Consider the following 57,671-nt stretch of genomic DNA (forward strand, 5'->3'; position numbering starts at 1 on the left):
CGGGAGCGCGACGCCCAAGCCGGAGTTTCCTGCTACCAGCGTTGCAGCGCGGTTGGAAGACCAGCCGTTTTCCTTCATCCACGGAATGGTTACCGAGCCGACCGTCGCCGTGTTGCCTGCGGTTGACCCCGCCACCAGTCCGATTGCGGCCGAGCCGAGGGTCGAGACGTAGGCCGATCCGCCACGAACGCGCCCGAACATCGAGTTCAGGATATGGATCAGGCGCTCGATCAGGCCTGTCGCCGAGACGATCACTCCCATGAACACAAAGGCCATGCCCGCGAAGGTCACGTCTGATTGGAAGCCGTCTATCACTGCTGCGCTCAACAAGTTCAGCGCATCCGCGCCGCCGACCAGTGAACAAGCTATCAGCGCCAGTACCAGCGCCTCTGAAATACGCCGTTTCAGTACGACGTTAACTATGACTGTCACGGCGATGAATACGCCAAGTGCCAGCACGCCCATGTGTGCACCTTTCACGTTATGACTTTGTGTGCCTACACACAGTAGCATGTTACAGGCCACACAATGTGACATGAGAGTCTTTTTGGGCTTTGGTTACACCGCACAGACGGCACAGCCAAGCCTGCTTTTCGCGGCCACCGGGGTTTCCAACGCACCCTGCATCTTCGCCACTCAGCGGCAATTTCTCCTGCCCGCTTCGATGGTCTTCAGCATCTGCAGCCCTTCCGCACCCTTGCGTGGAACACAGCACACTCGCTACCAATTCTGGGCGCGGAATGCAGCTTCTTGAGGCGTGAAGAAAGGCAACAGAAGCCAGCGCGATCGTCTGATTTCTGTTGCCTTCCCTATGTTCTGGTTGGGCTAGCCGACGGCAGGTTCCACGCTGAGCAGGATGTCGCGCACCAACGCGTATTGCTCGGTGCCCAGGAACTGCTGCGCTTGCTGCTTGGTCGGGTCGTCAGGAACACCATGGTCTTCCAGATAATCCTCTTCAACCCACATCATCGGCGACTGCTCGCCGATCCTGAAGAAGTTCAGGTCCGGGTTCTCATCGCGCTTGCCGAGCTCTTCGTCATCGATCAGGGCAATGTCGAATCCTGAATCCTTCTCCCCATCTTCCTGGTCCGTCGATTCCCAGAACTCGGCAATCAGGCTCGTCGGGCGGAATCCGGTATCCGCTCCGGGATTTTCAAGTTCCTTGCGATCCAGCAGCTCCCGTTCATACAGCGCCGTGTCTCCATCCGGAGAGGTTGCCGTGGTGGGGATCAGGGTCAGCACGTGCTTGCCTTGCGCGTCCTTGATCTCCCATTCATCCCATTCGGTGCACTCGCCGTCGCAGTCGTCCCCGGTGGCAGTCCACTGCTCAGGGGTAAAGACGCGGATGCCGTGCACTTCATGCACTTGGCTCAGCTCTGGCGCCGCCGAGCTTGGCGCATCCGCGCTTGCGGTACTTTGCGTTGGGCTGGATTCGGGGCTGGAAGCGGTCGGCGCGCTGGCGCTTGCCGATGGAGACGTTCCGCTGGGTGCTGCGCTCTGGCTTTCGGCCGGTTCCGGCTCGGCTCCCTGGCAGGCAGCCAGCATCAGCGCTGCCGCGCACATCATCGGGAGCGCGCCTAGACGGGTTCTGGCACGGTTCATCTTTTCCAACTCCTTGATCGATCATCCGGTCATGCAGCTGACATCGCGAGCTCCCCCATGGAACCCATCCTCCATGGCCTTGCAGGTTTTTCCAATAGCTGCAGCATCACGCCTTAGTTGCAAGTTGTCCCGGTCGTGCTCCCGATGCCAGGTAATTTTCGATTTCCGGTAGTGCCCAGCCGCGAACAGTGGCAAGATATGTGAAGTGGAACACTCTAAGCATTCATTTCATAATTTAGATTCATTTATCGGCCTGGGCCGCCTCGGCGGCCTGGCGCTCTCCCCCGACGGCACCAAGCTCGTCACCACCCTCAGCGAGCTTTCCGAGGACGGGACGAAATACGAAAGCGCCCTTTGGTCGCTGGATCCCAAAGGCGAAGAACCAGCACGCAGGCTGACGTTCGGCGAGCACGGCGAATCGCAACCGCAGTTCACCGCCAACGGCGACCTGCTCTTCGTGGCCAAGCGCTCGTCGAAGGAAGACGCCAAGGCCGAAGGCTGGATCCTTCCGGTAGCAGGAGGCGAAGCCCGCTCGGTGATTTCCCACCCTGCCGGGGTGCAGTCCTTGCGGATCTGCCAGCAGTCCCCGCAGACCGTCGTGCTGCGCACCTCGGCCTTCTCCCGTGCCAAGGATCTGGAGGCCGAAGCGGCACTGCGCACCGGCCGCAAGGACAAGAAGGTCTCGGCGATCCTGCACACCGGCTATCCGGTACGCTACTGGGACGAAGATCTGGGACCGGCCACCCCGCACTACTACACCGGGTCCCTGCCCGGCCTGCAGGACGCCACCAGTACCCAGCTCACCGACCTCACCCCGGGTGTCGGTGCGAATCTGGAGGATACGTCCTACGACGTTGCTTCCAATGGCAGTTTCCTGGTCACCGAATGGCAAGTTCCCGAAGGCCGGGCCTCCTCGGCCCCTGGATTGATGCGCATCGACCTGCACACCGGCGCCCACGAAATGCTGCTGGCCCCCGACGACACGTACGAATATACGCTGGGCAAGATCAGCCCGGATTCAACCCAGCTGGCCTACGCCCGCTGGGAGCGTTCCACCGCCGATACCGCCCCGGTCTTCGAGTTGTGGCTGATGGATCTGGCCGACGGCGCCACCCACCGGATCGCCGCCGGCTGGGACCGCTGGGTCAATGACCTGCAGTGGGTTCCCAACGGGCGCTCGCTGCTGCTGACCGCCGATGACAACGGCCACGCCCCGGTCTTCCATCTGAGCCTGTACAACGACAAGATCACCCGGCTCACCGATGACGGCGCGTTCACCGATCTGGCCATCCGCAGCGACTCGCGTACCGCCTACGCGCTGCGTTCCAGCTACCTGTACCCGGCCGAACCGGTAGCCATCGACCTGGCGCATACCGGCGATCTGGAGCCGGGCGAATTCGCGGCCTTGACCGAACTGCGCTCCCCGGTGTCCCGTCCGGCCCTGCCCGGAACGCTCACCGAGGTGACGACCACCGCCGAAGACGGGTCGAGCATCCGCGCCTGGCTGGCCCTGCCCGCCACCGCTTCTGCCGCCGACAAGGCGCCGCTGCTGCTGTGGATCCATGGCGGGCCGCTGGGCTCGTGGAATGCCTGGAGCTGGCGCTGGAGCCCATGGCTGCTGGTGGCCCAGGGCTATGCCGTGCTACTGCCGGATCCGGCCCTGTCCACCGGCTACGGCCAGGAGTTCATCCAGCGCGGCTGGGGCCGCTGGGGCCAAGAACCGTATACGGACCTGCTGGCCATCACCGATGCCGCCGAGGCGCGGCCGGACATCGATGAAACCCGCACCGCCGCCATGGGCGGCTCCTTCGGCGGCTACATGGCCAACTGGGTGGCTGGGCACACCGACCGCTTCAAGGCCATCGTCACCCATGCCAGCCTGTGGGCGCTGGAAGGCTTCGGCAAGACCACCGACGCCGCGTTCTACTGGACCCGCGAGATGAGCCCCGAAATGCGCGAGCAGAACTCGCCGCATCATTCGGTGGGCAGCATCGTCACCCCGATGCTGGTCATCCACGGCGACAAGGACTACCGGGTGCCCATCGGCGAGGGCCTGCGCCTGTGGTACGAGCTGCTGGCCGATTCGGGGCTGCCCCAGAAGGAAGACGGCAGCACCGAGCACCAGTTCCTGTACTTCCCGGATGAGAACCACTGGGTGCTGTCCCCGCAGCACGCCAAGATCTGGTACCAGGTTGTCACCGAGTTCCTCTCCCAGAAGGTGCTGGGCAACGCGCCGCAGGAACTGCCCGAGCTGCTGGGCTAGAACCGCGCAGTGCCGGACTGCCGGGGCGGAGTCATTTCTGTCCCGGCAGTTCCACTGGCGCTGGAGCATCTCCCCCGGCACCGCGGCTGGCCAGCACCAGCGCCTTGGCCCGCCGCGCCACGTCGGCATCGCGTTCGCCCAGCAGCGCTACCAGCCGGGCCAGATGCGCCGCGCGCTGGGCATAGCCGGCGGCAAGGCGCTGGCCCAGGGTCATCGAGGATAACTCCTGGGCTTCGCGCCAAGCCATCATCAAGGCCCGCTCGAACAATCGCTGCCCTGCCTCGTCCGCATTCCCGGCCGCGGTCGCGCCGAGCACGGCCACCGCATTGATCTGCGAATCCTCCAGGCCCATGGCCAGCTGATCCAGCTGCCGGCGTGATTGCTGCACCGACCGCGAACCGCGGGAGAACCGGGTCAGCTGCGTGCTGGCCCCGAGCAGGTACTGGATCACCTGGAGAACGTTGATTACCGTGAAGAACAGCATGAACACGAGCATCCAGTACAGCAAGGTGGTGTTGTAGTCCGGCTGCTCGTACCCGGCTTGCTTGAGCACCACGGCGAAGTCCTCGGCCGCGCTGGCCGCTTCCATCGCCGGATAGTTCGACTCGTAGATGCTTCCGTGCTCCCACCCGCCGGTCGTTCCCCACGAGGCGGTACCGCTGATGACCGCACCGGAAATCAGCCCTGGCATGATGCCCTTGCCCTCGTCCGTGATCAGCAGCGGAATGATCGTCAAGTCCTCGGGCAGCTCCCCGTTGGCAGGATCAGCGCGATCGGAGTATTCGTCCTTGATCCGCAAGATCGCCGCGCGCACGCTCTCGGGCGTCGAATCACGGTATTCCGAGCCGTCGAAGTGCTTGAGTTCCAGGTAGGCTTCGGCATCGCGCACCGCAACCAGGATCTGCTGCGGGGTGTCGAAGTCCTCTTCCATGTACCGGCGGATCTCGGCCTCGTCAACCAGCTGGCCCTGGTCATCGATTTCAAGTTCCATTCCCCGGCCGGACCCCTCATGGGTGCGTTCGGGTTCGTTGGCTATCGAGGAGACAATGAGCCCCGCGGCGATCAGGCTGCCCACCAGCAGGGCCGCAAGCAGTCCAGACTTCCACGCCCGGCGCAGCTTCGGCGGTTCATCGCCAGCTGCCTTGCGGGTGCTGGCGAGCCGGGCCAGCATGCGCTGCCAGCCAGCAGGTTCGCCCGATGTCCCTCCGGCAGCCTGGTCGGTCTGCAGCGTGTCGCCGAGAATCCCGCGGGCCAGCGAGTTCGCCGTGGCGATCTGCGCCAGCGCACCCTGCTTGGATACCGGCGGCAAGCCCAGGCTGGAGCGCAGCTCATTGTGCTGGGCGCCGATCTGGGGCACCGGCTGCTGCAGGCCCCGCGGATACCGGCGCAGCCGGGCAGCGATCTTCCCGGCGAGCTTCGCCAGCCGCCGTTCGGCCTCGGCCCAGCGCTCGATGGCGGTGCGCTGGCTGGTATCGCCATGGGCGGCATTGAGCAGTTCGCCGAGGGCACTGCGGAAATCCGCCAGGTCCTTGCCGGCCACCATGGTGCCCGGAGCGGTGTCCAGCCGGATCAGCAGCGCCGTGGCCGCATCGTTGATCGGGCTGCTGAGCTTGTCGAAGGTGGATCCGGTGCCAGCCAGGTGCGCATGCACCGAGCCGGCGCCCATCAGCGAGTCGGCCAGTTCCGTCAGCTTGCGCGTGTCGGCCTCGAAGGCCGCCAGCTGCTGCCCGGTGCTCTGTTCCAGGCATTCAGCCCGGGTGAACAGCGAGCGCACCAAGGGCGCTTCGCGGCGGGCGGCATCCAGGGACAGGGATTCGAGCTGCCGCCACGCCTTGGTGAAGCCGGCAGGACGGCGCGATTGGTCGGTGGCCTGGTAGGTGGCTTCCAGTGCTTCGAGGTCCAGGAGCACGCGGGCCAGCTTGCGCTGCGCCGCGGCCAGCCGCCTGTGGCGCGATGCCCACCTCGAGCGGAAGCGCAGGGCGCTGGCCAGGAATGCGGCGGTGAGCATGGCGCTCGCACCCACGGCCGCGAACCAGAAGATCGCCGAGCTGCTGGGCGAATCGTCCAGCAGCACGGCGGCAGTATGCGCGGCGGCCGCCGCCGCCTTGGGCCCATGGCCTACCGAAACGTTCTTGGTGAAGGCGTGCTCGATGTCGAAGCGCAGGTCGGTATGCGCGTCGTCGGATGCTGCAAGGCTGCGGTCCAGGCCCACCCCGGCGAAGCGCTGTTCGGCGTCGCTTAGCCCGGGATCCCTGTTCTCCATCCTGGTCGAGACGATGATCTGGTTTTCCGGCACCTGCCCGCGCAGCAGTTCATCACCCGTGAGCCAGCGGTCGGTGATGACCAGTTCCAGCGGGGCCGTGGCACGCACCGGGTGCCGGGCCATCTCGGCGTCCACCGTCTGCTGGGTGATGTTGAAGCCGTTATCGCCGCGGACCACCACCTGGACCTCGTAGGGGTCCGGGACGTTGGCTGCCTGCACGGCCAGCACCGCGCGCACGCCCAGCGCGGTGGTCACCAGCGCCATGATGATGGCGGCGATGGCAGTCCAATGGTACGGGCGGTGCAGGCGCCGCCCGGTGGAATCATGCATCAAGCGGGCCGGCATCAGCGGGTCCCGCTTCCTGGCGCGAAATTCCGGAGCACTGTGATGGGATCGTCCTCCAGCGGATCGGTTTTCCGCTGCGCGCCCTCCATTGATTCGCCCAGGCCGTGGGGAATCTTCAGCCTCGCCTGGCGGGCTTGGGCCAGTCCATCGTGCAACACGCCATCGAGTTCGTCGCGCAGTTCCCACAGCCTGTCCAGGATCCCCGGGGCCGTATCCGCGCCGGTACTCCTGCAGCTCAGGCGGGTGTGCAGCAGCTGCAGCTCATCGGTATGCGTGATGATCACGGTGCGCGCGGCCTGCGCGCAAGCCAGTTGCCCGGCACCGGGAAGATCGAGGAACAGCGCCAGGTCCTCCAGCCGTGCACGGTGGTATGCGAAAGTCCGGTTCCAGGATTCGCGAGAATCCCGTGGCCGTCCTGCGAAGTCGTGGGCCAGCTGGACCGCGCCGCGCAGCAGCGAGAGTTCGCGTTCGCGGCGGCGCAGATCTGCCAGCTGCTTTTCGGAGACCTGCTGCGACTGCAGGGAATCCGGGGCCGTGTCCAATGCGCGCAAGGCACCTTGCTGGGAGCCGGCCCGTTGCCTTTCAAGTTCTGCCATCACCTGCGCCAAGCGGCTCTCCCCCGCCAGGCCGGGATCGGGCACCGGATGGCGGTTCAGGTAAATGCTTGCCCGCTGGATCCGTGATTCGAGCAGCTCGGCCTGCTTGTTGCGATCGGCGGCGGCTGCCTGCCGGGCCTTGCGGCGCTTGGCACGCCAGGCCCATGCGAGCAGGAACGCAAGGGTCGCGGCCAGCGCGCCCACGGCGATCACCTTGGCCAGTGTCCGGTCCGGCGGTGCCTGCAGCTGCTGCGTGGTGGCCAGCGCGACGGCGGTGATCCCCGCGGTGTAATCCCCGGCGGCGAACTCTCCCTGACCTGCCTCCAGGATCCGCTGCTGGCTTCCCGGTGCGGTTTCGCGCACGTCGCGCCCGGGATCCACGGCGATTTCCACCGGATCCCCGGCTTCCTGGGGAAGCATCACGCCGATGGCGATCCAGCCTTCCCCGACATAGCCCAGGGTCTTTCCGTTCTCCAGCCAGTCATCGCTCAGCGCGTCGCTGTCGCCGAACATCAGCATCCCGCGCACCAGCTGCCCGGCTCCCTTGAGGTTGTTCGGTTCCTGGTCCACCCCGAGCAGGATCTTCGCATCCTGTTCGCCCACGGCCTGCCGGACCTGGTCCATGATCCGTTCCGAATCCACCTCATCGAGTGCCGCATCGGTGACTGCCAGGTAGAAGTTGCCTTCCTGCGAGGTCACCGACGGGATGAGGACGGTGCCTTCATCTGCGGAGTCATCGTCGGGCGTCGCCGAGGGGTAGACCGGAGCCGTGGCCTCTGGCTGAGTTGGATCCGCGGCTGCCTGCGCCGGCACAACGCCCAGTCCCAGGCCCAGGGCTGCGAACAGGCCCGCGAGCAGCAGCTTGCCGGGGTACTTCAGGTCGGTGCAACACGTGCGGTTCATGGGAACAACTGTATCAACAGGGGTTTGAATAACCCTGCTCAAGGAACATTTCGAACCGCAGGGACGACACCGCCCCGCGCAGATCCCCGAAAGGTTCTGCGCGGGGCGGTGGGCTGCCTCGCTGGCCCGGGAGCCCTTAGTCCAGCAGCATCGCCGGTTCCTGCAGGATCGACGCCACGTCGGCCATGAAGCGGGCCGAGAGGTCGCCATCAACCACGCGGTGGTCGAAGGAGCCGCCCAGGGTGGTGATCCAGCGCGGGACCACTTCGCCGTCGATGACCCATGGCTTGTGGCGGATCGTGCCGAAGGCAACGATGGCTACTTCGCCCGGGTTGATGATCGGGGTGCCGGTGTCGATGCCCAGCGCGCCGATGTTGGTGATGCTCAGCGAGCCATCGCGCATGTCCTCGGGACGGGTCTTGCCGGCACGCGCGGTGGTGGCCAGATCGTTCAGGGCGATGGCCAGTTCCTTCATGTTCAGGTTCTGGGCGTCCTTGATATTCGGCACCAGCAGGCCGCGCGGGGTGGCTGCGGCGATGCCCAGGTTCATGAAGCGCTTCTGGTGGATCTCGGCGCCGTTTGCGGTTTCCACCCAGCTGGCGTTCACCGAAGGGTTGCGGGCCGCCGCCCAGATCACGGCACGGGCCAGCACCAGCAGCGGCGAGACCTTGATGCCCTCGAAGTCGCGGGACTTCTTCAGGCGCTGCACGTATTCCATGGTTCGGCTGGCATCCACATCCACGAAGATCGAGACATGCGGTGCGGTGAAGGCCGAGTCGACCATGGCCTTGGCGGTGGCTTTGCGCACGCCGCGCACCGGGGTGCGTTCCACGCGGGCATCGGCCAGCTGGCCGTGGGCCCAATAGGTTGGCGCCGCTGCATGCTCGGCTTCGCGCTGGGCCTGGTAGCTATTGACGTCTTCGCGGGTGATCTCGCCCTGGTTGCCGGTGCCCACCACGTCGTTGATGTCGATGCCCAGCTCCTTGGCCAGCCGGCGTACCGGCGGCTTGGCCAGCACGCGGTCCACGAAGCTCGCCACCGCAGGCTTACGGCGGTCGACTTCGCGGGTCACCGCGGTACCCAGGGACTGCGCGCGGCGCGAGATGGTCTCGGCCAAGGCGGAGCCGGAGGCGCGCACCGCTGCGGTTCGCGCACCGGCCGTCGAAGGAGCGGGGCGGGTGGTGCGTGCCCGGCGCACCGAGGCATCAGCGGTGGGGCCCGATCCGACCAGCGGGCCGGGTTCCTCCGAGGCCTGCGGTGCGGCGGTGCTCAGGGCTTCGGCTGCTTCGGGCACGCCGGTTGGAGGTGCCGCGTTGCCTTCTTCATCGATGGTGATCAGCGGGTTGTCCACGAGTACGGTATCGCCCTCGGCCGCGTGCAATGCGGTGACCACCCCGGCGAAGGGGCAAGGCAGCTCGACCAGCGACTTCGCGGTTTCGATTTCCACGAAAATCTGGTTGACCTCAACGGTGTCGCCCACCTTGACCTTCCAGGAGGCGATATCCGCTTCGGTCAGGCCTTCGCCCACATCGGGGAGATTAAAGACTGTCATTACTACTCCTTGGATTCCGCTTAGTAAGCGAAAGACCGGTCGAGGGCTTCAAGCAACTTGTCGATGTCCGGCAGGTACTGGGACTCCACCTTGGAAATCGGGTAAGGCATGTGGAATCCGCCCACGCGCAGCACTGGGGCTTCCAGCGAGAGGAAGGCGCGCTCGGTGATGCGGGCCGCGATTTCGCCGCCCAGGCCGCCGAAGGTCGGCGCTTCGTGGGTGACAATCAGCCGGCCGGTCTTCTGCACCGATTCGGTAATGGTGTCGAAATCGATCGGCGACAGCGAGCGCAGGTCGATGACCTCGATGGACCGGCCATCTTCCAGCGCGGCATCAGCGGCAGCCAGGGCGATCGGCACCAGCGGGCCGTAGGCGACGATGGTCGCGTCAGTGCCCGGGCGGACCACCTGCGCCTTGAAGGCATCCAGCGCCGGGGTTTCGGTATCGACCTCGCCCTTGAGCCAGTAGCGGCGCTTGGGCTCGAAGAAGATCACCGGGTCCTGGCAGCTGGCTGCCTGCTGGATCATCCAGTAGGCGTCATGCGCGTTGGACGGGGTGATGATGCGCAGGCCCGCGGTGTGGGCGAACAGCGCCTCCGGGGATTCGGAGTGGTGCTCGATGGAGCCGATGCCGCCGCCGTAGGGAATGCGGATGACTACAGGTGTGGTCAGACGCCCCTCGGAGCGGGCGTGCATCTTGGCCAGCTGGGTGGTGATCTGGCTGAAAGCAGGGAAGACGAAGCCGTCGAACTGGATTTCCACCAGCGGGCTGAAACCGCGCAGGGCCATGCCCACGGCGGTGCCGACGATGCCGGCCTCGCCCAGCGGCGAGTCGATGACGCGGTGCTCGCCATACTTGTCGATCAGCCCGTCGGTGATGCGGTAGACGCCACCGAGGCGCCCGATGTCCTCGCCCATCAGCAGGGACTTGCCATCGGATTCCAGCACCTTGTCCAGGCCGCTGGTAATGGCCTTGGCCAGGGTCATTGTGGTGGTCATTTAGTGCTCTCCCTCAGCCGCATCGGCGAATCCTGCTTCGTATTCCAGATGCCAGGCCAGTTCTTCCTGGATCAGTGGATGCGCTTCGGCGTAGACCTGCTCGAAGGACTTGGCCAGCGGCGGGACAGGGAAGGCCATGGCGTCTTCGCGGACCTTGGCAGCCATCGCATCAGCGTCGGCGGCCAGCTGCTCGAAGTAGGCGTCGTCAACCAGGTTGTTCTCGCGCAGGTAGGTTTCCAGGCGGATCAGCGGGTCCTTCGGGGCCCACTGGGCCTCTTCTTCGCTCATGCGGTATTTGGTTGGATCATCGGCGGTGGTGTGCGCGCCGAGGCGGTAGGTGACGGCCTCAATGAGGACCGGGCCCTTGCCGCTGCGTGCGTGTTCCAGCGCCCAGCGGGTGACCGCCAGAACGGCCAGCACGTCGTTGCCATCCACGCGCACTCCCGGCATGCCGTAGCCTGCGGCGCGGTTGACCAGCGGCACCTTGGACTGGACCTCGAAAGGAACGGAAATCGCCCACTGGTTGTTCTGGCAGAAGTAGACCACCGGTGCGTTGAAGGAGCTGGCGAAGACCATGGACTCATGGGTTTCGCCCTCGGTGGAGGAGCCATCGCCGAAGTAGGCGACTACGGCGTTGCCCTCCTTGGCGCGACGGGCTTCATCCCAGCCGCGCTGTTCCATGTTCAAAGCCATTGCGTAGCCGGCGGCATGCGGCATCTGCGCGGCAAGCACCATGGTGTACATGTGGAAGTTGTTTTCCCGGGGATCCCAGCCGCCTCCGGAGATGCCGCGGAACAGGCGCAGCATTTCGGAGAAGGACACATCGCGGGTCAGTGCCACGCCGTGCTCGCGGTAGGTGGGGAAGATGTAGTCGCTTCGGCGGGTGGCACGGCCGGAACCGATCTGCGCCGCTTCCTGCCCGCGCAGCGGGACCCAGAGGCACAACTGGCCCTGGCGCTGCAATGCTGTGGCCTCTTGGTCGAATCGACGGGTCAATGCCATGTCGCGGTAGAAGCCGCGAAGCATGTCATCATCAACGTCACCCAGATACGCATCGTACGTTCCATGGGACTGACGCTGGCCGTCCGGAGTCAGGATCTGAATCAGATCCGGCTCCGTCGCCTCGGTCGCAGCACGCGTCATTTATCATCCTTCGGTCATAAATATGCCCCACACGGAATACATTCCGCATGGGACATATACGGCTTGTCTAATTTCTAAGCCTATAGGCACTGACCGCTAAAACGCGAGAAATCAGCACCAGTTGCCCCTATGCCAGGTCTAGTGATTCCTTGCACAGATCAATAAAACGATCGTTTGCTTCAACTTCGCCGATGGAGACGCGCACTCCTTCGTTCGAGAAGCCGCGCACCGACAGCGCCACGGCGTTTGCCCCCTCGACGAACTCATCGGTCTTTTCGCCCAGCGGAAGCCAGACGAAGTTCGCCTGGGTGGAAGGAATCTTCCAGCCCTGCCCGGCCAGGGCCGAGGCAACTCGTTCGCGTTCCATGACCAAGCCCTCAACGCGCTCAAGCACCTGGTCGATGTGGGCCAGCGAAGCGACCGCGGCATCCTCGGCCACGCTGGAGACGGCAAACGGGGTGGCCACTACGCGGATGTTATCGGTGATCTCCGGGTGGGCCACCGAGTAGCCCACCCTGAGATTCGCCAGGCCGTGAGCCTTCGAGAAAGTGCGCAGGAGAACCACATTTTCGTTCTCGTTGTAGGTATGGATGCCATCCACCGATTTCTCGTCGCGGACGAACTCGGTGTAGGCCTCATCCAGGACAACCAGCACGTTCTTCGGAACCCGTGCCAGGAAGTCATCGACTTCGGCCTGGCTGAGTACCGGACCGGTGGGGTTATTCGGTGTGCACAGCAAGATGACTGAAGTGTTCTCGTTCACCGCTGCGATCATGGATTCCAGATCGTGGCGCCCGTCTTCCAGCAACGGGATTTCAACGGGCAGCGCACCGGCAGTCTGTACGAGGATTGGGTAGGCCTCGAAGGAACGCCACGCATAGATGACTTCATCCTGGATGCCGTCTTCGTTCTGGCCCGCGAAGGCGTTCAGGATCTGCACCAACGCGCCAAGGGAACCGGCCCCGGTCACGATGTCTTCCGCAGGAACGTCCAAGTACTCGGAAAGTGCTTCGCGCAGCTTGGTCGATAGCGGATCAGGGTAGCGATTCAGGCTGGACTGCTCCACGACCGCCCGATGCACAGCGTCCAAGGGACCGAAGGGAATTTCATTCGATGACAGCTTGTAAGCTCTCGCACCTTCAATAGGGGCAGGCGGCTTGCCCGCAGAGTATTTGGGCAAACGTGCAACTACAGAGCGTGGCTGCACCTGATCTTGGGTCACCGGGTTCTCAGTCATACCTCAAAGCCTAGCCCTCACTAAGGGTTTAGCGATATCTGCGGTTCATCCTAATCCCAGATTTCTATGCCAAAGTTAAGGCATGAGCTTTCTGATTCGAGTCATCGTCAATGCGCTTGCCCTCGCCGCCGCCGTCTGGATTGTGCCCGGCCTCAAGATCGTCGCGGCCGGCGAAGGTGCAGTAAGCACGGTCATCGCCTATTTGGCGGTTGGCGCAATCTTCGGATTGGTCAACGCCTTGGTCCGTCCGATCGTCAAGCTGTTCTCCTTGCCAATCACCTGCCTCACCTTGGGCTTGTTCACCATCGTGATTAACGCCCTGATGCTCCTGCTGACTTCATGGCTGACGACCTTCACCCCGATTGAACTGGTCATCGAGCAGTTCTGGTGGGATGCCATCGCCGGCACGATTATCATCTCCATCGTCTCTGCGGTCCTCGGATTGTTCGTCAAGAGCGAGAACGAGTAAGCGGTATTCGACGCAGTACAAGAAGAGGACGGCATCCGACAGGTGCCGTCCTCTTTCGTTAATACCCTATTCGCCGGCCCCGATCAGCGTCCCATCTTCTGCCCTGATCCACAGCACCATTCATCAGCACGGTGATACCCGGTGATGCTGATCCGGCCGGCTGGTTGCAGTTCTTGAGCGCTTTAGTGGCGTGGTGCCATGTGCTTGAGCCGCTCCTTGTCTTCTTCCTTCAGGGGCGGACGTTCTTTTTGCTTGCGCTCCAGCTTGAACATGCGGATTTTCAGCGGGGATTCGGGAAGGTAGAACTGCTTCAGATGCTCTCTGATTTCCAGTTTCGGGTCCTCATCGAGTTCCAGGAGGTGGTCACCGTAATTCTTGAGGTGATGCGACGGGCCAAAGAGCCCGTCTTCGGGCAAGATGTCCTGCATGTGCTCGCGCGGACCTGGGAAAGTGGTGGTGTAGTGCTCGCCCTTGCGGGGATTGGGTCCGCCATCGGTGCCGGGCACCATATCTTTTCGGTCTTCTACGGATAGGCTGCGGACATCCTTTGGCAGATCAATAGTGCCGATGGGAGAACCAAGGGTCAGCACCTTGTTCAGCTTGTACTTGCGCTTCAAGAACTTGTTCTTCGTCAGCTGGGCTACGTGAATGCCTCCTTGCGAGTAGCCGGAAAGGATTACTTCATCGCCCTCTTTCGCTCCGCTGAGCCTTAATGCTTCATCGAGCGGTTCCACAAAATTCTCGGATTCCACCCCGAAGCCGTCAGCGATGCCTTCCGGGCCAAAAGGCGAAGGAACTTCGGCGTCATCCTGCGTCCCCGGAAAGAGCGCGATATAAGTATCATCGTCAGCTTCGACGATCATGATCTTTCCGTTGTTCTCCGTGCCTTCGCCCTCCAGCTTTTCGTGCAGCTGGAAATAGCTTCTCATCTTGCCATCCAGTTCAACCGTCTGAGCTGGATCTTGCCCTGCGAGCTCTATTTCGGTATTCCGGTTTGACCCCAGCAGCCGCATAATCCGCGACAGCGACTTGGCGGTACCTTCGATTTGCTCGGTCAAGGTCATATTCGGCGCCAAGGGCCAGTGCGGGATGTAGGACATCAGCAAGCGCAAAAAGGTCTCCATGCTTTCCCTCGGCGGACGCCAGCCGTTATCGCGGGACTTGGATATGAAGTCCCCGACCAGTACCGCGCTGGTGCTTACGAGCATCATCCGTTCAACTGCGGCTTCGGCAACCTCATAATTCCGCATGGCCGCAGAGACCTTTCCGGTAAGTTCGAACGCTGTGATTTCGCCTTCCCTGGCCTGCTGATAGCTGTCTCTGATCAAATCGCCTAGATGCCCGATGCCATAGCCCCTGGCTTCAATGCCTGCCGCCATGCACTGCAGATTCAGGTCCCCCTGGCAACTGTCCGCAGCCTGCGCGGCCCTGAGTAATGCGTCGGATATGCCATTGATGTCGCGAGCAACCCGCTGGCAGATTTCCCCTGCCTGGGCGTAATCCGGCTCGTTGTAATTGACTTCATATCCCATGGCTACGAGGCCATTCTCTGGTTCATGATTTGCGCTTCGAGGTTTTGGATCTCACGCATGGCAACCCCCAAGTACTCTTCAGCGTTGTTCAGCTCGCCATTGAGCATTTCCAGTCGCTGGCTCAGCTCCTCAACATTGTCTAGAAACGCCTTGCCAGCCTTTGAATTCCAAGTCAATGCCCGGATTGAACCCAACTGTGCGATGGCGAACTTAGTGGTTTTCTGGGCGTCATCGAGCTGACTTGCCACCGTCAGCAGCGTCGCTTGAAACATCATTTCCCTGCTCCGCATCCTTGAGAATTTGTCCACCATCATGGACAGCAACAATGGGGCACCAGCACGTTTGGCGACCGGTTGTGGAAACAGCGGTGAAGTAAAAGATGTGATGTAGCGCCGAGGATGGAAGAATATGAGTATGGCTGAGATTGCGCGCACTTCCCTTGCTAATGAACCACTGGCTTTGACTGCCCTCGACGGACGCTACCGCAGCGCCGTGGCACCGCTGGTCGACTACCTTTCCGAAGCGGCTTTGAACCGCGATCGCGTTCACGTTGAAGTTGAATGGCTGATCCACTTGACCGATAACTCCGTTCTTCCAGGCACCTCCCCGCTTTCTGCGGAACAGAAGGCAGCACTGCGCAAGATCGTCACCGATTTCAACGCTGATTCCGTGAAGGAACTGGCAGAGATCGAAGCTGTCACCGTTCACGATGTGAAAGCTGTCGAGTACTACATCGCCAACCGCCTGGAAGCGATCGGCATTGGCAACCTCAAGCCGCTGGTGCATTTCGGCTGCACCTCTGAAGACATCAACAACCTGTCCTACGCTCTGGGCGTCCAGGGCGGCGTGCAGCAGGTATGGCTGCCGGCAGCCCGCGACCTGGTGGCACAGCTGGCCAAGATGGCCGAGGACTCCCGCGACGTGCCGATGCTCTCGCGCACGCACGGCCAGCCAGCCACCCCAACCACCCTGGGCAAGGAACTGGCAGTTCTGGCGTGGCGCCTGACCCGCCAGCTGGATCGCGTCGAGAAGACCGAGTACCTGGGCAAGATCAACGGCGCTACCGGCACCTATGCTGCCCACTACGCTTCGGTCCCGACCGCTGACTGGCAGCAGATTTCCAAGGACTTCGTTGAGCATCTGGGCCTAGTTTGGAACCCGCTGACCACCCAGATCGAATCCCACGACTGGCAGGCAGAGGTCTACGCAGACATTGCACGCTTCAACAGCATCCTGCACAACCTGTGCACCGATGTCTGGAGCTACATCTCCATCGGCTACTTCGCGCAGATCCCAGTGGCCGGCGCCACCGGATCCTCGACCATGCCGCACAAGGTCAACCCGATCCGCTTCGAGAACGCAGAAGCCAACCTGGAGATCTCCAACGGCCTGCTGAACACCCTCGGTTCCACCCTGGTCACCAGCCGCTGGCAGCGCGACCTGACCGATTCCTCCTCGCAGCGCAACATCGGTACCGCCATCGGCCACTCGGTGCTGGCGATCTCCAACGTTGCCAAGGGCTTGGATCGCCTGTCTGTCGCCGAAGCCGTGCTGGCTGACGACCTGGACCACAACTGGGAGGTTCTCGCAGAGGCCATCCAGATGGTCATGCGCGCCGAGGCTATCGCCGGTGTCGAGGGCATGGACAACCCCTACGAACGACTGAAGGACCTGACCCGCGGCCACCGCGTGGATGCAGCCCGCCTGAAGGAATTCGTTGGCGAACTGGGCCTGTCGGCTGAAGCCGAAACCCGCCTGCAGTCGCTGACCCCGGGCAGCTACAACGGCATCGCTTCGCAGCTGGTTGACCACCTGAAGAAATGACGTCCATTTAGCCGAAATTGCGTAAATAGAAGCGCCGTTGCCCCGGTAAGGTCCGGGTGCAACGGCGCTTCTGTCGTAATGCATGTCGGGCATGATGGCTCAGAACTGCTTGCGTTCGATCAGTGTGCTTTCGATTTTGTGAAACCGACAGCGGACCGCTCCGCTTCTAGCAACGTGCTGAGCCGCAGACCATTACAGCCCCGGGCGTTTTGCAGGGTTCTCAACCGCTTGAAATAACGGTTAGCGGCATCGGCGATGGAGCTCCAGTACGCGGAGATTCAGAACTGCGTAGCTCGTGCCTCGAATACAAGGGGTATGCCGCGTTTTTCGAATTGGTCCAGCATTTGCTCATAAAGGGTCCGGTACTCTATGGCAGGGTAATGGCGAAGCGAAACCCGAACGTATGTCGTTCCATCCTTGGAGTTTCCATTGGGGCCATCCACGGAATCATCAACATAAATTTCCAATGACCGGTTCAGATCGGCTCGGTCCCAAAGGACTTGGACTTTCGCATTATTTACATGCTCGATACCTGTCACCGAGGTAATCGAATCCCAGTTGATCTTGCGACCGCCCCGAACGGTCAGGCCGCTGGCTTTGAATCTCAGGTCGATCGCCTCGTTGCCCTTGCGTGCCGCGCCTTTTAGTGCGGTGACAAGTGCGACGACTCCGAAAATAGCAAGAATGGCTCCGATCACGGTCGGAATTCCTTGCAAAACAATCTGGGATAGATAACTTGATGTCGAGGGTAAATCATTCGCGATTAGATAGATTCCCACGATGCACAGAATCCCGCCCAACAGCACTAGGGAAAACCCCTTGTCGATTCTTGGATATAGATGCAAGGAGTTAGTTACAAAATCTTTGTGTTCGGGGAGCCTGGATCTGGCAGTATTCAATTCTCATCCATTTCACTATCGAATTCATCCTCTTCAAAGTTGACGGCTTCGAAAAAGTCGATCATAGGGTCCATCATGAAGCTCAACGCAGACAGGTCCGAGTCGTAGGCTTCCAGCAGGAATACCAGCCCGTGCGAACGCGCAACGGTCCTCACATGCCCTACGGCAGGCATGACTGCTGTGTCCGTATCTCCTGACCGCGCGTCCATCGCTATGACCGACGTCAACTGGAGAATCTGGCCAACCGACTCCGATTGGTATTCACTGGTTTGGACAGGCGTGGCTGGCTCGTAAATCGGCATGGCCAATTCCGCCAAGCTCTTTTCCGGCTCATCGTCCAGAACTATCAAGTGGGCAGTGCCCAGTGCGTGTCCATCTTCAGGCGAATACCAGAGTGTATGCTCGGCTTCGGCTATCTGGTTGTTCGCCACGTCCAAAGCCAGCTGCTCATAGACCTTCCGCAGCTCAGGATCTTCCGGGATGGCCAATTCCGCAAGGTCCTGTGCCCATTGCTCCGCCGTCTCCCAATTATCTTCAGGAAATGAGCGAGGTACTGGAATCCAGAATTCCAGATCCGGTTCAATCTCGTATGTTGTCATTGAATTGGCACCCATTTGAAAGTTCCCAGTATCGACAAGCCCAACGACCTTAATCCTTCGGCGAATGCCTCACCATTCTCCGACTCAACGTGCGCGTAGGAATAAAGCAACCACAATCCAGCTTTTGGATCCGGATCGATGCTTCCATCCGGCAAAGGACGAGGAACAACCATGTTCAGGCCATTGTTCTTGAGCTCGGGAGCTTCGGCAGTTTGCTCCACGGAAGACCAGAGGTACCAGTCTGCTCCGTCGGCATCTTCGATTTCGATCTGGTTGCCGCCTGCGGCCTTTCGCGCAGCATCCAGCAAAGTGCCGGAGGGCCCCACCTTGAGTGGTGTCAGGATCACGGAAACCGGCATTGCACCGACGGCAAGTTTCTCTACCGGCATTGCGAAGCCAAGTGATCCACGGCGCCTCAAGTACTCGAATGTCTGGTGCATTTGCCGTCGAAGCATCAATACCAGGTCTGCGCGCCCAAGTGCCTTGGGCTCAGCAGTCACCAGCTTCGTCAAAGCCTGCTCGTGCTCCACACTGCTGTTGAATTCGCGCCAACCTGCCGGATAAAGCAAGCTATATCCGATGCCTCGGGGACGCGCCTTCGACGTTGGTGGTGTTGCGCTCATCGTTTCTCCCGCCAATTCAATGTGTAGCTCGGATGTTCACTTTACGGATTGCTCCGCGCCTAAGCTACTTCTCGCGAGTCAAGTCCCAGAGGCTAGGAGGCGCGGTCACTATGACGTTGCCCCGGTCTTCCCAGTTCCCGTGCTTCGCAATCTTTTCCGCCCAGGCCTTAGCTTGGGGACCCACGTCGTCAGGGTTCTTCAGTATGTACGCAGCCATCTCGCGATGCTTTGTCGCGCTTCCCTCCGAGATGTACTTCACGTATGTCTTCCAGTCGCCTTTGAATTCCTTGTTGAAACCATCCAAATACTTATTGCTCTTGCCGGAAACGGTCTGCTGGTACTTTTGCTCGATCTTGCGGTTGTTGCGCCGGATCTTGGCTTTGGTCTGGCGGCTTCCACGGATCGTAGTTTTCGGTGGGCGCTTGGTGCCCGACTTGATGGAAGACCTGACAATGCCGCGCCCCGTGCTGGAACGCGTTTTGCTAAAGGCCTTGATGATGTTCCGAGGTCCCGCTTTGGATCCTGCCTTGATCCCCGAGGGAAATGCCTTGCTTAAGCCGGAGAAGGCTTTTCCAGCAAAACGGCCGAAGGGGATAATTCCGACTACCGCTATCAGCAAACTGGTCCAGTCGCCATCGCCTTGGACCATCTTGATGACCTCGATTGCCACCACGGCAACGGCAGCGATCACCGCAATTGCTGATGCGATCGGTCCCCACACCGGCGAAGTGATGAACAAGGCCGCAATACCCACGCCCAAGGCAATCCAGCCTAGAACCGAACCCAGGGTGGAGAGGAACTTGTCATCGTTGTCCGCGGCTTTGAAGGCATCCTCGATTTCGCCGACTGCCTCATCGTAGGCATCTTCCCAATAGGATACGCGACCGTCGAATTTGCCCCACAGCTCACGCAGTTCTTCTTCGGCTTCTTCGCGCGCAGCGGTTGCTTCTGTCAGGTCGCTTTTGGCTTCCGCTTTTTCCTTGTCGGTCCCTTCGCTGAAGCCGAGGAATCCGTCGGCATCATCTACCGCGCCTTCGGCGGTGTCTTCTTGGCTTCTCTTGGTTTGCACGCTCTGGTGCGCATCCTCGATGTCCGTGATCAGCGCGTTCAAGCTCGTGTACGAATCCACTCCGCCCTCAGCGGTGCACATTTGGAGCGCGCCTTGGACCCGGTCCAAAGCATAGGAATATTTCTTCAGGGCCTGGCCTGTGCCGTCGTATCGGATGGCCGCCTTGCGCAACTCGGGAAATACGTCTCCAGCGTTCTCACGCAGCTTGGCGATAGCTTCAGACTTCAGATCCGACGTCCCGTTACTGATGTCTTCCAGCCTGGCCGCAGAGCGTTCCATCTCCTCGCCCGAGGTGATCAAGTCCTTGGCGCTCCGGAGCAGGTCATCAGGATTTCCGTCGATGAGCTGCAGGGTTGTACCCTTTGGCGATTCCAAGGTCATGTCGTCAACTCTCTCAGTTTACTTAGCTTCTTTGGGGGCATCGGAAGCACGTGAATTCAAGAAGGCCTTCTTCGTTTCCAGATCCCACTCTTCGAATCCATCCTTGATGTCCTTCAAGCCGGTATGCACTCCTTCAAGATTCTTGAGGAGGTCATCTCGGGTATCGTTCCAGTTGTCTTCGAAGTCCTTGACTCGGTCTTTCAGATCGCCTTTGCCCATCGGGTCTCCCACTGAGCCGGCCATGCCCTTGGCAAAGTCAGACGCATTCTCGAAATCCTTAATACTATTGCCTAACTCCGTGACAATTTCTTCCAGGCGCGCCAAATAGATTTCATCGGCCATAGTGCAAACGACTCCTCAGGTATCCAGCGACGACGCTGCAGAACAATTCGGCATTCAAGGATCAGGCGGTGCAAGAAAAATGTGGCCGCCCGTAATTTCCCAAGGCGGCCACATTACCCCGTAAAAAACGGTCCTACTTGCCAGCCATGGAACGGTCGGTGTCCTGGATCTGCTCCATCATGTCGCGCAGGGCGATGGCCATGTCATTAATGCCGTCGAAAGCCTTCTTCAAGCCATCGTTCAGGTCCTTGTAGCCTTCGCCGAACTGGCCCGAAGCGTGCTCGGTGGTGAAGTCTTCGCCCAGCAGCTTGTCCACGCCGGACTGCAGCTGCTCAAGAACGCCATCCAGGTCTTCGCGCCCGGTATCAAGCTTCGATGCCATGGCTTCCATTTCGCCGTAATTGGCCTTGAAATCAGTCACAACAATGCTCCTCAACTCGTCGACTGGCCCGCTTGCCGGGCCACTCTAGTTCGTTCACAGTCTAGAATAATGTGGCAGATGGCCTCCGTTCAATGGGGAGAACTCCCCGTGGCAGGCCGGTATTGAACTGAAGTAGAAAGGTCCCATGGACGTCGTTTCAGCAGCAGCCCTCGCCAAATCCTCCACCCTCGGAATGCGGCCGGCCGAAGCACGCCTGCGCATTTGGTCCTACCTTATCGACTACGCTGTTTCGCTGGCGGCGTTGCTGCCCGCCGGCATCGGCTACGTGATCTTCCGGGTTACCGGGCAGTATTCCACCGTTCCGCTCGTCCTGTCCGCGGTCAGCGCATTGCTGCTGCTGGTCTACCTGATCATCTTGATCGCGATGAACAGCCGCAAGGGCTCTTCTCCCGGCAAGTCCGCGATGCGACTGCGCGCCACCGGACTGGGCCGCTTCGCCGCACCGGGTTTCCCCCGCGTCATGGTCGCGTCTTTTGTCTTCCTGCTTAGCCATCTCCTCCCGCTCATTGGCCCCGTCCTGCTACTGGCCTCCTGCCTGTTCGACAAAGAGCACCGCCGCAGCTGGCTGGACAAGATTGCCCAGACCTATGTAGTCGATGTGCGCAATGGACTGGACCCCACCAACCCGCGGGCGCTGGCCCGTGCCGAATACCTGCTTTCGCGCCCGGACCGGGATATCTCCGAGCATCTGCCGTCATTGGGAACGATCGAAGACGACGCCGGGCGCGAAGAAGCCGCCGTGCCTTCGCGTGCCCGGTCCACCGCTGGCATTGTCGGAGCGCAGAACAGCGACTGGCATTCGCCTTCGGAGCAAGGTCTGGGAATCGTCCGCCGCGCGGCCTTCGCCTTCGACGACGGGTCCTACATCCCGGTTCCCGAATCCGGGCTGATCGGGCGTGCGCCCCAGGCCACCGCGGACACCGGCAATGAACTGCTGGTCGCGCTGAAGGACCCGGAACGTCTGATGTCCAAAACGCATCTGGCCTTCGGCTGCGACGGGGCGAATGCCTGGATCATGGATCTGGGATCCAGCAATGGCACCCAGGTCATCGTCGCCTCCCGCGCCCCGCACAATGCACCGCCCCATGTCCGCCTGCATCTGAATGACGGTGACGTCGTCCAAGTCGGCAGCCGCACCTTCCGCATTACCTTCCAGGAGACCGCCAAGTGAAAATCAAGGCCACGCTCAGGCGACCGGACACCAGCACCGTGGACGTCATCCTGACCTGCGATGCGACCGCCACCGTGGGAGATGCCGCCCGCGCCCTGGCCGGGGAGCAGGTTCCCGAGCATCCCACGCTGCTGGCCACGGCCACCGGCACCGCCCCGGTGCAGCTCGATCCGCACACCCCGCTGGCCGAAGCGGAACTGGGTTCGGGCTTCGCCATCGAAGTCGTGCCGACTACCGACGCCTTCGTCTCGGGCGGCTCGGCGGCCGCGGTGCTGCGAGTAGCCAACGGCCCGGATGCCGGCATGGCCTTCGCGCTGCCCGCCGGCACCTCCTATGTGGGGCGCTCGGAGAAGGCCACCGTGGTGCTCAACGACCGCATGGTCTCCACCCGGCATGCGCGCATCGAGGTGGGCAGCAAGATCGAGCTGGTGGACCTGAACTCCGCCAACGGCATCCTAGTGGATGGCGGGTTGGCCCAGCGCGTCTCGGTGATCCCCGGCCAGCTGATCACCCTGGGCGCCACGGATGTCTACTTCGAGCTGCTGCACGGGACCGCCACGGGGCAGTCCCCGGTCTACGAGATGGGCGGCTCGATCCTCTTCAACCGCTCCCCGCGGGTGGAGATCCGCTACCCCGGCGAGGAACTGCCTCGCCCGGCGATCCCGCAGGAAGCCAGCCCCAAGCTCTTCCCCTGGCCGATGATCTTCGCACCGCTGATAATGGGCTTGACCATTTTCTCGCTGACCCAGCGCGCGCTGTCGCTAATTGTAGTGCTGGTCTCGCCGCTGATGATGCTGGGCAACCTGATCGGCCAGCGCACCCAGAACAACAACAAGCTGCGCCTGGAAATCGAGACCTTCGAACGGCAATTCGAGGCATTGGAAGATGGCCTGCTGGCCGGGGAGGAAGCCGAACGCGCCCACCGGCGCAGCGAAGCCCCAGCCACCGCAACGGTCTTCGAGCAGGCCGAGTCCCTGGGCCAGCTGCTCTGGACCCGGCGCCCGGAGCACTGGAATTTCCTCTCCCTGCGGCTGGGCTCGGGAACCGCCCGCAGCCGCACCACCGTGGCCCCGTTGGCGGACCGGGCAGGACTGCAGGAATACGTCGAACGGGTCGAAGCGCTCACCGAGCAATACCGGATGATCGACGATGTGCCGATCATCGAGCTGCTGCCCTCTGCCGGCGCCATCGGCATTGCCGGGCCCCGGCTGCAGTCCGCCGATGTCCTGCGCTCGCTGGCCGTGCAGCTTTTCGGCCTGCACGCCCCCAACGACCTGTGCACCGCCGCGATCATCGACCCGGCCTGGACCGGGGACCTGGAATGGTTCAAGTGGCTGCCGCACACCACCGGGCCGCGCTCCCCGCTGGCCCAGCTGGCGCTGGCCGATACGCAGACCTCGGGCACCGTGCTGCTCAACGCCCTGGAAGAGCTCATCGCCCGGCGCAACGACCCGGCCTCCTACCGGCTGGGCCCGCTGTCCACCCGCAACTCCTCCATGGAGCTGGGCAAGGAAGCCGGCGAGCAGAACACCAGCCTGCCGGTAGCCAAGGACCTCTCGCTGGTGCTGTTCGTCAGCAATGACGCCCCGGTGGACCGCGCCCGGCTCTCGCAGATCATCGAGCGCGGACCGGCCGTGGGCATCTACACGATTTTCGTGGCCCCCACCGTCCAGTCCCTGCCCGCGGCCTGCCGCACCTTCGTGGATGTCACCCGGGGCCTGGAGGATGCCCGCGTGGGCTGGGTGCGCGCCGGCGAAGAAGCCCGCCAGGTGACCGTGGAAGGGGTCTCGCGCGAGCATGCAGAGCACTTCGCCCGTCGGCTGGCTCCGATCGTTGACTCCAGCTCGCTGGTCCCGGACTCTTCGGATATCCCGGACTCGGTGTCGCTGCTGCGCATCCTGGGCACTGATCTGGCCGAAGCACCGGACGCGGTGCTCGAGCGCTGGAAGCAGAACAACTCGGTGATCGACCGCGCCGCCACCGGGCCCCGGCCGCGGCTCAAGCGCGCCGGAACCCTGCGCGCCTACATCGGCCAGAGCACCCCGGATGCGATGAGCCTGGATCTGCGCACCCAGGGCCCGCACGCCCTGGTAGGCGGCACCACCGGCTCGGGCAAGTCCGAATTCCTGCAGGCCTGGGTACTGGCGATGGCCGCCGAATACAGCCCCGACCGGGTCACCTTCCTCTTCGTGGATTACAAGGGCGGCTCGGCCTTCGCCGACTGCGTGGACCTGCCGCACTGCGTCGGGCTGGTCACCGACCTCTCCCCGCACCTGGTCCGCCGCGCGCTGACCAGCCTGCGTGCCGAGCTGCACCACCGCGAGAAGCTCTTCCACCGCAAGAAGGCCAAGGACCTGCTGGAGCTGGAAAAGCGCCAGGACCCGGAGACCCCTCCGGCCCTGGTCCTGGTGGTCGACGAGTTCGCCGCCCTGGCCGGGGAGGTCCCGGAATTCGTGGACGGCGTAGTGGACATCGCCCAGCGCGGCCGTTCATTGGGAATCCACCTGATCCTGGCCACCCAGCGCCCGGCCGGGGTGATCAAGGACAACCTGCGCGCCAATACCAACCTGCGCGTGGCCCTGCGCATGGCCGACGCCGCCGACTCCAATGACGTGGTGGAGGACCCCATCGCCGCCGGCTTCGATCCGTCGCTGCCCGGCCGCGGCATCGCCAAGACCGGCCCGGGCCGGCTGGTGCCCTTCCAGTCCGGCTACGCCGGAGGCTGGACCACCGACGAGCCCGAAACGGCCGAAGTGCGGGTGGAGGACCTGCGCTTCGGCGGCGCGCGCGTCTGGGAGCAACCCGAATCGGGGACACCGGACATCGAGGAGAACAGCGGCCCGAACGACCAGAAGCGCCTGGTCTCCAGCTTCATCGCGGCATCCAACGGGGCCGGGATCCCGGCACCGCGCCGGCCATGGCTCGATGATCTCTCGGCCACTGTGGACTTGCGCGAGCTCGCCCCGGATTCGGACAGCCGGATCCCGCTGGCCCTGGCCGACATCCCCGAGCACCAGGCCCAGGAAACTGCTTGGTTCGAACCCGATACCGACGGCCACCTGCTGGTCTACGGCACCTCCGGCGCGGGCAAGTCGGCGGCCCTGCGCAGCATCGCGATCGCCGCGGGAGCCAACCCTTCGGCCGGCACCGCAGCGGTGTACGCGCTGGAATTCGGCACCAGCTCGCTGCGGTCGCTCGATCCGCTGCCGCATGTCGGCGCGGTGATCGGCGGCGATGACGTGGAGCGCATCCAGCGCGTCTTCCGCATCCTGGCCGAGCACCTCGATGAGCGCTCGGCCCGGTACGCGGCCGCGAACGCCGCCTCCTTGAGCGAATACCGCCAGGTCACCGGCGACTTGTCCGAACCGCGCATCTTCTTGCTGATCGACGGCTTCGGCCAGTTCCGCAGCGACTGGGAGCTGGGCCACGGCCGCGGCGAGTACTACCAGGTGTTCATGCGCATCGTGGGCGAAGGCCGCCCGCTGGGCGTGCACGTGGTCACCACCGCCGACCGCTTCGGCGCGGTGCCCACCGCGATCAGCGCGAACATCACCCAGCGCGTGGTGCTGCGCATGGCCGACGAGCAGGCCTACAACGTGCTGGGCGTGGCCAAGGATGTGCTGGGCGAACGCAGTGCCCCGGGTCGCGCCATCATCAAGGGCCACGAGGCGCAGATCGCCGTGCTGGGCGGCACCGCGAACGTGGCCGAGCAGACCGCGCTGACTACCAGCTGGGCCCAAGAGCTGGCAGCTTCCGGTGCCCCGCAGGCGGCCGGAGTCGAGTCGCTGCCGCAGGAATTCTCCGCGGCGGCGCTGCCCGACACGGTCAACGGGCAGCCGGCCATCGGCCTGTCGGATGCCACCCTCGCACCCTGCGGCTTCGAGCCCATCGGCACCTTCGTCATCGCCGGGCCGCCGCAAAGCGGGAAGACCAACACCATGCGCGCCATGGTCACCGCGCTGGAACGCGCCAACCCGGCCACCCAGTTCTTCCACATTGGCGGCCGGCGCGCCGAGCTGCGCGGCTGGCGGACTTGGAACGGCGCGGCCTCGGGCCCGGCTCAGACCCGGCAGTTCGCCAAGGACATGCTGGATCTGGTCGCCGACGATTCCATGCCGGGCAAGATCGTGTTCGTTGTGGAGAACTTCACCGAGTTCGCCGATTCGGATGCCGAGCGCCCGCTCAAGGAACTGCTCAAGGCCATCAACCGCTCCGACCACTTCCTGATCGCCGACGGAGACATCAACGCGTTCTCCTCCAGCTTCGGACTGCTCGGCGAACTGAAGTCCAACCGCCACGGCATCGCGCTCAAGCCCGACGCCTACGACGGGGACTCGCTGTTCAAGGTGCCCTTCCCGCGCGTCAAGCGCCACGAATTCCCGCCGGGCCGCGGATTCATGGTGCAAAACGGGCAACGCACACTGGTCCACCTTCCACTCGTGGAACAGTAGGGCCGCAGGACTCTGCGCCGGTTCAGTTTCCCGCGAACGATCCCGCACTTTCGGCTTCACGCTGCGGGCTGAACACCCCAGCGCCATGGCGCCAGCGGTAATAGGCCAAGCAGGCAAGGGTGAACGGAACACCGAAGTACAGTGCTGGACGCTGCACTGGATCAAAAGCCACGCCCACCAGCGAAGCGCCAAGCAGCACCAAGGCGATGATCGGCAGAATCGGGAACAATGGTGCCCGATAGGGCAGGGAATCGGTGGATCCATGCAGGGCTACGTAGTGCCGGCGGAACGACAGATGCGATGCACAGATCACGATCCACACCGCTACTACCGCAAACCCGGCAATGGATACCAAAGCCATGAAGAGCGACTGCGCCGCGATGAAGCTGGAGAACAGCGATACCAGTCCGCCGAGGATCGACAGGCTCAGGGCCAGCATCGGAATGCCCCTGCTGTTGGTCTTGGACAGGGCTTTGGGCGCCTGGCCTGCGGCTCCCATGGAATGCAGCATGCGAGCGCATGAGTACAGTCCGGAGTTGCCTGCCGAGAGCAGGGCGGTGATGATCACGAAGTTCATGATGTCCGCACCGGCTGGCAGGCCGGCGACATCCAGGACCGTGACGAACGGACTCTCATTCGCGCCCGCCTCGGCAAACGGGATAATTGCGGCTACGACCACGATGGCACCGATGAAGAACACCGCCAAGCGAACCACGGCGGTGCGGATGGCCCGCGGAATGCTCAGCTGCGGGTTCTTCGCCTCGCCGGCCGCTACGCCGATCAGCTCGGTACCGCTGAATGCGTAGAACACCGAGAGGACGGTGACCAGTACTCCGGTAATCCCCGCAGGGAACAGTCCCCCTTCGGTGCTGAAGTTGGACAGGCCAATCACGCCGGCGTCACTGGCCGGGTTGATGCCGATGATCGTGGCGGCGCCAACGACAATCACCAGCAGCACCGCCGCCACCTTGATCAGCGCAAACCAGAATTCGGTTTCGCCGAAGACCCGCGATGAAGTCGCATTCAGCGCAAACAGCAAAGCAGCGAAAACCAGTGAGAAGACCCAGACGGAAATCGAGGGGAACCAACGTTGCATCAGCAGCCCGGCTGCGGTGAATTCGCTGGCCAGGGCTACCGCCCAGCACAGCCAGTAGAGCCACGCCGTAGCAAAACCCCACGCTGGTCCAAGATCACGGGTGGCGTGTGCATGGAATCCTCCTGCCACCGGATGCCGCGCCGATAGCTCTCCCAGCCCGCTCATCACCATGTAGGCCACCAAGGCTCCGACTGCATAGGCCAGCACCGCGCCCAGCGGCCCGGCTTGGGCAATGGTGTATCCGGAGGAAACGAACAGGCCCGAGCCGATCACCCCGCCCAAAGCGATCATCACCAGATGACGCGAGGTCATGGTTCTTAGCAGTCCGGAATCGGCTGGTGCAGTCTCGTTGGTGCTGACGATGCTCTCGGTCATGGGGCTCCTTGTGGAATGAATGCGCTTGCAGGATATCGAGCTTGGACGGCAGTCCCGGACGGGCATGTCATCTGTGGTCACACGGCGTCAAGGTCGGTCATCCAAGCACTCGCCGTGTACCCTCGATGACGTGCATATCCCAAACCACCCCAGCAATTTCCGTGACGCATTGCGCGCCGAAGGCAGCCCGCCAATCATCCTCGACGGCGGTCTCGGCACCCATCTGGCCGATCGCGGCAATGACGTGACCGGGCACCTGTGGTCAGCGCAGATCCTCATGGACCGCCCCGAAGAGGTCCGCGCGGCACACCAGGACTTTTTCGCTGCCGGCGCCCAAGTTGCCACGACCTGCTCCTACCAGGTCAGCTATGACGGCCTGGCTCAGGTGGGCTCCGAGCAGAAGATGGAACAAATGCTGCGCACCAGCGTGCGCCTGGCGCGAGAAGCCTCCAGCGCTGGGCGCACGGACACAGCACGCTGGGTGGCCGCCTCGGTGGGGCCCTACGGTGCCGGGCCGGGCGCCGGGACCGAATACGACGGCGCCTATCGCAAGACGGCCTCCGAGCTGGCTAACTGGCACCGCAAGCGCTTGGAAATCCTGGCTGATGCCGGTGCCGATCTGGTCATCTTTGAAACCGTGCCCAGCCTGGCAGAAGCAGAAGCATTGACCGTATTGGCTCGGGAGCTGCAACTGCCGGCGTTGCTCAGCCTTGCGGTGCGCGCCGATGACCAAGGCCGAGTGGTTCTGGGTGATGGCACCGATCTGCGAGTCGTAGCCGGAATCGTTCAGGAATCCGGCGTGTGGGACGCAGTCGGCGTGAACTGCTGTCCGGTACCCCAAGCGGTGGCCGCGTTGCAGATCCTGGGAGAAGAAACCGGCTTGCCGCTGTCGGCCTACCCGAATAGCGGTGAAATTTGGGACCACGAAGCTCGTGTGTGGGTCCCAGGAACTGAAGGCAGTGATTTGCCCGGAGCGGTTCCCGAACTCGTGGCCGCAGGCGCTCGCCTGATCGGCGGTTGCTGCCAGGTCACCCCGGGACAGATCACCCGGGTCCGCGAAGCCGTCCAGCTCGGCTAAAGCCCGTCCAGGCACTTCGGCTTCCGCTGAGCCAGCGGCTTGTCCGTAGCCCTGGACAGTGCGCGAAAAAGCCGGCAGCAACACGCAGTTGCTGCCGGCTTGAGACCAGTTACTAGAACTCGAAGTCGCCGAAGTCCCCACCGGCACCGCCGAGGAAGTCCCCGAACATGCCTTCGGCCTGGCCGCCCAGGCCTTCACCGGCCGCGGAGAGCTGTTCCCCGGCACCGGATACGGTATCGCCCAGGCCCTCGGCCATGGAACCGAACTCTTCGCCGATGCCGGCGAAACCATCAAGCAGCGGTCCAGCAATGGCCGTGCCGATGAACGCACCTGCCACGCCGCCGAGCAGGCCAACACCCAAGCCGCCGGCCGCGCCGGCAGCCATGCCCATGCCCCGTCCCTTGCCGCCGGAACCCAAGATCTTGTCCATGAACCCGGGACGCGACATCTCCGCGCGGGTTGCCGAACGGGCCAGGTCCCTTGGGTCCTGGCTCATCGGGCGTTCTGCTGGCGGCAACTGCTCGGAGAGTTCATGATGCAGCAGTTCGCGTTGCTGCGGGGTCAGCCGGGCGAAAGCCTCGGCGTGGGCGCGTTCCATATCCTGCGGCGGAGCGGTACGGAGCATGTAGCGGTACTTCTCGATCGCGGCCTGATCCTCGCGCGACGGTGCCGAGGCCGGCTGGTTGCCGTAGCCGCGCTCGCCGTAGTTCTGGTGCTGCGGCTGCTGCTGGTAGCCGCCGGGATTCTGCTGGTAGCCGCGTTGCTGGTTATTGGAGCCGCGCTGATTGCTATTGGAGCCGCGCTGGTTGAGCTGTTCCCGGACGTACTCGCCGGCCATTTGCTTGCCCTTGCGCAGCAGCTTGTCGAACATGGACATGGAATTGGCCTCCTAGACGTTGCGGGCGCGGTGCACGAAGCACCGCTCTCCCCTGTTTAAACTCCCCGGCATTGCTCCTTGTTCCCCACGTTAGACAATTCTCATAATCGCCCGTCGGCCCCGCATCTAGGCGCTGCGCACCGGCTGCTTTGCCCCGGACGTGATCCTCGCCAGCAAGTCGGCAGCCACGGACACCGCAATCACCGCCGGCTGCTTGCCCCGCACCTGCTCGATCCCAATGGGGCACTGGATCGCCGCGATCTGTTCGTCGCTGAAGCCGCTGGCACGCAGATTCTTCTGGAAGCGGGCCCACTTGGCACTCGACCCGATCAATCCAATCGATCCCAAGCCCGGGTGGCGCAACGCGGCATCGCACAGGTGGAAATCCTCGGCATGATCGTGCGTCATGATCAGCACGTGCGTTCCCCCAGGCAGGCAGCTGAGCACCTGCTCCCCGAGCACCGCCACCGCCGAATGGATCCGCGCCACGCTGGGTTCAAGGGCCGGCAGGTCCTCCAGGAATTCCGGGCGCGAATCAACCAGATGCAGCTCCAGGTCATGGCGGGCGAGAATGCGGGCCAATTCCATTCCCACATTTCCCACCCCGAAGATCGCCACCGTGGCAGGAACCGGCAAGGGCTCTAGCAGCACCGTGATCTCGCCGCCGCAGCATTGCCTGCCGTACTTGGCCGGGGCCTTGTCGCTGAGCTTCATGGTGATGCTCTGCGGCTGGTTCCCGCCCGCGCTGATCATCTGCCGGGCCCGTTCCATGGCCGCCATTTCCAGGTTGCCCCCGCCGATGGTTCCGAAGATCTCCTGGCTGGCAATCACCATTTTCGCGCCGGCCTCGCGTGGGGCATGCCCGCGCACCGCGGTGATGGTGGCCAGCACCGCGGGACGCCGTTCATTGCGCAGCGCGGTGACAGCTTCAATCCACGACAGCATGGCTACCGCTCCTCCCGCGCCGCTTCGATCGCCCAGAACACCGCTTCCGGAGTCGCCGGGGACGCCAGCGGCACCGGACGCCCGGAGCGGCCGAAGGAGGCAATGGCCTGCCGCAGTGCCTCGCGCACCGAGAAGGCGAGCATCAGCGGCGGTTCTCCCACGGCCTTGGAACCGTAGACCGCGCCTTCCTCATGCGCCTTGTCCAGCAAGCTGACGTTGAAGACGTCAGGCATCTCGGAGAAGCTCGGGATCTTGTAGGTGCTCGCGGCTTGGGTGGCCACCCGTCCGCGGCCCGGGCCATCGGAGGTGTCCCAGCGCAAATCCTCCAGGGTCAGCCAGCCAGCCCCCTGCACGAACCCTCCCTCGATCTGCCCCAGATCCACCAGCGGCGAGAGCGAATCGCCCACATCATGGACGATATCCACGCGGCGCAGCACATAGGAGCCGTCAAAGCCGCTGACTTCCACCTCGCTGGCCGCCACCCCGTAGGAGAAGTACTTGAACGGGCTGCCCGTCATCTGCGAGAGGTCCCAATGCAGCCCTTCGGTCCGGTAGAAGCCGGCGGCCGAAAGCTGGACCCGCTGGAAGTACGCGGCGTTGACCACTTCTTCCCAACCCAGCGATTCGCTCTTGCCCAGCGCGGTGACCCTGCCGCGGCTGAAGCGCAGATCTTGCGCCGGAACCCCCAATTTTCCGGCGGCCACCTGCGCGAGCCGGCCGCGGATCTGCTCGCACGCATCCTTGACCGCGCCGCCGTTCAGGTCGCTGCCCGAGCTGGCTGCGGTGGCCGAGGTATTGGGCACCTTGTCGGTGCGTGTGGGGGCAATGCGCACCTTGGATAGCGGCAAGCCCAAGGCGGTGGCGGCCACCTGCAGCATCTTGGTATGCAGGCCCTGTCCCATTTCGGTGCCGCCGTGGTTGACCAGCACCGAACCGTCCTTGTAGACCAGCACCAACGCGCCGCCCTGGTTGAAGGCGGTGAGGTTGAAGGAGATGCCGAATTTCACCGGCGTCATCGCCAGCGCCCTTTTGGCGTGCTCGTGCCCGGCATTGAATTCTGCGATCTGCTCCTCGCGCGCGGCGATATCTGCCGAGCCGAGCAGCTGGGTCCAAGCAGCCTCCAAGCGCTCGGGATGCCGGACCGGCTGGTAGTACGGGGTGTCCTGTCCCTGGGTGTAGAAATTGCGGCGGCGCAGTTCCCGGGCGTCCAATCCCAGCTGCGGGGCCACCCGGCCCAGGATGTCTTCCATGACCAGCATGCCCTGCGGACCGCCGAAGCCGCGGAACGCGGTCTGCGAGGTCTTATGGCATTTGGCGATGCGCCCGTTGACCCTGATATTCGGGATCCAATAGGAATTGTCGATATGGCACATCGCGCGGGTCAGCACCGGTTCGGACAGATCCAGGCTCCACCCGCCGTCAGCGGTCAGCTGGGCCTGCAGGGCCAGGATCTTGCCCTGCCCGTCGAAGCCGATTTTCCAGGTTGCATGGAATCCGTGGCGCTTGCCGGTCATGGTCATGTCCAGGGTGCGGTCCAGCCGCACCCGCACCGGCCGTCCGGTGAGCACCGCACCGAGGGCCGCCACCGCGGCATAGCCATGGGGCTGCATTTCCTTGCCGCCGAAGCCGCCTCCCATGCGCAATACCTGCACGGTGACCTCGTGGGCGCCGATGCCCAGCACATGCGAGACGATGTCCTGGGTTTCGGTGGGATGCTGGGTGGAGCAGTGGATCATGATCTGCCCGCTCTCATCCACCATCGCCAGCGAGTTCTGGGTTTCCAGATAGAAGTGCTCCTGGCCGGCGAACTCGAAATCACCCTCGAAAACGTGGGCCGCCTGCGCGAATGCGGCCTCCGGATCGCCCTTGGAGATCTCGGGCTGGATGCCGTGGAAGCTGTTGGCCGCGATCGCGTCCTTGATGGTGATCAGCGAGTCCAGCGGTTCGTACTCCACGCGCACCGCCTTGGCCCCGGCCTTGGCAGCTTCCAGGTCTTCACCCAGGACCCACGCCACCGGTTGGCCGAAGAACATGACCTCGTGAACCGGGAGCAGCGGCTCGTCGTGCTTGGCGCCCTGGTCATTGACCCCGGGGATGTCTTTCGCGGTGATGACCCGGACCACCCCGGGTACCTGCTGTGCCGCGCTGGCATCCAGGCCCAGGATTTTTCCATGGGCGCAGGTGGACTGCACCGGGTAGGCATGCAGAACCCCGGCCAGGCGCGCGGCCAGGTCGTCGGTATACAGCGCGGTACCGGTGACGTGCGCGGCGGCGGATTCGTGGCGGTGGCGCTGGCCGACTACCGGAGCGTCGGGGCGTTGGGATAGCTGGCTCATGAGTTCTGCTCCTGTCCTGCTTCCAAGCTGCGTTCAAGCTGCTGGGCATAGAACCGTTCAAGCGAGGAGGCCAGCATGGCCTTGCGGTAGTTGGCGCTGGCCCGGTGGTCATCCATCGGGGTTCCTTCGGTGCCCATGGTGCGTGCCGCGGCCCGGATGGTTTCCAGGTTCCACGGCTGGCCTTCCAACAGTGCTTCGGTGGCCACGGCGCGCAGCGGGGTTGCGGCCACGCCGCCCAGCCCGATCCTCGCCGTGGTAATCATGCCGTCCGACACCGTGAGCGCATAGCCGATGGCTACCGAGGAGATGTCATCGAAGCGCCGCTTGGAAATCTTCTGGAAGCTGGTCAGCGGCGCCAGCGGCAACGGGATGCGGATCGCGGTGATCATCTCTCCCGGCTCGCGCACGGTCTGCCGGTAGCCGGTGAAGTAGTCCGAAAGCGCCACCATCCGGTTGCCGCGGATGCTGGAAAGGACCAGTTCGGCCTCCAGCGCCAGCAGCGCCGGCGGGGTGTCGCCAATGGGCGAGCCGGTCCCCAGATTGCCGCCGATGGTCGCGCTATTGCGGATCAGCCTTGACGCGAACTGCCCGAAGAGCTGGGAGAGCAGCGGAACCTGCCCGGCGAGCTTGCGTTCCAGTTCGCTCAGGGTGCAGCCTGCACCCAATTCAAGGTACTGCTCGTTCCAGTGGATCTGGCGCAGCTCGGGCAGCCGGTCGATGGCCAGCACCGAGCGGGCGCGGGCGCCCTTGATGTTGACCTCCACGCCCCAGTCGGTGGCACCGGACACCAGTACGGTCTGCGGTTCGGTTGACAGGATCTGCAGTGCCTGGTCCAGGTCCGCCGGCCGGCGGAAGCGGCCCAGGTCCCCGGTAGGGGTATCGGCGCGCTGGATGTCGGTGGCCACCGGTGCCGGGGCCCGGTGCTGGGTCCGGGCAGTCAGCGGGTCATCCGGCTCGGGCTCGCCCAGCGCGTAGGCGGCGTCGCGGATCGGGCGGTATCCGGTGCAGCGGCAGAGATTGCCCGACAGTGCGTGCAGGTCGAATCCATTCGGTCCGCACTCGTGCTCCCCGCCATCACCCGCGCTGACTGCGGGATTGGCGGTCCGCTCGGGGCGGTAGTATTCGGCGGCCATGGAGCAGACGAATCCGGGGGTGCAATAACCGCACTGGGATCCGCCGCGGTTGGCCATCTCTTCCTGCACCGGATGCAGCGCCGCGACGCTGCCCAGCCCTTCGGAGGTGATGATTTCCTGGCCGTCGAGCGCCGCGGCCGGCAGCAGGCAGGCGTTGGCCGCCGTCCACCTGCTGCCTTCCCCATCGCTGCGGGCCACCAGGATCGAGCAGGCGCCGCACTCGCCCTCGGCACAGCCTTCCTTGCATCCGATCAATTGCTGCCCGCGCAGGAAATCCAGCGCGTTGGTATGCGGCGGCCCGTCGAATTCCCGGACCTTTCCGTTGACCGTAACCTGGCATTTTGTCTCTTGCGTTGCCTCGGCGCTCATGCCGTTGACACCTCCTGCGCCCGGGTATCGCCGGACGCACCATGAATGAATTGGATGATGGGTGGGATCTGGCGCCCTGCCGGAGGTTCCAGGCTCGTCCAGGGCGCCGCCGCGTGCTGCGGCGGGATCAGTTTCCGTGCGCGATCTGGCCCTTGGACCAGGCGAGGCATCCGCCCATGATTACCCTCCAGAATTCGGATCATTCACATCCATGCAAACCATCAAGGTGAGCCACCTCACCTCAGTGGATCCTTACTATAGCCCGTATCAGCTCAGGCCAGTAGGGCCGTAATCGGGCCCCGTGCGAAGTACACCAGGAAGCCCAGCGCCACCACCCACAGCAGCGGGTGGATCTTGGCGTACCGCCCGGCCGCGGTGTTCACCACCACCCAGGCGATGAACCCTGCGCCAATGCCATTGGCAATGGAGTAGGTCAGCGGCATGGTGATCAGGGTGAGGAACGCCGGCATGGCGCTGGAGAACCGCTTGAAGTTGATCTCGCGGATCTGCGCGCACATCAAGGTGCCCACCAGAACCAGTGCCGCGGCAGCCACCTCGATGGGAACCACCGAAGTCAGCGGCGTGAAGAACATCGAACCCAGGAACAGCACCCCGGTGATGACCGAAGCCAGCCCGGTGCGCGCCCCTTCCCCGATGCCGGCCGCCGAATCCACGTAGACGGTATTCGAGGAGGACGAGCCCATGCCTCCAGCCACCGCGCCCAGGCCCTCGACCACGAATGCGGCCTTCAGCCGCGGGAAGGTGCCGTCCTTGCGCGCCAGACCGGCATTCTTGGCCAGTCCGGTCATGGTGCCCATGGCGTCGAAGAAGTTCGTGAACACCAAGGTGAACACCAGCATCGTCGCCGCCAGCGCGCCGATCCGCCCGAAGGATCCGAACAGGTCGAACTCCCCGGCCAGCGACAAATCCGGCAACGAGACGATATTTCCCTGCAGCACCGGCATGTTCAGGTGCCAGCCATGCGGGTTATCCGCGCCGGCTGGCCCGATCCTGAACACCAGCTCGGCGATCATCGCCAGCACCGTGGAGATCACGATGCCGATCAGGATCGCGCCCTGCACCCCGCGGGCCACCAGCGCACCCATGATCAGCAACCCCACCACGAAGACCATGGTCGGGATCGAGACGATCGACCCGCCATCGCCCAGCTGCACCGGAGGCCCGGCGGCGGTACGGGTGACGAAGCCGGAGTCCACGAACCCGATGAAGGTGATGAACAGCCCGATGCCCACCGTAATGGCGGCCTTCAGGTCCTTGGGGATGGCCCGGAAGATCGCGGTGCGCACCCCGGTCATCCCGAACAGGACGATCAGCACGCCGTTGACCACCACCAGTCCCATGGCCTCAGGCCAGGTGACGTCCTGGATCACCGAGACGGCCAGGAAGGAGTTGATGCCCAGCCCGGCGGCCAGGCCGAAGGGCAGGTTGGCGATCAGCCCGAACAGGATGGTCATGGCCCCGGCGGTCAGCGAGGTCATGGCCCCGACCTGCGCGGCCGGAAGCCAGTTGCCGGCCACATCCACGGGTGCGGCCTCGGCACTGAATCCGCCGAGGATCAGCGGGTTGAGTATCACGATGTAGGCCATCGTGAAGAAGGTGACGATCCCGCCGCGCAATTCCCGCGCCAGCGTGGACCCGCGTTCGGTGATGCTGAAGAACGCGTCCAGGATGCCGCCCGGCCCGCCCGGCCGGCGCGGCTTGCTGCCGCGCTGCGCGCCCTGGGGGCCAGCTGGCAAGCGACTTGTCGTGGTCATGGTCCTGGACCTTTAGTAGTCGGTCCGGGATTCTTGCGAATCCCATGCCTTGAACGGCAACAGGTGCTCGCCGCCTTCGGACTGGAAGCAGTTCACCGGCATCAGCGAGCGGTTGGATTTTGCTTCGAAGTAGTCGTAGAACACCGCGTCGTCGAACCCGGCGGCAGCCGCATCATGCCTGTTGGCCGCGAAGAAGACCTTGCCGATGCGGGCCCACAGCGAGGTGGCCAGGCACATCGGGCAAGGTTCGCAGCTGCTGTAGAGCACGCAGCCGCTCAAGTCGAAGGTCCCCAAGGCGGCGGCCGCGGTGCGGATGGCCACCACTTCGGCGTGCGCCGATGGATCATTGTTGGCCGTGACGCGGTTGACCCCTTCGAAGACCTTGCCGTCGGGGGCGACCACGACGGCGCCGAAAGGCCCGCCGGCGTTGTGGACATTTGTGGTGGCAATATCGATGGCCATCGAAAGATAGTCTTGGCCAGTGGTAGTAACGCTCATCGCGTGGCTCCTCATGCTTTGGACAAGAGAACCGCAGCGCGCTGCTTGGCGCTAGCTACCGGTTGCGCTTGTCACCTGAAATCGATCAGTTGCATGCCCGGTAGATAGCGACCCATCAGGTGGGTGCCCGCCATAGACAGCTACGAGATTATCAGCGGATTGTGACGCACGCAACACTTCTTTTGAAATCTCTTTTTCGCATCATGAACAAAAACTTGCCGTCTTGCCGCTCATCCCCTCTCCCACTTGCAGCGATCCGACGGGGCTGGCCCCTCCCTCCAGCACCGCGAATCCCGAAGCTGGATCGTTGCCCCGGGGCTCGGGTTTCCAACACATTACAGCCGCCTATCGGCGCACCGATCCGGCGGGTGAATTTAAGTTCCCTTCGGCGCAACAACCTGAGCACCTAGGCGAAATACCTCTTTGAGAAGCTCAGATGCATCAAGTGCTAGAGAAGGGATCGGATAACGTGAGCGCACAGCTAGAAGCATCTGACACATCGCAGGCACTGCAGGTGCAACCAGGACGCTGGGTCAGCAATTGGACCCCGGATGATCCAGAATTCTGGAAGCGCACCGGATCTGCGGTAGCCAGCCAAAACCTCAAGTGGTCCATCTTCGCCGAGTTCCTCGGATTCAGCGTTTGGCAGCTTTTCGCCATTGTCGTGGTCTATCTTCCAGTAGCGGGATTCAGCTACAGCACCACGCAGCTGTTCTGGCTGATCTCCATCCCGAGCCTCGTCGGTGCCACACTGCGCATCCCCTACACGTTCATGGTGGCCCGTTTCGGCGGGCGCAACTGGACGGTCATTTCCGCGCTGCTCCTGCTGATTCCGGCCGGCGGCATTTCCCTGGCCCTGGCTGATCCGTCCACGCCATTCTGGGTCATGCTCAGCCTTGCGGCGCTGACCGGCTTCGGCGGCGGAAACTTCGCTTCCTCGATGGCTAATATCACCTATTTCTACCCCGCTTCCCGCAAGGGGTGGGCGTTGGGCCTCAACGCCGCCGGCGGCAACCTCGGCGCGGCGGTCGCCCAGCTGCTTGTACCGGTCATTGTCACGGTCTTCGCCGCCGGGGCGTTGCAGCTTCCGCTGGCAGGGATGCTCTGGATCCCGTTGATTCTGCTCTCCGCATGGGGTGCCTGGAAATACATGCACAACCTGTCGTCGGCCCGCTCAGATATCCGCGGCGCCATTGCCTGCCTGAAGGTAAAGCACCTGTGGATCATCTCCGCACTGTATGTGGGAACCTTCGGCTCCTTCATTGGATTCTCGGCAGTTTTCCCCAAGCTGATCGTTGACACTTTCCCTGAATACGCGGCCTTGCCGTTGGGCACCGCAACCATCACCTTGGCTTTCCTCGGCCCGCTGGTCGCGTCCCTGGCCCGTCCATACGGCGGCAAGATCGCTGACAAGCTCGGCGGCGCACGCATCTCCGTGGCGACCTTCGGAGCCATGGCCTTGATTACCGCTGCGCTAGTGCTCAGCCTGCCACGGGCCAACTTCTGGATGTTTCTCTTCCTGTTCTTGCTGCTCTTCACCGCAAGCGGCATCGGCAATGGCTCGACCTACCGCATGATCCCGGCAGTCTTTGCCCTGAGCGACGAGGGAAAACAGGCAAGCCAGGTGGATTCTTCGCGCAAGGCGGCCGCAGCCCTCGGTTTGATCTCGGCCATTGGCGCCTACGGCGGCTTCCTGATTCCCCAGGCCTTGGGCCTGTCCGTATCCAGCACCGGCGCCTACACCACGGCGTTCATCATCTTCATCGCGGTCTACCTGCTGCTCATGGCCACCGCATGGTTCGCCTATGCACGCTCAGGCACCCGTTTCGCCCAGCACGGAGTCTAGGATGACCGACACTCATTGCCCCTATTGCGCCCTGCAGTGCGGCATCACCTTGGAACCCAACCAGCAGGATCACGGCACCGAACCGGTGAGCCTGAAGGGACGGGACTTCGAGACCAATGGCGGGGCGCTGTGCCGCAAAGGCTATAGCGCCGCCACGCTGCTCGATCACCCAGAACGCCTGCAATCACCCCTGCTCCGCCAGCCCGATGGAAGCTTTGCCCCGGTTAGCTGGGAGCATGCGCTGGATCTGGTTGCCGAAAAGGCGCTAGGCATCCGGGCCGACTCCGGAGCCGACGCACTCGCGGTCTTCGGTTCCGGGTCGCTGACCAATGAAAAGGCCTACCAGCTGGGCAAGTTCGCGCGGCTGGCCCTAGGTACCTCGCGGATCGATTACAACGGACGGTTCTGCATGTCCTCGGCGGCCGCCGGCACCAACCGCGCCTTCGGCTTGGACCGGGGATTGCCTTTCCCGCTGGCTGATCTGGATTCGGCCGGGATGATCCTGATGCTCGGTTCCAACGTGGCCGATACCATGCCGCCCTTTGTCCGGCATCTGGCCGGGGCCCGTGAGAACGGCGGGCTGATCGTGGTTGATCCGCGCCGTTCAGCTACAGCCGAGCTCTGCGCCGATAATGCTGGCTGGCACCTGCAGCCGACCCCCGCCACCGACCTTCCGCTGCTGCTGGGCTTGGCCCACGTGCTGGTGGCCGAGTCCCTGGCCGATACCAGCTACTTGGCCGCCCGCACCAACGGTTTCGATGCAGTGAAAGCCTCCTTGGCCAGCTGGTGGCCAGAACGCACCGCCCAGGTCACCGGCGTTCCTGCCGAGCAGATCCGGCGCACCGCCCGGGCCCTGGCCCAGGCGGCCAGCGAAGCGAAGGCCGGCGGCAAGCCGGTCTACATCCTCACCGGCCGCGGCATCGAGCAGCATTCCAACGGCACCGATACGGTCACCGCCGCGATCAACCTCGCGCTGCTGCTCGGCTTGCCCGGAACCCTGGCCGGCGGCTACGGCACCATCACCGGCCAGGGCAACGGGCAGGGCGGTCGGGAACACGGGCAAAAGTGCGACCAGCTTCCCGGCTACCGCAAGATCACCGACCCGGAACACCGTGCGCATGTAGCCCGCGTCTGGGGTGTTGACCCCGAAACCATTCCCGGTCCCGGGCTTCCCGCCGTTGAACTCCTTGACGCGCTAGGTTCCCCCACCGGTCCGCGCATGCTGATGGTCCACGGGGCCAACCCGGTGATCTCCGCACCCGATGCGTCACGCGTGATCCACGCACTGTCCAGGCTGGATTTCCTGGTGGTCTGCGACTTCTTCCTCTCGGAGACTGCAGCCCGAGCGGACCTGGTCCTGCCGGTGCTGCAATGGGCTGAAGAAGAAGGCAGCATGACCAACTTGGAGGGGCGGATCCTGCGCCGCCGCGCTGCCTTGGCGACACCGGAACATGCGCGCGGCGAACTGTGGATCCTCGCCCAGCTCGCCCAGCGGCTGGATGCTCCCGGCCACTTCTCCCCCGATCCGCGGGAAGTTTTCGAAGAACTCAAATTGGCTTCGGCCGGTGGCCTGGCGGACTACTCGGGGGTGCGTTGGGATGACCTCGATGCCGGGGCGGCCATCTACTGGCCGTGCCCTGCAGGCACCGAAGTGAAGGCCAGGCGCGGCATCCGCAATGGAACCCCTCGGCTATTCCTTGACGGTTTTGCGCATGCGGATCGGCGTGCAGTGCTGGTGCCAGTTGCTTTCCAACCGGAACCCCGGAAGAACAACGCGGCCGTGTCCCTGGTGACCGGCCGGCTGCTGGAGCACTACCAGTCTGGCGCCCAGACGCGCCGGGTCCCCGAGCTGGCCCAGGCCGCTCCGGAACCGCTGCTGGAAATCCATCCGGCAACCGCCCTGGCCCACCAGATTGCCCAGGGGCAGAAGGTCGTGATCAGCAATGAACGCGGTGAAGTCACCGCCCGCGCGCTGCTGACCGCCGATGCCCGGCTGGACACGGTCTTCCTGCCCTTCCACTACCCGGATTCCGGTACCGCAAACCTGCTGACCGAGGCGAAGGTCGACCCGCACAGCAGGATGCCGGAATTCAAGCACGCCCATGTTTCGCTGAGCGCTGTGAAAGAGGAACAATGAACGAGCAACGCCCGCAACGCATTATCATCATTGGCTTCGGCCCCGTCGCCGCGTCCCTTGTCGAAGGGCTGCTCCCGGCAGCGGCGGCCGGCCACTGCGCCATCACCATCATCAGCGCCGAAGACCACCTGGCCTACAACCGTGTGCTGCTCGCTGAACTGGCAGCCGGAGCCGCCGAGTTCGAACACCTGAGCATGGTGGATCCGCAGCGCTTGGCCGATGCCGGAGTCGACGTGCGCTTGGGCGTGCAGGCTACCGGCATCGATCGCTCACGGCGCCGGATCCATCTGGGCGGCAACGACTATGTGTCCTACGACCGGCTTGTTTTCGCCACCGGCGCCCGAGCGGTGATCCCCACGCTCAACGGCCTGAATTTCGATCCGCACGCTGATGCTTCACTGCCAGCCGGAGTTTTCGCGCTGCGCACGGTGGATGACGCCCACCAGCTGCGGGAATCGATCGGTCTGGGCCAACGCATTTTAATTCTCGGCGGCGGAGTTCTGGGTATCGAGGCGGCCTTGGCCATTGCGCGCACCGGCGCCCAACCGGTGCTGGTGCATCATGGTTCGGCTCCCTTGGGACGCGTCGTGGATGCAGATGGAGGGGCGCTGCTGACGCGTAATCTGCGTGAAGCAGGTGTCGAGGTGATCCCTGGTGCGAAGGCCAGTGGCATTCAGAAGGATGCACAGGGTTTCACCGGCCTGATGACTTCCACCCACGGACTGATCCAGGCTGATGCCCTGCTCATTTCCACGGGTGTGAGAGCCAGAACAGAGCTGGCCTCGGGCTGTGGATTACCGGTGGGCCGCGGTATTAAGACTGATGAATTCCTTTGCGCCGATACCGAGCAGCGAATTTTCGCCCTCGGCGACTGTGCCGAAGTTGCCGGACAGCCACCGGTCGGACTGCTGGCCCCGGGCTGGGCCCAAGCCGCATGGTTGTCCCAGCAGTTGTTGCGGCTGGCTGGTTCCTCTGGCTCCGAGCCGCTTGCTGCCCCGGACTTCTCTGCTTCTGATGTATTGATGCTCAAGGGACAAGGCATCGAGCTGACTGCAGCCGGCGATATCAGCGCCGGTTATTGGGACGATACCGATCTGCAGGCAACCGTCTATGCAGATCCTGCGCGCGGACGGTACCTGAAGATCGTCACCCGGCAGGATACGGTCACCGGATTCCTGGCCATGGGATTGCCGCAAACCAGTGCCGAACTCGTGCTGGCCTATGAACGGGCCACCGCATTGCCTGAAGACCGTTCGGCCCTCTTGCGGCTGGATGATCCGGCAACGGATCAAATCGCTGCTATCCCCAGCGATGATGATCAGCTGTGCCGCTGTTCGGGCGCTACCTACGGCCAGGTAACCCATGCTGTAGGCGCTGGTTGCACCACCGTCGCCGAGGTCGGCGAGAACTGCCGTGCGGGCACCGGATGCGGCGGGTGCAAAGCGAAGATCGAAGAGTTGCTGGCCAAGGCGCCTGCCCTGGCGTAATGACTCCAATGGGCGGTCGGCTCCCAGCTAGCTGGCCGCCCTTGCCTATGCCCGGCCGGAACGCAAAATCGCAGGGACGAAAGCCGTGAGCTTTCGTCCCTGCGTTTGGATGATGATGCGAGTTGCCTTATTCTTGCACGCCACCGCTGGAAAATGCGATAGCCGGAGCTAGTTGGTTGCAAGCGAATCCGTCTCGTCGTTCAGTTCGTACCAGCCTTGCCAGGCCGAATGCTCGACGTTCAGGCTGCGATCTGATTTGATACTCATTTGCTCTGCTCCATCCATAGCTGTCCCTCGATTTCCATGAGCCGCTGCACTGGCAGCGGCAGCGAATCGGCGTTCAGGCATTCGCCGGTATCCAGTCGGTACACTTCCTTGTGCAGCGGGCAGGCAACGGTGGCCACGCTGGTTCCTTCGACCATGGTGTCGCCCAGAATGCCGCGGGCCATGACCTTCGCGCCGCTGTTCGGGCAGTGATGCGAGGTTGCGTAGAAGGCATCTTCTTCGGTACGGAACAGGGCTAGCTGTGTGGCCTCGAGCCACAGCGCTTCTCCCCATCCACGCTCCAGCTCTGCACTGCGGCAAAGCGGAGCCAAGCTCAAAGTAGCTTCACGGGTGTCTTCTGCAATTTGCGTGCTCATGAACGTAAGCCCTTCGTGGTTGGCATCTGCTGACATACCGAGCTTAGAAGCCGCATGTTTCGCCCGATGCTTCCAGCCGTTGCCAGTCCGTAAAGCATGCCTAACAGCAAAAATGGGCACCGTGAATCCTGGATTCTCCCGGAAATCCGCTGGTTTATCCTGTCCAATTGCCTTTGCGCAACGATTGCCCATTGCGAATGATTCGAATATGTTTCAGCCGCTTCACCTGGCTTTCGTCTGATGGTGGAGAGAATTGCTCCGGCCGAAACACAAGGGTAATTGCGGCGCAAAGCATGCTTTCTACAGTGGACTCATCAGCCTGAAACTCACCGTTTCCCAGCGAAAGTCGAAATTGATCATGGGTACTCCACACAATGCACGCAACATCCTGGTTATCGGCGGCGGTCCCGCAGCCCACCGCTTCACCGAAGCCCTGGCCAGCCGCGCACCGCAGGATCTGAGCATCACGGTATTGACCGAAGAAACCCACCTTCCCTATGATCGCGTGGCGCTCTCCCAGGCGTTGACCAACCCCGGAGTCGATCTCACCCTCGGCGATCCGAAGCTCTGGGAAGCCGAGCATGTCACCTTGCAAACCAACGCCAAGGCCATCGCTATCGACAGCACCAAGCGCACGGTAACCACGGAAGACGGACGCATTTTCAGCTACGACGAATTGGTGCTGGCCACCGGTTCCAACGCGGCCACGTTGCCAATCGCCGGCAACGAGCACACCTTTGTGTACCGCACGCTGGAAGATGTCTGGTCCATCGCGCAGAAGGTCAAGGAACTTTCAGCTTCCCTGGGCCGCACCCCGGTGGTAGCTACCATCGGTGGCGGGCTGCTCGGTTTGGAAGCTGCCGCGGGTGCCCAAGCACTGGGTGCGGAGGCAGTGGTCATTGATGGCGGCAAATGGCTGATGGGCACCCAGCTGGATGAAGGCGCTGGCCAAGCCATGGGCCGGCTCATCGAGCAAACCGGATTCACCGTCCACAACGGCGTTTTCCCGCAGGAAATCCTGACCAGCCAGGAGTCCGGCAGCACGGCTGTCACCGGCGTGCTGATGGCTGATGAACGCACCATCGATGCGGATATGGTGGTCGTTTCGATCGGTGTTCGTCCCCGCGATGAACTGATCCGCAATTACAACGCGGCCCTTGACGAAGCAGGAAGCCCGGCACCCCGTTTCGGCATGGGCCCACGCGGCGGCGTGGTCATCGACGCGCATTGCGCCACCGATATCGAGCACATCTGGGCTATTGGCGAGGTCGCGAACTACGAGGGTTTCTGCATTGGCCTGGTCGCTCCGGCCAACGCCATGGCGGAAATCGTGGCCGAACAGCTGGCCGGGGGCGAAGCCGAATTCGCCGGCTTCGACACCGCCACCAAGCTCAAGCTCTCCGGTGTGGATGTGGCCAGCTTTGGCGATGGCTTCGCCCGCGCCGAGGGGGCGCTGGAAGTGGTCTATGCCGATGCCCCGCGCGGCCTGTACCAGAAGCTAGTGGTGTCCTCCGACGCCAAGACACTGCTCGGCGGCATTTTCGTTGGCGATGCCACCCCGTACCAGTCGCTGCGTCCGCTGCTCGGCCGGGAACTGCCCGGAGAGCCAGGCGCATATCTGAGTGCATTAGGCGGCGAAGCGCCGGAGGGCGAACTGCCCGATGATGCGGTGCTGTGCTCCTGCAATTCCGTGACTGCTGGCACCATCCGCGATGCCGTCTCGGGTTGCGGTTGCTTCGAGGGCGAAGCACCGGTGACCACGGTCTCCGGCTTGAAGGGCTGCACCCGTGCCGGCACCCAGTGCGGGTCATGCGTGCCGATGCTCAAGAAGCTCATGGAAGCGCAGATGCTCAAGGACGGCGCGGAAGTTTCCACCGCCCTGTGCGAGCATATTTCCTTCTCCCGTCCGGAGCTCTACGAAGCCATCCGCGTGGCCGGGTTGCAGGCCTTCGGCGAGGTGATGGAACGCTTCGGCACCGGCCAGGGCTGCGATATCTGCAAGCCGGTGATCGCCAATATCCTCTCCTCGCAGACCAGCGCCCACCCTATGGATGCAGGTCTTGCCGGCGCCCAGGACACCAACGACCGCGTGCTGGCCAATATGCAGAAGGACGGCACCTATTCGGTGGTGCCGCGCATCCCGGGCGGGGAGATCACCCCCGAGAAGCTCGGCGTGATTGCAGCGGTGGCACAGAAATACGGCCTGTACACCAAGCTCACCGGCGGCCTGCGCATCGACATGTTCGGCGCCCGCTTGGAGCAGCTGCCCGAGATCTGGCGCGAGCTGGTGGACGCCGGCTTCGAATCGGGCCAGGCCTACGGCAAGTCGCTGCGCAATGTGAAGACCTGCGTCGGTTCATCCTGGTGCCGATACGGCATGCTCGATTCCACCGCGCTGGGCATCGAAATGGAGCTGCGCTACCGGGGCCTGCGGGCACCGCACAAGCTGAAGATGGGCGTTTCGGGCTGTGCCCGCGAGTGCGCCGAAGCCCGGGCCAAGGACATCGGCGTAATCGCCACCACCGATGGCTGGAACCTGTATGTGGGCGGCAACGGCGGCGCCAACCCGGCCCATGCCCAACTGCTGGCCGGCGGGCTGGATGACCAAACGCTGTTCAAGTACATCGACCGCTACCTGATGTACTACATCCGCACCGCGGACAAGCTGCAGCGCACCGCGCATTGGCTGCAGGACCTGGATGGCGGATTGGAACGGGCCAAGCAGGTGGTGATCGGGGATTCGCTGGGCCTGGCCGACGAGTTGGAAGCGGCCATGGAAACCCACGTGGCCAACTACGAGGATGAATGGGCCGCCACCTTGGCCGACCCGGTGAAGCTCAAGCGCTTCCGTTCCTTCGTGAACACCGCCGCACCGGATACCGAGCTGGAATATGTTTCCGAGCGCGGACAGCAGCGCCCCGCCGAGCCGGTGGCACTAGGTGCCAGCATCCCGGTCGGGGCGCCGCAAGGCTAGGAACGGCATCCCACCCGTGCTGCCTACCAGCGCGGGTGGATCTGTTCGCGCAGCTTGGCGTCGTAGAGATCGCGGACCGAGGCGTTGAATCCCTCGGAAATCTGCAGCGAACCGGCTGCCGCGTTGGCGCGGGCCTGCTGCGCATTGCGGGCTCCGGGGATGATGGTGCTCACCCCGTCCTGGGCGGCCAGCCAAGCCAAAGCCACCTGGGCACTGGTGGCTTCGGGCGCCTCGGCGGCAGCTAGCTTGGCGAACTCGCCAGCGGCTTGAAGACCGGTGGCGTAGTCCACGCCGGAGAAGGTCTCCCCGACATCGAAGGAGGAGCCATCGCGGTTGAAGTTGCGGTGGTCGTCCTTGGCGAACTCGGTCTGCAGGGTGTAGCGGTTGGTCAGCAATCCGCTGGCCAGCGGCACCCGGGCGATGATCCCCACCCCTGCCTCGCGGGCTGCCGGAAGCACGGTTTCCAGCGGCTTGTGGCGGAAGGCGTTGATGATGATCTGCACGGTGGCGATGTTCGGGCGGGCAATAGCCGCCAGCGCCTCGTCCACGGTTTCCACCGAAACGCCGTAGTTGGCCATCCGGCCTTCATCCACCATGGTGTCCAGCGCATCGTAGATCGCATCGGTGGAGTACACCGGGGTTGGCGGGCAGTGCAGCTGGACCAGGTCCAGGGTGTCCACGCCCAGGTTCTTGCGGGAGCGGTCATTCCACGCGCGGAAGGCATCCAGATTGTAGTTCTCCGGCAGCTGCTCGACACGGCGGCCCATCTTGGTGGCCACGGTGACCCCGGCGTCCGGGTTGGCCTTCAGCCAAGTGCCGATCAGCTGCTCGCTGCGGCCATCGCCGTAGACATCGGCGGTGTCGAAGAAGCTCACGCCGGCTTCATAGGCGGCATCGAGTACGGCTAGCGCGTCGGTCTCGTCTACCGAGCCCCAGTCAGCGCCTAGCTGCCAGGTGCCCAGGCCAATGGCCGACACGTTGCGGTGGGTACGTCCAAGTTCTCGTTTTTGCATGCCTCCGAGTCTAGTGCCCGAAGTGCCTATTTCCGGTCGATAGCAGATCATATTTCTGTGTTGCGGTGTCTGAATTTGTTCTCAATTATCTAAACGATAGAATATAAATTACCGTCACACCATCGAGGAGATCATGTTCCCCACTATTCTTGCGGTCATTTGCGCCGTCGTAGGATTGCTCGTCATGCTTGCCAGCAAATCCATGAAGCCAGAAAACAAGAACCGCTCTTCCACGCGCTTCACCGGAATCAGCATCTTCATCGTCTCGCTGATTGTGCTGGCCATCATGTCCACCACCATCGTGCAGCCACGCACTGTAGGCGTGAAGGTCGCGCTGGGCAAGCCGACCTCCGTGGTGAGCAACGGCTTCCACCTGAAGTGGCCATGGGAAAAGGTCGAGAAGCTGGATGGCTCGGTGCAGAACGACGTCTACTCCGCCAGCAGCGCCATCCCGGTTCGCCTGGGCAACAACGGCCGAGCCGACGTTGACGCCTCGATCCAGTGGCAGCTGAAGACCGACGATGCGATGGACGTGTTCCTGGATTACCGCACCTTCGAGGGCATCCAGTCCAACCTCGTCGACCGCAACTTCCGCGCCGCTTTGAACGAGGTCATGGCCACCTATGATCCGCTGGAATACGGCGAACCGGCCAGCGGCGGCCAGGACCTGGAAGGCCTGGCGAAGTCCGTCCAGGAAAAGATGCAGGCCAAGGTCAAGACCCAGATCGAGATCCGCTCGGTTACCTTGCCGATCATCAACTTCGACGAGCCGACGCAGAACCGCATCAACGAGCTGCAGGCGGAAACCGCCAAGACCCGCGTGGCCCAGCAGCGCAAGCAGACCAGCCAGGCTGAAGCCGAAGCCAATAAGATCCTGGAACGCTCGCTGACTCCGGAAACATTGACGTCCAAGTGCCTGGATATCGTCGCCGAATCCGGCCAGAGCCCTATCGGCTGCTTCCCGAATTCAGGGGTCCAGCCCATTACGATGACTGGCGACAAAGACAGCAAATAGCCCCCTTTGATCATCGCCCCCGTCCACAGGACAGGGGCGATGATTAGCTTAATTTTGGACCTGCACCAATGAACTACGTTGCGCTGGTGTTTAGGGGGTGACTCGTGGGGAAAAGTTTTATGGATCGCTACTTGCTAATGAGATGAGCGGGTCAAGTTTCTGAAACAGAGTCGTTGATGATCCCTCAATACTTTCAAGCCGCGAACCTGTCGGCGATGTCTGAGGCGTTTTCCACTGGCTGTTCAGCCGAGTCGTCTTAGAAGGTCTTGTCGTGTTTTTCCGAGCCTCTTTCTATCAATTGGTTGGAAGTCCTACACAGTTCATCTGGCTGACTTCGCGCGAGTGCAGGCATGGTTCAGATCCATCTCGCGTGAAAGTGCTGAAAGGGATCATCGAGACTGCTCTCTACAAGAACTCAGTATTTAATCTGGAGGAAGACCTGCTCTCCGCAAGCCGGAGCAGGTGGCAGCCGATGAGGTCAATGAATTTGAGCACGCCCCAGTGCCAAGTTTCTACGACACCGAAAATCGGCGTGACTCCTATGTGTTCGCGTCTGAAACTGAACGGTCAATAACCGTGCGGGCGCGCTTCGAATTTGACTACACAAATACTGCACTGATCTAGTCAGCTTCCAATAGGAGCAACAGAACCCCTAACCGTATTGGCCAGGGGATTCTGTTGTTCTCAACCACGTGATAGCTCAAGAAACTTTGGTCACACAGCGGTCACTCGCAGCTTTGAGCTCTCCACTCGTAGCGGATATTTCCGACAACAGAAAAGCTTTTCGATGATTTCAAATCTGTCTTATAAATAACCCGAAGCTGTGAAACTTCAGCGTTTTCCACACCATTCTTCACGGCACCTTCGAGACCTACCTGCACATTTTCCCCGGCAGGGACTTCGATGGGACTATCTAAAGGTGCTAATCTCTTAGCGATTTCTTTGAATTCTGCCTCTTTGAGGCTCTCATTAGTCCACGCCATCAAGCTAGTCTCACCTTCGGGTAGCAGTGCTGCCACGGATCGCTTTGACTCCCAGCCCGTAGCCTCTACAGCTTGCACGTCAGTGATCCATAGCGGATCCTCTGAAGTGCTGGATGCTACATCGCCGACAAAGTTCTGCTCGTGAAATACTCCGCACAAAGTGTTTTCGACGTCGCCTTCAGGAGCGCCTAGGACCAATGCCCCAGTCTGCGTGGCTTGAACCCCGCCGCAAGCGGAAAGGGCACAAATAGTTGCTAAAGCAAGACAACCTGAATAGATCTTACGTATCATCATTTGAGCTAATGCTACCGGGATTCTGCCCCGGCCAATCGCGATGACCGCACGCGATTTACCTTTGATTAAAGTCATGTTCTTGTCGAATTTTAAACGTGGCTAAAATGTCCCACATTCTAGGCGAGCGCCAACGCGTCTGAATCCTCAGAATGTACCAGAATCCGACCGATGAATGGCTTGGAAACTGTTCATATTCAAGGTCAGGATGAACGGCTATGCGCCCAATCCTCGATTCAGATTTGGGCTCGGTAGACGAATGCTTTCGCGGGGCTAGCCCTGCGGCATCGGACGGTCACCGGCGTGGCCTGGCTGCTCGGAGATGACCTGGATTTCCAGGCCCTTCGAGTCGTACAGCTTGCCATCGATCAGGCGGTCGCCGTCTTCAAGGCCGGCCAGCTGGTACTTGTAGACGGTGCGCAGCGACGTTTCCTTCTTGCCCCAGTTCAGCTCGTTGAAGATGATGTTCAGCAGCACCGCCATGATGGTGGCCGAGGAGATGCTGGACTGGAAGATGGTGCCAACCCAGGCAGGGAATTCGGCGTAGAAGTCGGGCTTGACCATGGGAATGCAGCCGAAGGCCAGCGAGGTCGCGATGATCAGCATGTTCATGTTGTCATCCTTGGCCTTGGCCAAGGTGCGGATGCCTGCGGCCGCTACCGAGCCGAACAGCACCACGCCGGCGCCGCCCAGCACCGGGGAGGGGATGGAGGCGACCACGCGGCCAAGCACTGGCAGCAGGCCGAGGACCACCAGGATGCCGCCACCGGCGGCCACCACGAAGCGGCTCTTCACACCGGTAATGGCCACCAGCCCGACGTTCTGCGCGAAGGCCGACTGGGTGAAGGTGTTGAAGATCGGGGCGACGGTGGAGGAGAGCATGTCGGCGCGCAGGCCGTTGGCGATGCGTCGCGAATCCACCTTGGATCCGGTCACCTCGGCCACGGCGAGCATGTCTGCGGTGGTTTCGGTATAGGTCACCAGGATGACGATCATCATCGAGATGATGGCGCCGATCTCGAAGACCGGGGCGCCGAAGGCGAACGGAGTGGGAACCGCGAAAATGTCGCCGGTGAGCACCTGCGAGAAATCGGCCATGCCCATGAACACTGCCACCAGGGTGCCCAGCGCAATGGACAGCAGGATGGACAGCCGCGAGAGCGCAGGGATGCCGGACTTGGACAGCGCCAGCAGGATCAGCAGGGTAATGGCGGCCAGGGCGACGTTCTTGATCGAGCCATAGGAATCCCCTGCGCCCGCCCCGCCCATGGCCCAGTCGGCGGTGACCGGGAAGAGCGAGACGCCGATAATCGTGATCACCACGCCGGTGACCACCGGCGGGAAGAAGCGCAGCAGCTTGGCGAAGAACGGGGCAATGACGATGCCTATGGCGCCCGAGGCGAGCACCGCGCCGAAGACTGCCGGCATGCCTCCCCCGCCGTTGAGGATGGCGATCATGGTGGCCACCCCGGAGAAGGACGTGCCCTGGACCAGCGGCAGCTGGGCGCCGAAGAATGGCACGCCCAGGGTTTGCAGGATGGTGGCCAGGCCGCCGATGAACAGGCAGCTGGCGACGAGCACGCCCATTTCGGCCGTGTCCATTCCCGCAGCCCCGCCCATCACCAGCGGCGGAGCGATGATGCCGCCGTACATGGTCAGCACATGCTGGAAACCGTAGGCCACGGTTTTCGGCGCAGGCAGGCGTTCGTCTTCGGGTCTGATGCTCTCAGCGGATTGGCTGCGGGCAGCACTCATGGGGAATTTCCTCTTCGGTGGACTGCGAATTGGCGCACCCCATGCGTTCGGGATGCGCCCCGCCGTCAATTCTCCCGCACCAGCCCGCCAGGTGGACAACCGGTGAAGCGCAAATGGCTGCGAGGTGCATTACGTCAAGCGCTTAGCCTCGCCCCAGGTCAGCTATCCAGCGTGCGTCCAGGCTGCTGGGTGTGCTCGACGAAACGCACCATCATCGCCTTGAAACCCGGGGTGTTGGACTCGCGGGCCACCAGATCGCGGTGCACCAGCGCGTTGGCCTCCGGGTAGTAGGCCGCCACGCAGCCCTTGGCCGTCGGATAGGACACCAGGCGGAAGCGGTTCGCGCGGCGCTCGGAGCCGGCGAAGGTGGAAATCACGTCCACCAGGTCCCGGTCGCTGTACCCGGTCTCGGCCAGGTCCTCCGGGTTGATCAGGATGACGCGGCGGCCGTCCTTGATCCCGCGGTAGCGGTCATCGAGCCCGTAGAAGGTGGTGTTGTACTGGTCGTGGCTGCGCATGGTCTGCAGGATCAAGTGGCCCTCGGGAGCCTCCAGCGCTTCGAAGTCCGAGACGGTGAAGCGGCCCTTGCCGATGTCCGTGGCAAAGGAGCGGGTATCGCGCGGCGGATTGGGCAGCACGAAGCCGTTCTTCTCCCGCACCCGGGTGTTGAAGTCCTCGAAGCCGGGCAGCACCTTCTCGATGTGGTCGCGGATCACGTCGTAGTCCTCGGCCATGGCACGCCAGTTGACCGGGTGCCCATCGCCCAGGATGGCCTGGGCCATGCGGGCAACGATGACCGGCTCGGCCAGCAGGTGCTCGGAGACCGGGGTGAGCCGGCCGCGGGTGGACTTGATCACCGACATGGAGTCCTCCACCGAAAGGAACTGCGCACCGGTGGGGTGCTTGTCGTCCTTGTCGGTGCGGCCCAGGGTCGGCAGGATCAGCGAGGTCTTGCCGTGCACCACATGCGAGCGGTTGGGCTTGGTGGAGATGTGCACGGTCAGCTTGGCACGCTGCATGCCCGCCTCCAGCGCTTCGGTGTCCGAATTGGCCAGGGCGAAGTTGCCGCCCATGGAGACGAACACGTCCACTTCGTCCTTCTCGAAGGCATGCAGGGCCTCGGTGGAATCGTAGCCGTGGGCGCGCGGGGATTCGATGCCGAATTCGGCGTCCAGCGCTTCGAGCAGCTGCTCGCCGGGCTTCTCCCAGATGCCCATGGTGCGATCGCCCTGCACATTGGAGTGCCCGCGCACCGGGCAGGCGCCAGCACCTGGCTTGCCGAAGTTGCCCTGCAAAAGCAGCAGGTTGATGATTTCCTTCAGCGTCGGCACCGAGTGCGGCTGCTGGGTCAGGCCCAGCGCCCAGCAGATGATGGTGGCCTTGGACTTGGCAAGCAGCATCGCGATCTCGGTGATCTGGGTGCGGGTCAGTCCGGTGGCCTCCTCGGTAGCTTCCCAGTCCAAGGTGGCGCGCGCGGCCTGGTAGGCCTCGAACCCGTCGGTGACCGCGGCGATGAACTCGTGGTCCACCACGGTGCCCGGATGCTTCTTCTCTTCTTCGAGCAGCAGGTGGCCGAAGGCCTGGAACAGGGCCAGGTCGCCACCGACCTTGATCTGCAGGAAGTCGCTGGAAATCGGGTCGGCCTTGCCCAGCATGCCGCCCACGGTCTGCGGGTCCTTGAACCCGAAGAAGCCTGCCTCCGGCAGCGGGTTCACGGCAACGATGCGGGCGCCGCGCTTGCGCGCATCGGCCAGCGCGGAGAGCATGCGTGGATGGTTGGTGCCGGGGTTCTGGCCCACCACGAAGATCAGGTCCGCATGATCGAAGTCTTCCAATGACACGGTGCCCTTGCCGATGCCGATGGTCGGGTTCAGTGCGCTGCCCGAGGATTCGTGGCACATGTTCGAGCAGTCGGGCAGGTTGTTGGTGCCCAGCGAGCGGGCGAGCAGCTGGTACATGAACGCGGTCTCGTTCGCGGTGCGCCCGGAGGTGTAGAACACGCACTTGTCCGGGGTGGTCGCGTTCACGTGCTCGGCGATGGTCGAGAAGGCCTGCGCCCAACTGATCGGGGAGTAGTGGGTCTCCCCCTCGCGAATGATCATCGGAGCGGTGATCCGGCCCTGCGAGCCCAGCCAGTATTCGGTCTTGTCGCGCAGGTCCTCGATGGAGTGCTGCGCAAACCACTCCGGGGTGACGGTGCGGGCGCTGGCTTCCTCGGCGATGGCCTTGGCGCCGTTCTCGCAGAACTCGGCGGGCTTGCGCTTGCCGGTGATGGATTCAGGCCACGCGCATCCCGGGCAGTCGAAGCCGTCGTGCTGGTTGACGCGCAGCATCGAACGCAGGGTACGCGACGGGCCGGCTTCGGCGAAGCCGCGCTCCATGGATACCATCACGGCCTTCAAGCCGGCGGCGGCGTGCTTGGGTTCGCTGACCTTCAGTTCATCTTCGTTGATGTCCTTTTTGGGTGCCGAACGATGCATGAGACCCTCCTATTGGTAGCGCGGCCGGTACTGATATCCAGCTCACATATTACAAGGCTACGCCCTGATCACCCGATCCGCATGTGTATAAATGTTCACGCTGTGCCTGCGGGAAAAAGCGGCCAGCGTCAGACCCGATTCCTCGGCCAGGTCAGCGGCCAGCGACGAGGGCGCACTGACCGCTGCGAGCACCGGAATTCCAGCCATCGCGGCCTTCTGCACCAGCTCGAAGGAGGCGCGTCCGGAGACCTGCAGGACGGTGTCGCCCAGCGGCAGCAACCCGTCGCGCAGGGCCGCTCCGATGACCTTGTCCACCGCATTATGACGCCCGACGTCTTCGCGCAGGATCAGCAATTCCCCGGCGGTGGAGAACAACCCGGCCGCGTGCACTCCCCCGGTAGCGGAGAACAGCTGCTGCGATTCGCGCAAGGTGTCAGGCATGCCCAGCAGCGTTTCCAGCCCAACCCGCCCCGATTCCGGGGAGGGTGCGAAGGCGGCTTTCTTGCGCACTTCGTCAATGGAGTTGGTGCCGCAGATCCCGCATGCTGAACTGGTGACCACATTGCGGGCAGCCAGGAGATCAGGATGCTTCGCCCCCGCGCCCAGCTGCACCTCGATGACGTTATAGGTCTGGTTGCCTGCTTCATCGGTGCCGGCGCAGTAGCGCAGGGAGGCCAGATGCTCGGGCGCGGAAATGATTCCCTCGCCCACCAGGAATCCGGTGACCATGTCGAAGTCGTCGCCCGGAGTGCGCATGGAGGTGGTGTAGGAGGTATGGCCGAAGCGGATCTCCAGCGGCTCCTCGCCAGCCAGCTTCTCCTCGCGGACGCGGGAGCCCTCCAGCGTTGCCCTGACCACGCGGCGGCGCACGATCTTGCGACCCATTTAAACGCTCCTTGTGCTACATCTTGCGGCTTCCGCCGCTTGCCGCATACTGCTAGAGGACACTCTACGTTTACAGACCCCGGCTCGGCCAACCCCCATGCTGGATTGAGGCAAATCCAAGGCTCCACCGGGGCCGCAATTCGCTGGGCCCAACTATTTCGCGGTGCTGCCTAGCCTGCTTCGTTGCCGTCTCCACTCGGCGCTGCAGCTTCCAGCAAAGGTGCCTGCAGGCGCGTGTCGCAGCGCAGCTCCCTCATAAGCGACATCCCCAGCAGCGTCACAATCACCGTGAACGGCACCGCCGAGAGGATGGCTGCCTGCTGCAGGGCCTCGAGCCCGCCCACCAGCAGCAACACGATCGCGCAGACGCCGGTGAGAAGTCCCCAGACCACTAGGACCGGCCTCTTGGGGTACATATTTCCGCCGGAGGTCAGCGTGCCCAGAACATAGGTATTGGAATCCGCGCCGGTAATGAAGAACAGCACCACGAGAATTACTGTGAATGCCGAGGTCACTTCCGGTATCGGCAGTTCGGCCAGCATCGCGAAGAAGGTGCTGTTGGTGTCTTCCAACGTTGCCTGGCCGATCCCAGAGCTGCCGGTCATCTCCTGGTGGATCGAGGTGCCACCGAAAATGCTGAACCAGATGCTGAAGACCAGAGACGGGACACCCATCACCGCAATAACGAATTCGCGAATGGTCCGGCCCTTGGAAATCCGCGCCAGGAAGATGCCGACGAAGGCGCCCCAGCTCAACCACCAGGCCATCATGAAGTACGTCCACCATTGCATCCACTGCAAGTCTTCGGCTCCAGAGGGAGTCAGCAGCGCCACGGCCGGGAACTCGCCCAGGAACTGCCCCATGGAACGGAAATAGATGTTGGAAATAAATCCGGTGGGACCGGAAACCAGGACGAAAACCCCGATGGCGGCGGCACCGATCATGGTGCCCTGGCTGAGCCATTTGATGCCCTTGCCAACGCCGGAAAGCGCCGAGAGAGTGAATACGATGGTAACGCCTGCAATGATCACGATCTTGACGAACAGATCCGTGGGAATCCCGAACAGGCTGTTCAGCCCCTCGGCGATTTGCGAAGCGCCCAAGCCCAGGGAAGTGGTCGTGCCGAAGAGGGTGGCCAGCACGGTGAACACGTCAATGGTCTTCCCGAGCCATCCGTCCATGGATTTTCCAAGAACTGGCCTGAGCATCACCGAGACGAGTCCCGAGTTGCCCCGGCGGTGCGTCGAGTAGGCAATGGCCAGGCCGAACACGCCGAACAAGGCCCAGGCGTTCGGACCCCAGTCGAAGTACGAGAACTGCAAGGCCAGCACTGCCGCATCCATGCTTTCCGGCTCCGCCCGTCCGTGCGGAGGGACCATGAAGTGGCTCATGGGTTCGGCCGCGCCATAGCTGATCAACCCGATGCCCATCACGGCACCGAGAATCATCGCGATCCAGGCCCATGTGGAGAACTCGGGCCGGTCCGCGTCCTTGCCCAGCCTGATGCCTCCGTAGCGCGAAAAGGCCAGGAACAGCATCAGCACGATGCAGCCGAGAGTCACCAACAGGTAGCTCCAGCCAATGTACTGCGCTGACCAGGTGGATGCCCCGGACATCAGTTCATTGAGCCGGCCCGGTGCAATAGCCGCCCAGAGCACGAACACCACGACCAGCGCCAGCGAAACGAAAAGGACACTGCCCGGACGCTGGAGTTGCTTGTAGACCTGTTTCGATTCGTTCTTGTCCGCGGCCCGGCGCAATTTGCCGCCGGTGAGCGTGGGCCCTCCGCGTGGCCCCTTGCCCTGCTTTTCGTTGGTTTCGGTTTTCATGGCTCTCACACTTCGTTGTATTGGAGGAATCTGCCGACGCCGGGCTATAGCGCGGTCAGTTCGGCGCCGTCGTAGAACCGGCCGGCCTTGTAGACCATCGGCTCAAGCTGGGCGACTTCGGAATGCTTTACCTTGGCGATGAACACGGTATGGGTCTTGGCTTGGAAGCGCTCCTTGATTTCTGCTTCGATGGAAGCGGCCGAGCCATCGATCAGCGGGCTGCCGTTCGGCCCCTGATGCCATTCGAGCTCGGCGAACTTGTCATCACCCTTGGAAGCGAAGGTGCCCACGGTGTCGCGCTGCCCGTTGCTCATGATGTTGATGCCCAGATGGGTGGACTTGAACAGCGATGCATAGGTGCTGGTGGTCTTCTGCACGCACACCAGCACCAGAGGCGGCTCGAGCGAAACTGACACATATGAATTTGCGGCTAGCCCGCGAGGCTTGCCATGTTCATCCATGGTGGTCACGACAGTCACGCCGGTAATGAATTGGCGGTTGAACCCCTTGAGCGCATCGAGATTCGGCACGCCGCTCAAATCGTCCACTACCACGCCATCATCCGTGGACTCGAAGGCGGACTTGAGCGATGGGACCCCCACGTCTTCGAGCAGCTCGCTCTGGTCCCAAGTCACCTGCTCCGAGATGATTTTCCCGTCCTGGACTTCCATCAGGTTGGAACCGCGGGTCTCCACGGTGTTGCCCGTGGCCGGCACACCCTGCAGATCGTTGGTGAACGTTCCGGTGGTGTGCCAGAAAATCGCGATGGACTGCTCCTGCTCATCCACGAGCAGATGGTCGATTTTTGTCACCAGATCAGGGAAGGCCTCCCGCACGGACAAAATCTCTTGCTTCAGCTCTCGGATGGTGGTGACGTTTTTGGATTTCTTGCTGATTCGCCGGAAGTCCGCGTGGAAGATCTCGTCCAGTGCATCGACCTGGCCCCGATCCCATGCCGCTTCCCAGGCGTTGACGAGTGATTCTTTGACAGGCTGGAGTGAATTTACAATTTGTTGCATGCAAGAAATGCTAGCAAAGGTTGTGACGGAGTCAACATGTTTCAGGAAATTCTCTTAAATTTAGCGGATTCAAGGCGATTCCTTGAATTTCTGTTGCATACAAGAGAATCTATGGATAGAGTTCTTGTAT

Annotated in this window: 42 protein-coding genes (1 of these 42 running past the window's edge); 11 read left to right on the forward strand and 31 right to left on the reverse strand. The window is 62.9% G+C overall.

What is annotated here, in order from left to right; all coding sequences use genetic code 11:
• Both CQ012_RS09560 and CQ012_RS09565 read right to left on the reverse strand, forming a co-directional pair.
• On the reverse strand, nucleotides 1-480 hold the start of the coding sequence (locus CQ012_RS09560; protein ID WP_286134630.1) for a TRAP transporter large permease subunit. Its footprint begins 882 nt before the window's first position; the window shows 480 of its 1,362 coding nt (coding positions 1-480); its start codon is at nucleotides 478-480; the stop codon falls past the left edge of the window.
• Nucleotides 481-825: 345 nt separating this feature from the next.
• Nucleotides 826-1,602: a hypothetical protein gene (locus tag CQ012_RS09565; RefSeq protein WP_105662025.1), complete on the reverse strand. Its 777-nt coding sequence runs from the start codon at nucleotides 1,600-1,602 to the stop codon at nucleotides 826-828.
• 205 nt (nucleotides 1,603-1,807) lie between these two features.
• Between CQ012_RS09565 and CQ012_RS09570 the strand changes: the two genes are divergently transcribed.
• Complete coding sequence (locus CQ012_RS09570; RefSeq protein ID WP_105662026.1) at nucleotides 1,808-3,865, forward strand: S9 family peptidase; 2,058 nt, start codon at nucleotides 1,808-1,810, stop codon at nucleotides 3,863-3,865.
• 31 nt (nucleotides 3,866-3,896) lie between these two features.
• Here the strand turns inward: CQ012_RS09570 and CQ012_RS09575 are convergent, their stop codons facing one another.
• The 6 genes from CQ012_RS09575 to CQ012_RS09600 all read right to left on the reverse strand — a co-directional run bounded on the left by CQ012_RS09575 (nucleotide 3,897) and on the right by CQ012_RS09600 (nucleotide 12,902).
• Entirely contained in the window at nucleotides 3,897-6,473 is a 2,577-nt protein-coding gene (locus tag CQ012_RS09575; RefSeq protein WP_105662027.1) for a hypothetical protein, read from the reverse strand.
• On the reverse strand, nucleotides 6,473-7,972 hold the full coding sequence (locus CQ012_RS09580) for a hypothetical protein (RefSeq protein ID WP_105656219.1): 1,500 nt from the start codon (nucleotides 7,970-7,972) through the stop codon (nucleotides 6,473-6,475). The genes CQ012_RS09575 and CQ012_RS09580 overlap by 1 nt, the downstream gene beginning before the upstream one ends.
• Before the next feature lie 136 nt (nucleotides 7,973-8,108).
• On the reverse strand, nucleotides 8,109-9,524 hold the full coding sequence (locus CQ012_RS09585) for a dihydrolipoamide acetyltransferase family protein (protein ID WP_105656218.1): 1,416 nt from the start codon (nucleotides 9,522-9,524) through the stop codon (nucleotides 8,109-8,111).
• A 20-nt stretch (nucleotides 9,525-9,544) separates the two neighbouring features.
• The gene (locus tag CQ012_RS09590; protein WP_105656217.1) at nucleotides 9,545-10,522 is read right to left on the reverse strand and encodes an alpha-ketoacid dehydrogenase subunit beta; all 978 of its coding nucleotides are present in this window, start codon (nucleotides 10,520-10,522) and stop codon (nucleotides 9,545-9,547) included.
• Nucleotides 10,523-11,665, reverse strand: coding sequence for a pyruvate dehydrogenase (acetyl-transferring) E1 component subunit alpha (gene pdhA, locus CQ012_RS09595; protein WP_105656216.1), 1,143 nt, complete (start codon nucleotides 11,663-11,665; stop codon nucleotides 10,523-10,525).
• 127 nt (nucleotides 11,666-11,792) lie between these two features.
• Nucleotides 11,793-12,902, reverse strand: coding sequence for a histidinol-phosphate transaminase (locus tag CQ012_RS09600; RefSeq protein WP_105656215.1), 1,110 nt, complete (start codon nucleotides 12,900-12,902; stop codon nucleotides 11,793-11,795).
• 82 nt (nucleotides 12,903-12,984) lie between these two features.
• Between CQ012_RS09600 and CQ012_RS09605 the strand changes: the two genes are divergently transcribed.
• Complete coding sequence (locus CQ012_RS09605; RefSeq protein ID WP_105656214.1) at nucleotides 12,985-13,371, forward strand: phage holin family protein; 387 nt, start codon at nucleotides 12,985-12,987, stop codon at nucleotides 13,369-13,371.
• 182 nt (nucleotides 13,372-13,553) lie between these two features.
• Here the strand turns inward: CQ012_RS09605 and CQ012_RS09610 are convergent, their stop codons facing one another.
• Both CQ012_RS09610 and CQ012_RS09615 read right to left on the reverse strand, forming a co-directional pair.
• Entirely contained in the window at nucleotides 13,554-14,903 is a 1,350-nt protein-coding gene (locus CQ012_RS09610; protein ID WP_105656213.1) for a hypothetical protein, read from the reverse strand.
• A 2-nt stretch (nucleotides 14,904-14,905) separates the two neighbouring features.
• The gene (locus tag CQ012_RS09615) at nucleotides 14,906-15,337 is read right to left on the reverse strand and encodes a hypothetical protein (RefSeq protein WP_105662028.1); all 432 of its coding nucleotides are present in this window, start codon (nucleotides 15,335-15,337) and stop codon (nucleotides 14,906-14,908) included.
• Here CQ012_RS09615 and purB point away from each other — a divergent pair.
• Complete coding sequence (gene purB / locus CQ012_RS09620; protein ID WP_105662029.1) at nucleotides 15,318-16,727, forward strand: adenylosuccinate lyase; 1,410 nt, start codon at nucleotides 15,318-15,320, stop codon at nucleotides 16,725-16,727. The genes CQ012_RS09615 and purB overlap by 20 nt on opposite strands.
• A gap of 278 nt (nucleotides 16,728-17,005) precedes the next feature.
• Here the strand turns inward: purB and CQ012_RS09625 are convergent, their stop codons facing one another.
• The 6 genes from CQ012_RS09625 to CQ012_RS09650 all read right to left on the reverse strand — a co-directional run bounded on the left by CQ012_RS09625 (nucleotide 17,006) and on the right by CQ012_RS09650 (nucleotide 21,061).
• Nucleotides 17,006-17,425 carry a hypothetical protein gene (locus CQ012_RS09625; RefSeq protein ID WP_105656210.1) on the reverse strand — a complete coding sequence of 140 codons (420 nt, stop codon included), beginning with the start codon at nucleotides 17,423-17,425 and terminating at the stop codon, nucleotides 17,006-17,008.
• 197 nt (nucleotides 17,426-17,622) lie between these two features.
• Nucleotides 17,623-18,240 (reverse strand): hypothetical protein, encoded by a 618-nt coding sequence (locus tag CQ012_RS09630; RefSeq protein WP_146112943.1) that lies wholly within the window; start codon nucleotides 18,238-18,240, stop codon nucleotides 17,623-17,625.
• Nucleotides 18,222-18,848 carry a hypothetical protein gene (locus CQ012_RS09635; RefSeq protein ID WP_146112212.1) on the reverse strand — a complete coding sequence of 209 codons (627 nt, stop codon included), beginning with the start codon at nucleotides 18,846-18,848 and terminating at the stop codon, nucleotides 18,222-18,224. Before CQ012_RS09635 ends, CQ012_RS09630 begins: the two co-directional genes overlap by 19 nt.
• 64 nt (nucleotides 18,849-18,912) lie before the next feature.
• On the reverse strand, nucleotides 18,913-20,298 hold the full coding sequence (locus CQ012_RS09640; RefSeq protein ID WP_105656207.1) for a hypothetical protein: 1,386 nt from the start codon (nucleotides 20,296-20,298) through the stop codon (nucleotides 18,913-18,915).
• Between the two features lie 18 nt (nucleotides 20,299-20,316).
• Complete coding sequence (locus CQ012_RS09645) at nucleotides 20,317-20,640, reverse strand: hypothetical protein (RefSeq protein WP_105656206.1); 324 nt, start codon at nucleotides 20,638-20,640, stop codon at nucleotides 20,317-20,319.
• A gap of 133 nt (nucleotides 20,641-20,773) precedes the next feature.
• The gene (locus CQ012_RS09650) at nucleotides 20,774-21,061 is read right to left on the reverse strand and encodes a WXG100 family type VII secretion target (protein WP_066141890.1); all 288 of its coding nucleotides are present in this window, start codon (nucleotides 21,059-21,061) and stop codon (nucleotides 20,774-20,776) included.
• Nucleotides 21,062-21,206: 145 nt separating this feature from the next.
• Between CQ012_RS09650 and CQ012_RS09655 the strand changes: the two genes are divergently transcribed.
• Both CQ012_RS09655 and CQ012_RS09660 read left to right on the forward strand, forming a co-directional pair.
• Nucleotides 21,207-22,253, forward strand: a complete 1,047-nt coding sequence (locus CQ012_RS09655) for an RDD family protein (RefSeq protein WP_105656205.1) — start codon at nucleotides 21,207-21,209, stop codon at nucleotides 22,251-22,253.
• Entirely contained in the window at nucleotides 22,250-26,704 is a 4,455-nt protein-coding gene (locus CQ012_RS09660; RefSeq protein WP_105656204.1) for a type VII secretion EssC family protein, read from the forward strand. The genes CQ012_RS09655 and CQ012_RS09660 overlap by 4 nt, the downstream gene beginning before the upstream one ends.
• A 22-nt stretch (nucleotides 26,705-26,726) precedes the next feature.
• On the opposite strand, the gene CQ012_RS09665 is transcribed toward CQ012_RS09660, so the two are convergent.
• On the reverse strand, nucleotides 26,727-28,175 hold the full coding sequence (locus CQ012_RS09665; RefSeq protein WP_105656203.1) for an amino acid permease: 1,449 nt from the start codon (nucleotides 28,173-28,175) through the stop codon (nucleotides 26,727-26,729).
• A gap of 130 nt (nucleotides 28,176-28,305) precedes the next feature.
• Between CQ012_RS09665 and mmuM the strand changes: the two genes are divergently transcribed.
• A complete protein-coding gene (mmuM, locus tag CQ012_RS09670; RefSeq protein WP_286134047.1) occupies nucleotides 28,306-29,253 on the forward strand; it encodes a homocysteine S-methyltransferase in 948 nt (315 codons plus the stop codon).
• Nucleotides 29,254-29,365: 112 nt separating this feature from the next.
• Here mmuM and CQ012_RS09675 read toward each other — a convergent pair whose 3' ends face one another.
• The 6 genes from CQ012_RS09675 to CQ012_RS09700 all read right to left on the reverse strand — a co-directional run bounded on the left by CQ012_RS09675 (nucleotide 29,366) and on the right by CQ012_RS09700 (nucleotide 37,186).
• Complete coding sequence (locus CQ012_RS09675) at nucleotides 29,366-30,130, reverse strand: hypothetical protein (RefSeq protein WP_105656202.1); 765 nt, start codon at nucleotides 30,128-30,130, stop codon at nucleotides 29,366-29,368.
• A 126-nt stretch (nucleotides 30,131-30,256) separates the two neighbouring features.
• Nucleotides 30,257-31,075, reverse strand: coding sequence for a xanthine dehydrogenase accessory protein XdhC (gene xdhC / locus CQ012_RS09680; protein WP_105656201.1), 819 nt, complete (start codon nucleotides 31,073-31,075; stop codon nucleotides 30,257-30,259).
• 2 nt (nucleotides 31,076-31,077) lie between these two features.
• The gene (xdhB, locus tag CQ012_RS09685) at nucleotides 31,078-33,411 is read right to left on the reverse strand and encodes a xanthine dehydrogenase molybdopterin binding subunit (RefSeq protein WP_105662032.1); all 2,334 of its coding nucleotides are present in this window, start codon (nucleotides 33,409-33,411) and stop codon (nucleotides 31,078-31,080) included.
• Complete coding sequence (locus tag CQ012_RS09690) at nucleotides 33,408-34,913, reverse strand: xanthine dehydrogenase small subunit (RefSeq protein WP_105662033.1); 1,506 nt, start codon at nucleotides 34,911-34,913, stop codon at nucleotides 33,408-33,410. The genes xdhB and CQ012_RS09690 overlap by 4 nt, the downstream gene beginning before the upstream one ends.
• A 272-nt stretch (nucleotides 34,914-35,185) precedes the next feature.
• Entirely contained in the window at nucleotides 35,186-36,688 is a 1,503-nt protein-coding gene (locus tag CQ012_RS09695; protein WP_105662034.1) for an NCS2 family permease, read from the reverse strand.
• Nucleotides 36,689-36,700: 12 nt separating this feature from the next.
• Nucleotides 36,701-37,186, reverse strand: a complete 486-nt coding sequence (locus CQ012_RS09700) for a nucleoside deaminase (protein WP_105662035.1) — start codon at nucleotides 37,184-37,186, stop codon at nucleotides 36,701-36,703.
• A 436-nt stretch (nucleotides 37,187-37,622) separates the two neighbouring features.
• On the opposite strand from CQ012_RS09700, the gene CQ012_RS09705 reads away from it, so the two are divergent.
• Genes CQ012_RS09705 through CQ012_RS09715 form a run of 3 tightly spaced genes read left to right on the forward strand, consistent with a single transcriptional unit; the run spans nucleotide 37,623 to nucleotide 42,656 of the window.
• Complete coding sequence (locus CQ012_RS09705) at nucleotides 37,623-39,032, forward strand: MFS transporter (protein ID WP_105662036.1); 1,410 nt, start codon at nucleotides 37,623-37,625, stop codon at nucleotides 39,030-39,032.
• 1 nt (nucleotide 39,033) lies between these two features.
• Nucleotides 39,034-41,169, forward strand: coding sequence for a molybdopterin oxidoreductase family protein (locus CQ012_RS09710; RefSeq protein ID WP_105662037.1), 2,136 nt, complete (start codon nucleotides 39,034-39,036; stop codon nucleotides 41,167-41,169).
• On the forward strand, nucleotides 41,166-42,656 hold the full coding sequence (locus tag CQ012_RS09715) for an FAD-dependent oxidoreductase (RefSeq protein ID WP_105662038.1): 1,491 nt from the start codon (nucleotides 41,166-41,168) through the stop codon (nucleotides 42,654-42,656). Before CQ012_RS09710 ends, CQ012_RS09715 begins: the two co-directional genes overlap by 4 nt.
• Nucleotides 42,657-42,919: 263 nt before the next feature.
• Here CQ012_RS09715 and nirD read toward each other — a convergent pair whose 3' ends face one another.
• Nucleotides 42,920-43,297 carry a nitrite reductase small subunit NirD gene (nirD, locus tag CQ012_RS09720; RefSeq protein ID WP_105662151.1) on the reverse strand — a complete coding sequence of 126 codons (378 nt, stop codon included), beginning with the start codon at nucleotides 43,295-43,297 and terminating at the stop codon, nucleotides 42,920-42,922.
• Between the two features lie 358 nt (nucleotides 43,298-43,655).
• On the opposite strand from nirD, the gene nirB reads away from it, so the two are divergent.
• Entirely contained in the window at nucleotides 43,656-46,271 is a 2,616-nt protein-coding gene (nirB, locus tag CQ012_RS09725; RefSeq protein WP_105662152.1) for a nitrite reductase large subunit NirB, read from the forward strand.
• A 23-nt stretch (nucleotides 46,272-46,294) separates the two neighbouring features.
• On the opposite strand, the gene CQ012_RS09730 is transcribed toward nirB, so the two are convergent.
• Nucleotides 46,295-47,284, reverse strand: coding sequence for an aldo/keto reductase (locus tag CQ012_RS09730; RefSeq protein WP_105662039.1), 990 nt, complete (start codon nucleotides 47,282-47,284; stop codon nucleotides 46,295-46,297).
• A 133-nt stretch (nucleotides 47,285-47,417) separates the two neighbouring features.
• On the opposite strand from CQ012_RS09730, the gene CQ012_RS09735 reads away from it, so the two are divergent.
• Nucleotides 47,418-48,299, forward strand: coding sequence for an SPFH domain-containing protein (locus tag CQ012_RS09735; protein WP_105662040.1), 882 nt, complete (start codon nucleotides 47,418-47,420; stop codon nucleotides 48,297-48,299).
• A 725-nt stretch (nucleotides 48,300-49,024) separates the two neighbouring features.
• Here the strand turns inward: CQ012_RS09735 and CQ012_RS09740 are convergent.
• The 6 genes from CQ012_RS09740 to CQ012_RS09765 form a co-directional block, all read right to left on the reverse strand.
• Nucleotides 49,025-49,651, reverse strand: a complete 627-nt coding sequence (locus CQ012_RS09740; RefSeq protein WP_146112944.1) for a hypothetical protein — start codon at nucleotides 49,649-49,651, stop codon at nucleotides 49,025-49,027.
• A 195-nt stretch (nucleotides 49,652-49,846) separates the two neighbouring features.
• Entirely contained in the window at nucleotides 49,847-51,328 is a 1,482-nt protein-coding gene (locus tag CQ012_RS09745; protein WP_105662042.1) for a nucleobase:cation symporter-2 family protein, read from the reverse strand.
• Between the two features lie 158 nt (nucleotides 51,329-51,486).
• Nucleotides 51,487-53,808, reverse strand: coding sequence for an FdhF/YdeP family oxidoreductase (locus tag CQ012_RS09750; protein WP_105662043.1), 2,322 nt, complete (start codon nucleotides 53,806-53,808; stop codon nucleotides 51,487-51,489).
• A 57-nt stretch (nucleotides 53,809-53,865) separates the two neighbouring features.
• Entirely contained in the window at nucleotides 53,866-54,693 is an 828-nt protein-coding gene (fdhD, locus tag CQ012_RS09755; protein WP_105662044.1) for a formate dehydrogenase accessory sulfurtransferase FdhD, read from the reverse strand.
• 170 nt (nucleotides 54,694-54,863) lie between these two features.
• Nucleotides 54,864-56,522, reverse strand: a complete 1,659-nt coding sequence (locus tag CQ012_RS09760; protein WP_105656186.1) for a BCCT family transporter — start codon at nucleotides 56,520-56,522, stop codon at nucleotides 54,864-54,866.
• 44 nt (nucleotides 56,523-56,566) lie between these two features.
• The gene (locus CQ012_RS09765; protein WP_105656185.1) at nucleotides 56,567-57,541 is read right to left on the reverse strand and encodes a flavin reductase; all 975 of its coding nucleotides are present in this window, start codon (nucleotides 57,539-57,541) and stop codon (nucleotides 56,567-56,569) included.
• Nucleotides 57,542-57,671: the final 130 nt, after the last annotated feature.

The sequence above is a fragment of the Arthrobacter sp. MYb214 genome (assembly GCF_002979865.1).
GTDB lineage: Bacteria > Actinomycetota > Actinomycetes > Actinomycetales > Micrococcaceae > Glutamicibacter.

What these genes read in the sequence shown, in the direction of transcription:
- CQ012_RS09610 (WP_105656213.1), bottom strand. Translation starts at nt 14,903, where the DNA reads ATGGGATATGAAGTCAATTACAACGAGCCGGATTACGCCCAGGCAGGG.
- CQ012_RS09710 (WP_105662037.1), top strand. Translation starts at nt 39,034, where the DNA reads ATGACCGACACTCATTGCCCCTATTGCGCCCTGCAGTGCGGCATCACC.
- xdhB (WP_105662032.1), bottom strand. Translation starts at nt 33,411, where the DNA reads ATGAGCCAGCTATCCCAACGCCCCGACGCTCCGGTAGTCGGCCAGCGC.
- xdhC (WP_105656201.1), bottom strand. Translation starts at nt 31,075, where the DNA reads ATGCTGTCGTGGATTGAAGCTGTCACCGCGCTGCGCAATGAACGGCGT.
- CQ012_RS09645 (WP_105656206.1), bottom strand. Translation starts at nt 20,640, where the DNA reads ATGGCCGATGAAATCTATTTGGCGCGCCTGGAAGAAATTGTCACGGAG.
- fdhD (WP_105662044.1), bottom strand. Translation starts at nt 54,693, where the DNA reads ATGGGTCGCAAGATCGTGCGCCGCCGCGTGGTCAGGGCAACGCTGGAG.
- CQ012_RS09575 (WP_105662027.1), bottom strand. Translation starts at nt 6,473, where the DNA reads ATGCCGGCCCGCTTGATGCATGATTCCACCGGGCGGCGCCTGCACCGC.
- CQ012_RS09640 (WP_105656207.1), bottom strand. Translation starts at nt 20,298, where the DNA reads ATGACCTTGGAATCGCCAAAGGGTACAACCCTGCAGCTCATCGACGGA.
- nirD (WP_105662151.1), bottom strand. Translation starts at nt 43,297, where the DNA reads ATGAGCACGCAAATTGCAGAAGACACCCGTGAAGCTACTTTGAGCTTG.
- CQ012_RS09655 (WP_105656205.1), top strand. Translation starts at nt 21,207, where the DNA reads ATGGACGTCGTTTCAGCAGCAGCCCTCGCCAAATCCTCCACCCTCGGA.
- CQ012_RS09750 (WP_105662043.1), bottom strand. Translation starts at nt 53,808, where the DNA reads ATGCATCGTTCGGCACCCAAAAAGGACATCAACGAAGATGAACTGAAG.
- CQ012_RS09580 (WP_105656219.1), bottom strand. Translation starts at nt 7,972, where the DNA reads ATGAACCGCACGTGTTGCACCGACCTGAAGTACCCCGGCAAGCTGCTG.
- CQ012_RS09740 (WP_146112944.1), bottom strand. Translation starts at nt 49,651, where the DNA reads ATGACTTTAATCAAAGGTAAATCGCGTGCGGTCATCGCGATTGGCCGG.
- CQ012_RS09600 (WP_105656215.1), bottom strand. Translation starts at nt 12,902, where the DNA reads ATGACTGAGAACCCGGTGACCCAAGATCAGGTGCAGCCACGCTCTGTA.
- CQ012_RS09675 (WP_105656202.1), bottom strand. Translation starts at nt 30,130, where the DNA reads ATGTCCATGTTCGACAAGCTGCTGCGCAAGGGCAAGCAAATGGCCGGC.
- CQ012_RS09760 (WP_105656186.1), bottom strand. Translation starts at nt 56,522, where the DNA reads ATGAAAACCGAAACCAACGAAAAGCAGGGCAAGGGGCCACGCGGAGGG.
- nirB (WP_105662152.1), top strand. Translation starts at nt 43,656, where the DNA reads ATGGGTACTCCACACAATGCACGCAACATCCTGGTTATCGGCGGCGGT.
- CQ012_RS09730 (WP_105662039.1), bottom strand. Translation starts at nt 47,284, where the DNA reads ATGCAAAAACGAGAACTTGGACGTACCCACCGCAACGTGTCGGCCATT.
- purB (WP_105662029.1), top strand. Translation starts at nt 15,318, where the DNA reads ATGGCTGAGATTGCGCGCACTTCCCTTGCTAATGAACCACTGGCTTTG.
- CQ012_RS09695 (WP_105662034.1), bottom strand. Translation starts at nt 36,688, where the DNA reads ATGACCACGACAAGTCGCTTGCCAGCTGGCCCCCAGGGCGCGCAGCGC.
- CQ012_RS09745 (WP_105662042.1), bottom strand. Translation starts at nt 51,328, where the DNA reads ATGAGTGCTGCCCGCAGCCAATCCGCTGAGAGCATCAGACCCGAAGAC.
- CQ012_RS09605 (WP_105656214.1), top strand. Translation starts at nt 12,985, where the DNA reads ATGAGCTTTCTGATTCGAGTCATCGTCAATGCGCTTGCCCTCGCCGCC.
- CQ012_RS09765 (WP_105656185.1), bottom strand. Translation starts at nt 57,541, where the DNA reads ATGCAACAAATTGTAAATTCACTCCAGCCTGTCAAAGAATCACTCGTC.
- CQ012_RS09565 (WP_105662025.1), bottom strand. Translation starts at nt 1,602, where the DNA reads ATGAACCGTGCCAGAACCCGTCTAGGCGCGCTCCCGATGATGTGCGCG.
- CQ012_RS09665 (WP_105656203.1), bottom strand. Translation starts at nt 28,175, where the DNA reads ATGACCGAGAGCATCGTCAGCACCAACGAGACTGCACCAGCCGATTCC.
- CQ012_RS09585 (WP_105656218.1), bottom strand. Translation starts at nt 9,524, where the DNA reads ATGACAGTCTTTAATCTCCCCGATGTGGGCGAAGGCCTGACCGAAGCG.
- CQ012_RS09705 (WP_105662036.1), top strand. Translation starts at nt 37,623, where the DNA reads ATGCATCAAGTGCTAGAGAAGGGATCGGATAACGTGAGCGCACAGCTA.
- CQ012_RS09635 (WP_146112212.1), bottom strand. Translation starts at nt 18,848, where the DNA reads ATGAGCGCAACACCACCAACGTCGAAGGCGCGTCCCCGAGGCATCGGA.
- CQ012_RS09735 (WP_105662040.1), top strand. Translation starts at nt 47,418, where the DNA reads ATGTTCCCCACTATTCTTGCGGTCATTTGCGCCGTCGTAGGATTGCTC.
- CQ012_RS09630 (WP_146112943.1), bottom strand. Translation starts at nt 18,240, where the DNA reads ATGGGTGCCAATTCAATGACAACATACGAGATTGAACCGGATCTGGAA.
- CQ012_RS09590 (WP_105656217.1), bottom strand. Translation starts at nt 10,522, where the DNA reads ATGACCACCACAATGACCCTGGCCAAGGCCATTACCAGCGGCCTGGAC.
- CQ012_RS09700 (WP_105662035.1), bottom strand. Translation starts at nt 37,186, where the DNA reads ATGAGCGTTACTACCACTGGCCAAGACTATCTTTCGATGGCCATCGAT.
- pdhA (WP_105656216.1), bottom strand. Translation starts at nt 11,665, where the DNA reads ATGACGCGTGCTGCGACCGAGGCGACGGAGCCGGATCTGATTCAGATC.
- CQ012_RS09715 (WP_105662038.1), top strand. Translation starts at nt 41,166, where the DNA reads ATGAACGAGCAACGCCCGCAACGCATTATCATCATTGGCTTCGGCCCC.
- CQ012_RS09690 (WP_105662033.1), bottom strand. Translation starts at nt 34,913, where the DNA reads ATGAGCGCCGAGGCAACGCAAGAGACAAAATGCCAGGTTACGGTCAAC.